Annotated in this window: 56 protein-coding genes (2 of these 56 only partly in view); 27 read left to right on the forward strand and 29 right to left on the reverse strand. The window is 64.3% G+C overall.

Annotation, left to right across the window (positions count from 1 at the left end):
• The 7 genes from lspA to gpmA form a co-directional block, all read right to left on the reverse strand.
• A protein-coding gene (gene lspA, locus AC58EF_RS20500; RefSeq protein WP_497278232.1) for a signal peptidase II crosses the window boundary here: on the reverse strand, window positions 1-224 show its 5' portion. It extends 298 nt beyond the left edge of the window; only the first 224 of its 522 coding nucleotides appear in the window; the start codon lies at window positions 222-224; its stop codon lies off the left edge, out of view.
• On the reverse strand, window positions 221-3124 hold the full coding sequence (gene ileS, locus AC58EF_RS20505; protein ID WP_497278233.1) for an isoleucine--tRNA ligase: 2904 nt from the start codon (window positions 3122-3124) through the stop codon (window positions 221-223). The genes lspA and ileS overlap by 4 nt, the downstream gene beginning before the upstream one ends.
• A gap of 119 nt (window positions 3125-3243) precedes the next feature.
• Entirely contained in the window at window positions 3244-4185 is a 942-nt protein-coding gene (locus tag AC58EF_RS20510) for a bifunctional riboflavin kinase/FAD synthetase (RefSeq protein ID WP_497278234.1), read from the reverse strand.
• 98 nt (window positions 4186-4283) lie between these two features.
• On the reverse strand, window positions 4284-4772 hold the full coding sequence (locus AC58EF_RS20515; protein ID WP_497278235.1) for a dihydrofolate reductase: 489 nt from the start codon (window positions 4770-4772) through the stop codon (window positions 4284-4286).
• Window positions 4773-4917: 145 nt separating this feature from the next.
• Entirely contained in the window at window positions 4918-5988 is a 1071-nt protein-coding gene (locus AC58EF_RS20520; RefSeq protein WP_497278237.1) for a 5-(carboxyamino)imidazole ribonucleotide synthase, read from the reverse strand.
• Between the two features lie 11 nt (window positions 5989-5999).
• The gene (gene purE, locus AC58EF_RS20525; protein ID WP_497278238.1) at window positions 6000-6488 is read right to left on the reverse strand and encodes a 5-(carboxyamino)imidazole ribonucleotide mutase; all 489 of its coding nucleotides are present in this window, start codon (window positions 6486-6488) and stop codon (window positions 6000-6002) included.
• 97 nt (window positions 6489-6585) lie between these two features.
• Window positions 6586-7272, reverse strand: coding sequence for a 2,3-diphosphoglycerate-dependent phosphoglycerate mutase (gpmA, locus tag AC58EF_RS20530; protein WP_497278239.1), 687 nt, complete (start codon window positions 7270-7272; stop codon window positions 6586-6588).
• 151 nt (window positions 7273-7423) lie between these two features.
• Between gpmA and sppA the strand changes: the two genes are divergently transcribed.
• On the forward strand, window positions 7424-9307 hold the full coding sequence (sppA, locus tag AC58EF_RS20535) for a signal peptide peptidase SppA (RefSeq protein ID WP_497278240.1): 1884 nt from the start codon (window positions 7424-7426) through the stop codon (window positions 9305-9307).
• Between the two features lie 424 nt (window positions 9308-9731).
• On the opposite strand, the gene AC58EF_RS20540 is transcribed toward sppA, so the two are convergent.
• From AC58EF_RS20540 to AC58EF_RS20560, 5 genes are all read right to left on the reverse strand, one after another.
• Entirely contained in the window at window positions 9732-10376 is a 645-nt protein-coding gene (locus AC58EF_RS20540) for a trimeric intracellular cation channel family protein (RefSeq protein ID WP_497278301.1), read from the reverse strand.
• Between the two features lie 233 nt (window positions 10377-10609).
• Window positions 10610-11920 carry a M20/M25/M40 family metallo-hydrolase gene (locus tag AC58EF_RS20545; protein WP_497278241.1) on the reverse strand — a complete coding sequence of 437 codons (1311 nt, stop codon included), beginning with the start codon at window positions 11918-11920 and terminating at the stop codon, window positions 10610-10612.
• A gap of 8 nt (window positions 11921-11928) precedes the next feature.
• Complete coding sequence (locus AC58EF_RS20550; protein ID WP_497278242.1) at window positions 11929-12474, reverse strand: glutathione peroxidase; 546 nt, start codon at window positions 12472-12474, stop codon at window positions 11929-11931.
• A gap of 39 nt (window positions 12475-12513) precedes the next feature.
• Entirely contained in the window at window positions 12514-13227 is a 714-nt protein-coding gene (locus tag AC58EF_RS20555; protein WP_497278243.1) for a VIT1/CCC1 transporter family protein, read from the reverse strand.
• A 130-nt stretch (window positions 13228-13357) separates the two neighbouring features.
• Complete coding sequence (locus AC58EF_RS20560) at window positions 13358-15139, reverse strand: ABC-F family ATP-binding cassette domain-containing protein (protein WP_497278244.1); 1782 nt, start codon at window positions 15137-15139, stop codon at window positions 13358-13360.
• A gap of 138 nt (window positions 15140-15277) precedes the next feature.
• Here AC58EF_RS20560 and AC58EF_RS20565 point away from each other — a divergent pair, with 138 nt between their 5' ends.
• Window positions 15278-16009 (forward strand): SIMPL domain-containing protein, encoded by a 732-nt coding sequence (locus AC58EF_RS20565; protein WP_497278245.1) that lies wholly within the window; start codon window positions 15278-15280, stop codon window positions 16007-16009.
• A 3-nt stretch (window positions 16010-16012) separates the two neighbouring features.
• On the opposite strand, the gene AC58EF_RS20570 is transcribed toward AC58EF_RS20565, so the two are convergent.
• Entirely contained in the window at window positions 16013-17506 is a 1494-nt protein-coding gene (locus AC58EF_RS20570; protein ID WP_497278246.1) for a DUF389 domain-containing protein, read from the reverse strand.
• 70 nt (window positions 17507-17576) lie between these two features.
• On the opposite strand from AC58EF_RS20570, the gene AC58EF_RS20575 reads away from it, so the two are divergent.
• From AC58EF_RS20575 to AC58EF_RS20595, 5 genes are all read left to right on the forward strand, one after another.
• Window positions 17577-17915 (forward strand): hypothetical protein, encoded by a 339-nt coding sequence (locus AC58EF_RS20575; protein ID WP_497278247.1) that lies wholly within the window; start codon window positions 17577-17579, stop codon window positions 17913-17915.
• Between the two features lie 46 nt (window positions 17916-17961).
• The gene (locus tag AC58EF_RS20580) at window positions 17962-18627 is read left to right on the forward strand and encodes a response regulator transcription factor (RefSeq protein WP_497278248.1); all 666 of its coding nucleotides are present in this window, start codon (window positions 17962-17964) and stop codon (window positions 18625-18627) included.
• Between the two features lie 193 nt (window positions 18628-18820).
• On the forward strand, window positions 18821-20125 hold the full coding sequence (locus AC58EF_RS20585) for a sensor histidine kinase (RefSeq protein ID WP_497278303.1): 1305 nt from the start codon (window positions 18821-18823) through the stop codon (window positions 20123-20125).
• Window positions 20126-20194: 69 nt separating this feature from the next.
• Entirely contained in the window at window positions 20195-22372 is a 2178-nt protein-coding gene (purL, locus tag AC58EF_RS20590) for a phosphoribosylformylglycinamidine synthase subunit PurL (RefSeq protein WP_497278249.1), read from the forward strand.
• 96 nt (window positions 22373-22468) lie between these two features.
• Window positions 22469-22954 (forward strand): hypothetical protein, encoded by a 486-nt coding sequence (locus AC58EF_RS20595; RefSeq protein ID WP_497278250.1) that lies wholly within the window; start codon window positions 22469-22471, stop codon window positions 22952-22954.
• Window positions 22955-22961: 7 nt separating this feature from the next.
• On the opposite strand, the gene AC58EF_RS20600 is transcribed toward AC58EF_RS20595, so the two are convergent.
• Window positions 22962-23729, reverse strand: coding sequence for a methyltransferase domain-containing protein (locus AC58EF_RS20600; protein ID WP_497278252.1), 768 nt, complete (start codon window positions 23727-23729; stop codon window positions 22962-22964).
• 151 nt (window positions 23730-23880) lie between these two features.
• On the opposite strand from AC58EF_RS20600, the gene AC58EF_RS20605 reads away from it, so the two are divergent.
• The 3 genes from AC58EF_RS20605 (at window position 23881) to bfr (ending at window position 25978) form a co-directional block, all read left to right on the forward strand.
• Entirely contained in the window at window positions 23881-25119 is a 1239-nt protein-coding gene (locus tag AC58EF_RS20605) for a DUF418 domain-containing protein (RefSeq protein WP_497278253.1), read from the forward strand.
• Window positions 25120-25178: 59 nt separating this feature from the next.
• Entirely contained in the window at window positions 25179-25349 is a 171-nt protein-coding gene (locus AC58EF_RS20610; protein WP_066861972.1) for a (2Fe-2S)-binding protein, read from the forward strand.
• A gap of 149 nt (window positions 25350-25498) precedes the next feature.
• Window positions 25499-25978: a bacterioferritin gene (gene bfr / locus AC58EF_RS20615; RefSeq protein WP_497278254.1), complete on the forward strand. Its 480-nt coding sequence runs from the start codon at window positions 25499-25501 to the stop codon at window positions 25976-25978.
• A gap of 61 nt (window positions 25979-26039) precedes the next feature.
• Here the strand turns inward: bfr and AC58EF_RS20620 are convergent, their stop codons facing one another.
• Window positions 26040-26447 carry a (deoxy)nucleoside triphosphate pyrophosphohydrolase gene (locus tag AC58EF_RS20620; protein WP_497278256.1) on the reverse strand — a complete coding sequence of 136 codons (408 nt, stop codon included), beginning with the start codon at window positions 26445-26447 and terminating at the stop codon, window positions 26040-26042.
• Between the two features lie 82 nt (window positions 26448-26529).
• Here AC58EF_RS20620 and AC58EF_RS20625 point away from each other — a divergent pair, with 82 nt between their 5' ends.
• A complete protein-coding gene (locus tag AC58EF_RS20625) occupies window positions 26530-26715 on the forward strand; it encodes a Flp family type IVb pilin (protein ID WP_497278257.1) in 186 nt (61 codons plus the stop codon).
• Between the two features lie 138 nt (window positions 26716-26853).
• A complete protein-coding gene (locus tag AC58EF_RS20630) occupies window positions 26854-27021 on the forward strand; it encodes a Flp family type IVb pilin (RefSeq protein WP_497278258.1) in 168 nt (55 codons plus the stop codon).
• 66 nt (window positions 27022-27087) lie between these two features.
• Here the strand turns inward: AC58EF_RS20630 and AC58EF_RS20635 are convergent, their stop codons facing one another.
• The 5 genes from AC58EF_RS20635 to AC58EF_RS20655 all read right to left on the reverse strand — a co-directional run bounded on the left by AC58EF_RS20635 (window position 27088) and on the right by AC58EF_RS20655 (window position 32596).
• On the reverse strand, window positions 27088-28566 hold the full coding sequence (locus AC58EF_RS20635; protein WP_497278259.1) for a M48 family metalloprotease: 1479 nt from the start codon (window positions 28564-28566) through the stop codon (window positions 27088-27090).
• Window positions 28567-28690: 124 nt separating this feature from the next.
• On the reverse strand, window positions 28691-29635 hold the full coding sequence (locus AC58EF_RS20640) for an acetyl-CoA carboxylase carboxyltransferase subunit alpha (protein ID WP_497278261.1): 945 nt from the start codon (window positions 29633-29635) through the stop codon (window positions 28691-28693).
• 11 nt (window positions 29636-29646) lie between these two features.
• On the reverse strand, window positions 29647-30579 hold the full coding sequence (locus AC58EF_RS20645; protein ID WP_497278262.1) for a tyrosine recombinase: 933 nt from the start codon (window positions 30577-30579) through the stop codon (window positions 29647-29649).
• Between the two features lie 2 nt (window positions 30580-30581).
• Entirely contained in the window at window positions 30582-32402 is a 1821-nt protein-coding gene (locus AC58EF_RS20650) for a hypothetical protein (protein WP_497278263.1), read from the reverse strand.
• A gap of 5 nt (window positions 32403-32407) precedes the next feature.
• Complete coding sequence (locus tag AC58EF_RS20655; RefSeq protein ID WP_497278264.1) at window positions 32408-32596, reverse strand: hypothetical protein; 189 nt, start codon at window positions 32594-32596, stop codon at window positions 32408-32410.
• A 96-nt stretch (window positions 32597-32692) separates the two neighbouring features.
• On the opposite strand from AC58EF_RS20655, the gene AC58EF_RS20660 reads away from it, so the two are divergent.
• Window positions 32693-33241 carry a shikimate kinase gene (locus AC58EF_RS20660; protein WP_497278265.1) on the forward strand — a complete coding sequence of 183 codons (549 nt, stop codon included), beginning with the start codon at window positions 32693-32695 and terminating at the stop codon, window positions 33239-33241.
• Entirely contained in the window at window positions 33232-34338 is a 1107-nt protein-coding gene (aroB, locus tag AC58EF_RS20665; protein WP_497278266.1) for a 3-dehydroquinate synthase, read from the forward strand. The genes AC58EF_RS20660 and aroB overlap by 10 nt, the downstream gene beginning before the upstream one ends.
• Window positions 34339-34453: 115 nt before the next feature.
• On the opposite strand, the gene AC58EF_RS20670 is transcribed toward aroB, so the two are convergent.
• From AC58EF_RS20670 to AC58EF_RS20680, 3 genes are read right to left on the reverse strand one after another with little or no spacing between them, the layout of a single operon-like run.
• Complete coding sequence (locus tag AC58EF_RS20670) at window positions 34454-34630, reverse strand: YegP family protein (RefSeq protein ID WP_179044221.1); 177 nt, start codon at window positions 34628-34630, stop codon at window positions 34454-34456.
• Between the two features lie 24 nt (window positions 34631-34654).
• Window positions 34655-35758, reverse strand: coding sequence for an NAD(P)/FAD-dependent oxidoreductase (locus AC58EF_RS20675; RefSeq protein WP_497278267.1), 1104 nt, complete (start codon window positions 35756-35758; stop codon window positions 34655-34657).
• Window positions 35755-36744: an alpha/beta fold hydrolase gene (locus tag AC58EF_RS20680; RefSeq protein WP_497278268.1), complete on the reverse strand. Its 990-nt coding sequence runs from the start codon at window positions 36742-36744 to the stop codon at window positions 35755-35757. Before AC58EF_RS20680 ends, AC58EF_RS20675 begins: the two co-directional genes overlap by 4 nt.
• 42 nt (window positions 36745-36786) lie before the next feature.
• On the opposite strand from AC58EF_RS20680, the gene AC58EF_RS20685 reads away from it, so the two are divergent.
• From AC58EF_RS20685 to AC58EF_RS20720, 8 genes are all read left to right on the forward strand, one after another.
• A complete protein-coding gene (locus tag AC58EF_RS20685) occupies window positions 36787-37260 on the forward strand; it encodes an A24 family peptidase (RefSeq protein WP_497278269.1) in 474 nt (157 codons plus the stop codon).
• A 51-nt stretch (window positions 37261-37311) separates the two neighbouring features.
• Window positions 37312-38325, forward strand: a complete 1014-nt coding sequence (gene cpaB / locus AC58EF_RS20690; protein WP_497278270.1) for a Flp pilus assembly protein CpaB — start codon at window positions 37312-37314, stop codon at window positions 38323-38325.
• 1 nt (window position 38326) lies between these two features.
• Window positions 38327-39787 (forward strand): type II and III secretion system protein family protein, encoded by a 1461-nt coding sequence (locus tag AC58EF_RS20695; protein WP_497278272.1) that lies wholly within the window; start codon window positions 38327-38329, stop codon window positions 39785-39787.
• A gap of 16 nt (window positions 39788-39803) precedes the next feature.
• On the forward strand, window positions 39804-40478 hold the full coding sequence (locus AC58EF_RS20700; protein WP_497278273.1) for a CpaD family pilus assembly protein: 675 nt from the start codon (window positions 39804-39806) through the stop codon (window positions 40476-40478).
• A gap of 1 nt (window position 40479) precedes the next feature.
• Window positions 40480-41757 (forward strand): pilus assembly protein CpaE, encoded by a 1278-nt coding sequence (locus AC58EF_RS20705; RefSeq protein WP_497278274.1) that lies wholly within the window; start codon window positions 40480-40482, stop codon window positions 41755-41757.
• Window positions 41758-41805: 48 nt separating this feature from the next.
• Window positions 41806-42804, forward strand: a complete 999-nt coding sequence (locus AC58EF_RS20710) for a type II secretion system F family protein (RefSeq protein WP_497278275.1) — start codon at window positions 41806-41808, stop codon at window positions 42802-42804.
• An 18-nt stretch (window positions 42805-42822) separates the two neighbouring features.
• Window positions 42823-43812, forward strand: a complete 990-nt coding sequence (locus AC58EF_RS20715; protein WP_497278276.1) for a type II secretion system F family protein — start codon at window positions 42823-42825, stop codon at window positions 43810-43812.
• A 185-nt stretch (window positions 43813-43997) separates the two neighbouring features.
• Window positions 43998-44417 carry a DUF2147 domain-containing protein gene (locus tag AC58EF_RS20720; RefSeq protein WP_497278277.1) on the forward strand — a complete coding sequence of 140 codons (420 nt, stop codon included), beginning with the start codon at window positions 43998-44000 and terminating at the stop codon, window positions 44415-44417.
• Window positions 44418-44463: 46 nt separating this feature from the next.
• Here AC58EF_RS20720 and AC58EF_RS20725 read toward each other — a convergent pair whose 3' ends face one another.
• Complete coding sequence (locus tag AC58EF_RS20725; RefSeq protein WP_497278278.1) at window positions 44464-45468, reverse strand: NAD(P)H-quinone oxidoreductase; 1005 nt, start codon at window positions 45466-45468, stop codon at window positions 44464-44466.
• A 107-nt stretch (window positions 45469-45575) separates the two neighbouring features.
• Here AC58EF_RS20725 and AC58EF_RS20730 point away from each other — a divergent pair, with 107 nt between their 5' ends.
• From AC58EF_RS20730 to AC58EF_RS20745, 4 genes are all read left to right on the forward strand, one after another.
• The gene (locus AC58EF_RS20730; RefSeq protein WP_497278279.1) at window positions 45576-45773 is read left to right on the forward strand and encodes a DUF1192 domain-containing protein; all 198 of its coding nucleotides are present in this window, start codon (window positions 45576-45578) and stop codon (window positions 45771-45773) included.
• Between the two features lie 153 nt (window positions 45774-45926).
• A complete protein-coding gene (clpA, locus tag AC58EF_RS20735) occupies window positions 45927-48257 on the forward strand; it encodes an ATP-dependent Clp protease ATP-binding subunit ClpA (protein WP_497278280.1) in 2331 nt (776 codons plus the stop codon).
• A gap of 182 nt (window positions 48258-48439) precedes the next feature.
• A complete protein-coding gene (locus AC58EF_RS20740) occupies window positions 48440-49144 on the forward strand; it encodes an immunity protein Imm33 domain-containing protein (protein WP_497278281.1) in 705 nt (234 codons plus the stop codon).
• Window positions 49131-49793 carry an alpha/beta fold hydrolase gene (locus AC58EF_RS20745; RefSeq protein WP_497278282.1) on the forward strand — a complete coding sequence of 221 codons (663 nt, stop codon included), beginning with the start codon at window positions 49131-49133 and terminating at the stop codon, window positions 49791-49793. Before AC58EF_RS20740 ends, AC58EF_RS20745 begins: the two co-directional genes overlap by 14 nt.
• Window positions 49794-50288: 495 nt before the next feature.
• Here AC58EF_RS20745 and AC58EF_RS20750 read toward each other — a convergent pair whose 3' ends face one another.
• From AC58EF_RS20750 to AC58EF_RS20765, 4 genes are all read right to left on the reverse strand, one after another.
• A complete protein-coding gene (locus AC58EF_RS20750; RefSeq protein WP_497278283.1) occupies window positions 50289-50909 on the reverse strand; it encodes a hypothetical protein in 621 nt (206 codons plus the stop codon).
• 603 nt (window positions 50910-51512) lie between these two features.
• The gene (locus tag AC58EF_RS20755; protein ID WP_497278284.1) at window positions 51513-51707 is read right to left on the reverse strand and encodes a hypothetical protein; all 195 of its coding nucleotides are present in this window, start codon (window positions 51705-51707) and stop codon (window positions 51513-51515) included.
• Window positions 51704-51901 (reverse strand): helix-turn-helix domain-containing protein, encoded by a 198-nt coding sequence (locus AC58EF_RS20760; RefSeq protein ID WP_497278304.1) that lies wholly within the window; start codon window positions 51899-51901, stop codon window positions 51704-51706. Before AC58EF_RS20760 ends, AC58EF_RS20755 begins: the two co-directional genes overlap by 4 nt.
• Window positions 51901-52266 (reverse strand): recombinase family protein, encoded by a 366-nt coding sequence (locus tag AC58EF_RS20765; protein ID WP_497278285.1) that lies wholly within the window; start codon window positions 52264-52266, stop codon window positions 51901-51903. The genes AC58EF_RS20760 and AC58EF_RS20765 overlap by 1 nt, the downstream gene beginning before the upstream one ends.
• 246 nt (window positions 52267-52512) lie before the next feature.
• On the opposite strand from AC58EF_RS20765, the gene AC58EF_RS20770 reads away from it, so the two are divergent.
• Complete coding sequence (locus AC58EF_RS20770) at window positions 52513-53082, forward strand: hypothetical protein (protein ID WP_497278287.1); 570 nt, start codon at window positions 52513-52515, stop codon at window positions 53080-53082.
• 331 nt (window positions 53083-53413) lie between these two features.
• Here AC58EF_RS20770 and drt3b read toward each other — a convergent pair whose 3' ends face one another.
• A protein-coding gene (gene drt3b / locus AC58EF_RS20775; protein ID WP_497278288.1) for an antiviral reverse transcriptase Drt3b crosses the window boundary here: on the reverse strand, window positions 53414-55216 show its 3' portion. 168 nt of this gene lie beyond the right edge of the window; the window shows 1803 of its 1971 coding nt (coding positions 169-1971); its start codon lies off the right edge, out of view — the gene reads right to left on this strand; the stop codon is at window positions 53414-53416.

Consider the following 55216-nt stretch of genomic DNA (forward strand, 5'->3'; position numbering starts at 1 on the left):
CAGCGCATGACATTGGTGTCGGCATGGAAGAAGCCCATGGAAACGCCGCGATTTTCCAACCAGCGCAGGCGGAAGATCGGCAATATGTCGATCCCCATATCCGCCCGGCTCTTGAGCGCGAGCGGATAGGTGACGGTATATTTGATGAGCTGGTCGAGCGCGAGCGTCGCGATCGCGACGGTCAACCCCAGCGGGCGGTGATTGATGGCGGGCTGGAGGCTCATGCGCTCAGCACCGCGTCGCAGCGGTTGCAGAGCGTGCCGTCCTCCTTGACCTCGGGCAGCAGGCGCCAGCAGCGGCCGCACTTGTTCCATTCGCTGGGCTTGACGATGATGCCGTCGCCAACGCCCATCTCAATCCGCGCGACGATAGCGATTTCGGCGAAGTTCACACCATCGCTGGGCAGCATTTCGCCCATGGTGACGTCGGCCTCCAGACTGGAGCGGATGATCTTCTCGCGGCGGAAGGGTTCGATCGCCTCGTTCACCTGCTCGCGCTGGTCGCGCAGTTCGGCCCATTTGTCGTTCAGATGGCCGTTGATCCAGTGATGGTCGATCTCCGGCCATTCTAGGAAATGGACGCTATCCTCGTCGCTTGGGAAACGACTTTGCCACACCTCCTCAGCGGTGAAGGGGATGATCGGCGCGACATAGCGGACCAGCGCATGGAACAGCGTGTCGAGCAGGGTGCGATAGGCGCGCCGCTTGGGGTCCGACTTCGCATCGCAATAGAGGCAATCCTTGCGGATGTCGAAGAAGAAGGCTGACAGGTCGCTGTTCGCGAAGTCGAAGATAGCCCGGGTGTAGCGGCTGAATTCTAGCCAGTTCTCGCTCTTCGCGGCCTTGTCCACCACGGCGCGCAGTTCGGCATCGAGCTGGGCGAGACGATGGAGCATATAGCGCTCCAGCTCCGGCATTTCCGCGTAGGAGACGGCTTCCGTCTCTTCATCATAGTCGGAAAGAGCGCCGAGCATATAACGGAAAGTATTGCGCAATTTGCGATAGGCATCGGACGAGCCGGCGAGCACTTCCTTGCCGATGCGGACGTCATCGAAATAGTCGGTGCTGGCGACCCAGACGCGCAGGATATCCGCGCCGCTCTCGCTCATGATCTTCAGCGGATCGACGACATTGCCGAGCGACTTGGACATTTTCTTGCCCGACCCGTCGAGCGCGAAGCCATGGGTCAGCACCGCCTTGTAGGGCGCCTGGCCGCGGGTGCCACAGCTTTCCAGCAGCGAGGACTGGAACCAGCCGCGATGCTGGTCCGATCCTTCGATATAGAGGTCGGCGCGCGTGCCTTCACCATAGCGGCCCTCCACCACGAAGCTGTGAGTCGAGCCGGAATCGAACCAGACGTCGAGAATGTCGTTCACCACCTCATAGTCGTTGAGGTCGTAATCGGGGCCGAGCAGCGCCTGATGATCCGCGCCGAACCAGGCGTCCGCACCCGCGCCCTTGAACGCTTCGATGATGCGGGCATTGACCGCCGGATCAACCAGATAGTCGCCGCTCTTGCGATGGACATAGAGGGCGATCGGCACGCCCCAGGCGCGCTGGCGGCTGATGACCCAGTCGGGGCGACCTTCGACCATGGAGCGGATGCGGTTGGTCGAGCGCTCGGGCACCCAGCGGGTGTGCTCGATGGCGTCGAGCGCGATTTCGCGCAGGGTCGGGCCGTTGCCGGTGACGATCGGGGTCGGCATCACGCCGCCCTCGACATCGACCACCACGCCTTGCTGCGGCTTGTCCATCGGGATGAACCATTGCGGCGTGCAGCGGAAAATGATCTTCGCCTTGGACCGCCAGCTGTGCGGATAGCTGTGGCGGAAATCGTCGGATGCGGCGAGCAGCCCGCCCGCTTGCGCCAGGTCGGTGCAGATCGGGCCGTCCTTGCTGACGAATTTGGGGTTGATGACCGAGCCTTGGCCGCCCAGCCAGAGCCAGTCGGCGCGATATTTGCCGTCGCCCTCTACGGCGAAGACGGGGTTCAGGCCATGCGCCTTGCACAGCGCGAAGTCGTCCTCGCCATGGTCGGGCGCCATGTGGACAAGGCCCGTGCCCGCGTCGGTGGTGACGAAATCGCCCGCGAGGAACGGACGGGGCTTCGCGAAGAAGCCGCCGAGCGCGTGCATCGGGTGACGCGCGACGGCTCCGGCTAGTTGCGAGCCTTTGCCCTTCCAAATGACATTGTCATCCCCGCGAAGGCGGGGATCCATCTCCGGCGCTGCGGCCGGTGCAAGGTCGGGAGATGGGTTCCCGCCTTCGCGGGAATGACGGTTGAGGACGGAAGCGATGAGCGCTTCAGCAAGCAACAGCTTACGGCCGCCACTTTCCACAAGGACATATTCAACATCCGGCCCATAAGCCAAGGCCTGGTTCACCGGGATCGTCCAGGGCGTGGTGGTCCAGATCACCGCATGGGCGCCGACCAGTTCCGGCGCATTCGGCGCTTCCACGATCTCGAACGCCACGTCGACCTGGGTCGAAACGATGTCCTCATATTCCACTTCCGCCTCGGCCAGCGCGGTCTTTTCGACCGGGGACCACATGACGGGCTTGGCGCCGCGATAGAGTTGGCCGCTTTCCGCGAATTTCAGCAGTTCGCCGACAATCGTCGCCTCGGCATCGAACTTCATGGTAAGATAGGGGTCTTCCCAATCACCCATGATGCCCAGGCGCTTGAACTGATCCTTCTGCACGCCCACCCACTTGTCGGCATAGGCGCGGCACTGGGCGCGGAACTCGGACGCGGGCACCTCGTCCTTGTTCAGCTTCTTCTTGCGATATTCCTCCTCGATCTTCCATTCGATCGGCAGGCCGTGGCAGTCCCAGCCGGGCACATAGGGCGCATCCTTGCCCAGCAGCGACTGGCTGCGAACGATGATGTCCTTCAGCACCTTGTTCATCGCATGGCCCATATGGATGTCGCCATTGGCGTAGGGCGGGCCGTCATGCAGGATGAAACGTTCGCGGCCGGCGCGCTTCTCGCGCAGCTTGCCATAGAGGTCCATCGCCTCCCACTTCGCCGCGATGGCCGGTTCCTTGGCGCTCAGGCCCGCCTTCATCGGAAAGTCGGTGACGGGAAGGAAGACGGTGGACTTGTAGTCAGGTGCGTCGGTCATGGGTGTCCGGTATCTGCAAACATCCGTTCGTTTCGAGCGCAGTCGAGAAACGCAGGCACGGCGCTGATCGCTTCTCGACTTCGCTCGAAGCGAACGGGGTTATGAATAATTGCGCGGCATTAAGCGAGGTGGGGCGTTCCCGCAAGGATTTGCCGAGCATCGTCGCAGTCCCGCGCGATCTGCGCCATCAACGGCTCGAGGCCGTCAAATTTCGCCTCCGGCCGCAGATAGTGGATCAGTTGCACCTCGATCTGCTGATCATAGAGGCTTTCGGCGAAATCGAAGAAATGCGGCTCCAGCAATTCTTTGGGCGGATCGAAGCTGGGACGGATGCCCAGATTCGCCGCCCCGTCGAGCACCCGCCCGTCGGGGAGCAGCCCGCGCACCGCATAGATGCCATAAGCGGGGCGCAGATAATGGCCCATGTCGACATTGGCGGTCGGAAAGCCGATGGTGCGGCCCAGCTTGTCGCCATGCTGCACCACGCCCTGAATGGCAAAGGGCCGCGTCAGCAGGCGTGTCGCCGTGGCGCAGTCCCCGGCCTTGAGCGCGTCGCGGATGCGGCTGGAGGACACCACCTCCCCCGTTTCGTCGGTGACGGCAGGCACGGCTTCGGCCACCATGCCCAGCGCACCGCCCAGTTCGGCCAGCGTAGCGGCAGTGCCGCTCTTGGCCTTGCCGAAGGTGAAATCCTGCCCGGTGACGACGCCGGCGGCGCCCATGCCCTGCACCAGAAAGCCGGCAAATTCCTCCGCGCGCATCGCGGCCATGGCGGCGTCGAATTCGAACACCAGCATGGCGTCGGCGCCCGCCGCCGCGAACAGCGCCTGCCGCTGGTCCAGCGTGGTCAGGCGGAACCAGGGCGTATCGGGCCGGAAGAGGCGCACGGGATGCGGGTCGAAGGTGGCGACGATCGCCGGCCGCCCCTCGGCGCGGGCGCGGGCGATGGCGCGGCCGACCACCGCCTGATGGCCCGCGTGAAACCCATCGAAATTGCCGAGCGCCATGATGCTGCCGCGCAGATGCGAGGGGATCGGGGCGCTGCTCAGGAGCCGTTCCATCGCGCGGGCTATAGGGGGGCGAAGAGAGCGTGGCAATGGATGCGATACCGACCGGCATACCCGTCATTGCTTGGCTACGCTCGCAATGACGAAATATTTTATCGCCGCACGAAGGTGACGAAGCTGTAGGCCGGGCGCCCATCCAGCGCCGGATGATCCTCGCGCGCTATTTCCTGCCAGTCCGCCGTGTCGGGATAGGCGATGGCGGCGTCGCCCGCCGCTTCCAGATGCACTTCGGTCAGTTCGATCCGATCGGCCAGCGGCAGGAACAGGCGGTAGATTTCCGCGCCGCCGATCACCATCACGGTGGGCGCATCGGCGAGGACGACGGCGCCGGCCACATCATGGGCAACCTCAGCGCCCTCCCCCGTCCAGCCCCTATCCCGCGTCAGCACGATATGGCGGCGGCCGGGCAGCAGACCGGGCAGGCTGTCGAAGGTCTTGCGGCCCATGATCATCGGATGACCGACGGTGATCGCCTTGAAATGCCGGAGGTCCGCCGGCAGCCGCCACGGCAGGTCGCCATCCCTGCCGATCACGCCATTGTCGGCGCGGGCGAGGACGAGGGTGATTTGGGTGTTGCTCATCTCCGGCACCCTTCGTCATTCTCGCGCAGGCGGGACGCGCTAGCGCGCCGCAAGCAATCCATCTCCCGCCATCGCCCTATCCGCAAGGTTCGGAGATGGATCCCCGCCTTCGCGGGGATGACGGACAAGCAGGCGCAGGTCTGCTTCACAGCGACAACCGCGTCACATGCCCCATCTTGCGGCCGGGGCGCGCCTCATGCTTGCCATAGAGGTGCAGGTGATTGGCCGGGTCGGACAGGATCGCCTGCCAGTCATTGGCGTCGTCACCGATCAGGTTGCGCATCTCGACGCGCGGCGCGGCGAGGCCGGTGTCGCCCAGCGGCAGACCGCAAATGGCGCGGACATGATTTTCGAACTGGCTCGTCACCGCGCCCTCGATCGTCCAGTGGCCGCTATTGTGGACGCGCGGGGCCATTTCGTTGAAGACCGGACCGTCGGCGCTGGCGAAAAATTCGCAGGTCAGCACGCCGACATAGTCGAGTGCGTCGGCGACCTGCTTCGCCATGGCGCGCGCCTGTTCCACCTGCCCCTCGATCAGCGGCCCGGCGGGCGCGGTCGAGGTCGACAATATGCCGTTCACATGGACGTTGGCAGGCGAATCCCAGAAGCGCACCGCCCCATCCGCGCCGCGCACCAGAATCACCGAAAATTCCTCGGCGAAGGTGACGAAACCTTCCAATATGGCACTCTGGCGGCCGATGGCGTTCCAGGCGCCGACGGCGTCGCCCGGCTCCGACAGGCGCGCCTGCCCCTTACCGTCATAGCCCATGCGGTTGGTCTTGAGGATCGCGCGGCTGCCGACCTGCTCGATCGCGCTTTCGAGGTCGTCGAGGCTCTCGACCGGAGCGAAGGGCGCGGTCAGGCCGCCCAGATTGCAGACGAAGCGCTTTTCGGCGAGCCGGTCCTGCGCCACGCGCAGCGCCTGCGCGCCGGGGCGGACCAGCCCATGGGTGCTAAGCACCTCGACCGCAGCGGGATCGATATTCTCGAACTCATAGGTGACGACATCGACGCCATCGGCAAAGGCCGCGAGCGCATCGGCATTCTCATAGGCGCCCCGCGTCCAGCAGGGCGAGACATCGGCGGCGGGGCCGCTTTCCTCGGGCGCGTAGATGCAGGTGCGATAGCCCAGCTGCGCCGCCGCCATGGCGATCATCCGGCCAAGCTGGCCGCCGCCGATAATGCCGATGGTGGAGCCGGGCGCGATGGTCGTCATATATGTTCCGCTCAGTCTTCGACGGTTTCGGCGACGGCGTCGGTCTGGCGCGCGCGCCAGGCGTCCAGCCGTTCGGCCAGGTCCGGATCATGGGTGGCGAGGATCGCGGCGGCCAGCAGTCCCGCATTGATCGCACCGGGTTTGCCGATCGCCAGCGTGCCGACAGGGATACCGCCGGGCATCTGGACGATGGAGAGGAGCGAATCCATGCCCTTCAGCGCCTTGGATTCGACCGGCACGCCCAGCACCGGCAGCCGCGTCATCGACGCCGCCATGCCGGGCAGATGCGCCGCGCCGCCCGCGCCGGCGATGATGACCTTCAGGCCCCGCGCCGCCGCGCCCGTGGCATAGTCATAGAGGCGCTGCGGGGTGCGGTGGGCGGACACCACCTTGCATTCATGGGCGACGCCCAGCGCTTCGAGCGTCTCGGCGGCATGGCGCATCGTGTCCCAATCGGACCGCGACCCCATGATGATGCCGACTTCCACTGCCCCGCTCATATTCCGCTTCCCCTGATAGCCCGGTCCGGAAAGCAAAGCCCCTTAGCGGCCGGGCCGCTAAGGGGCAATGATAAGTATAACCGTTCAGAAATCGCGATTAGCGCTCCGACAGATAATAGCGGTCGATCGCGCTCAGATCGTCGGCCAGCTCATAGACGATCGGCTGGCCGGTCGGGATTTCCAGCTCGGTGATCTCGTTGTCGGGGATGTTCGACAGATGCTTCACCAGCGCACGCAGCGAATTGCCATGGGCGGAAATCAGCACGCGCTTGCCGGCCCTGAGGTCAGGGGCGATGGCCGATTCCCAATAGGGCAGCACGCGGGCGATCGTGTCCTTCAGGCTCTCGGTCGAGGGGATGGCGATGCCGGCATAGCGGCGATCGGCCGACAGGTCGAATTCGCTGCCCGCTTCCAGCACCGGCGGCGGGATGTCGAAGCTGCGGCGCCAGATCTTGACCTGATCGTCGCCATGTTTGGCCGCCGTCTCCGCCTTGTTGAGGCCGGTGAGGCCGCCATAATGGCGTTCGTTGAGGCGCCAGTCCTTCTCGACCGGCAGCCAGAGCCGGCCCATTTCCTCCAGGGCGAGGTTTAGCGTCTTGATCGCGCGGGTCTGGAGCGAGGTGTAGCACTGATCGAAGTCCAGCCCCTTTTGCGCCATCAGCCGGCCCGCAGCGCGCGCTTCCTCGACGCCCTTCTCCGTCACATCGACGTCCCACCAGCCGGTGAAGCGGTTTTCCAGATTCCAGGCCGACTGGCCGTGGCGGATAAGGACGAGAGTGGGCATAGGGCACGTCTCCTGCTCGATGGCGGCAAATGATGCGCATCCCATAACGGGCAAAATCGCGGGCGCAAGCTTGTCGCCCCTGCGTTTCGCCCCACATTGCAGTCAGGCCGTCCTTGGGATAGCCAGTCAGGGTCCAACGGAGGAACAGGATTTGGCATTTGTGAAGGGCGCCTGGCGCATATTGGTCGCGATCAAGGACGGCCTCGTCCTGCTCTTCCTGCTGCTCTTCTTCGGCGCGCTCTATGCCGCCCTCTCCTTCTCGCCCAAGCCGGGCAAGACCGTGTCGTCGGGCGCGTTGCTGCTGGACCTCGACGGCAGCATCGTCGAGCAGCCGGCCGAGATCAGCCCGATGGCGCTGCTCAGCGGGTCCGGCCCAGAGGCGAAGGAATATCGCCTGTCCGACATCGTCGCCGCGCTCGACGCGGCGAAGAGCGACGGCAAGGTCAAGGCGGTGGTGCTGAACCTCGACGGCTTCATGGGCGGCGGCCAGGTCGCGATGGCGCGCGTGGGCAAGGCGCTGGACGGCGTGCGCGCCGCGAAGAAGCCGGTGCTGGCCTATGCCACCCTCTACAGCGACGACGGCTATCAGCTTGCCGCCCATGCCAGCGAAATATGGAGCGACCCGCTGGGCGGCGTCGCGATCCTGGGCCGGGGCGGCTCCAACCTCTATTATAAGGGGCTGATCGACAAGCTGGGCGTCAACACCCATGTCTATCGCGTCGGCACCTACAAGAGCTTCGTCGAACCCTTCACCCGCACCAACCAGTCGCCCGAAGCCAAACAGGCCAATCAGGCATTGGCCGGCGCCCTGTGGCAAAGCTGGCAGGACGATGTCGCAAAGGCGCGGCCCAGGGCGAAGATCGCCGCCTATGCCGCCGATCCCCTCGCCGCCGCGCGCGCTTCGGGCGGCGACATGGGCAAGGCGGCGCTCGCCGCCGGCCTGGTCGACAGGCTGGGCGACGAAGCCGCCTTCGGGGAACGCGTTGCGGATATTGCGGGCGACGCGCCCAAGGACAAGACGGGCAGCTTCGCCGCCATCGACCTTTCCGCCTATGTGAAGGCGCGCAAGCCCGCCAATGACGGGCAGATCGGCGTGCTGACGGTCGCGGGCGACATCGTCGACGGCGAAGCCGGTCCCGGCACGGCGGCGGGCGACACGATTTCGGACCTGCTGCTGACCGCCCTCAACGAAAAGAAATTGAAGGCCCTGGTCGTGCGCGTCGATTCGCCGGGCGGATCGGTCATGGCGTCGGAGAAGATCCGCAGCGCGATCCTGCAGGCGAAGGCGGCCGGGCTGCCGGTGGTCGTCTCCATGGCCAATGTCGCGGCGAGCGGCGGGTATTGGGTGTCGACGCCGGGCGACGTCATCTTCGCCGAGCCGGACACCATCACCGGATCGATCGGCGTGTTCGGCATCATCCCCAGCTTCGAAGGAACGCTGGCGAAGATGGGCATCACCACCGACGGGGTGCGCACCACGCCCCTGTCCGGCCAGCCCGACGTTGCCGGGGGCACCACGCCGGAATTCGACCAGATCATGCAGCTGGGGGTCGAGGACATTTATCGCCGCTTCGTGGGGCTGGTGGCGCAATCGCGCCGCAAGTCGCCGCAAGCGATCGACGCCGTCGCGCAGGGCCGCGTCTGGGACGGCGGCACCGCGCGCCAGATCGGTCTGGTCGACCGCTTCGGCGGGATGGAAGACGCCATCGCCGAAGCCGCGCGCCGGGCGAAGATCGACCCGGCCAAGGCGCGGGCTTATTATATCGAAAAGCAGCCCGACAAGTTCGCCGAGTTCATCCAGTCGATCGCCGAGCGCGAACAGGATGATAGCAGCGCGCCCCGCGACATGCTTGCGCGCCAGGCGTGGATGCAGCGCGGCTGGGCGATGCAGGCGGTGTCGGACGTCAAGGCGCTGGTCATGGGCGCGGGCGTGCGCGCGGACTGCCTGGAATGCCGAGGCTATGGCGCGCCGAAGCCGCGCAGCGCGGCGGAGGAGCGCGGGCTGCTGGCGATGCTGGCGGGATTGTGGCGGTAAGCGGCGGCTAGCGGCCAGTTTGAGACATCGAAGGCGGCGTGAATTAAATCGGATTGCCGCCATTTGTGGTCTATGCGAACCTCCCGGTATGAGGCTATTTGGTATCCTTCCTCTGCTTTGTGCGATCTCCTCCTGTTCCGAGCAGCCAAAACGGGAGGTTTGGGCTGTGGTCATCAGTATTGCCGAGCACGCGAACCCTAAATGGAACTCCGACGAACTGGTCGTTACAGCGCGAAGTCAAGATGGAGCTTTCGGTTCAAAATCCGTTCTGAGGGCACGTCTCCAATGTCGCGTAGGTGATACGGTGCACGGTTCTGCGCAGGGTATGGCGCTAACGCTGGATGATGACGCCTGCGTGAGTTGAAGGTCCGCTTTCTGGCATTCGCGCTTGAATAGAGATTTCGCTTCCCACCCCAAACCCGCCCTACCCCTCCTCCTCCCGATAGCCCGGCAGGCTCAGCCCGCGCCGGATCGCCAGGGCGCGCAGGCCAAAGCCCAGCAGCGCCGCGATGACGCCCGCGACCGGCACCTCCAGACCCAGCCAGCGCAGCGCCACGAACAGACCCGCGGCGAAGGCCGCCGCCGTCACATATAGTTCGGGCCGCAGCAGGATCGACGGCTCGCCCGCCAGCAGGTCGCGCATGATGCCGCCGACGCAGCCGGTGACGACCCCCATCATCCCCGCGACGAAGGGCGGCACGCCGAAGCTCATCGCCTTGGCCGCGCCGAACACGGCGAAGGCGGCGAGGCCGATCGCGTCCAGCCAGTCGAGCGCGCGGTCGCTCCACCAGCGGCGCGGCGTGAACCAGACGACCAGCGCCGCGACCATGCAGGCAATCGCCGGCATCGGGTCCACTACCCAGAAGACCGGCGCGCCGATCAGCAGGTCGCGCACCGTGCCGCCGCCCACCCCTGTCACCAGCGCGAAAAAGGCGAAGGTGACGAGCGTCTGCCGCAACCGCGCCGCCGCCAGCGCGCCCGATGCGGCGAAGACGAAGGTGCCGACGATGCTCAATGTTTCCAGCACCGGACCGATGGAGGTGGCGAGCGAAGGCGTGGGTGGGAGCATGTCGCGATCTAGCCACCCATCCCCATTCGTGTCGAGCGCAGTTGAGACACGGGTGGCGCGGTCATATCTGCCTGCCGTCATCGAGCGGGATGATTTTACAGCATTCGTCATTGCGAGCGCAGCGAGGCAATCCATTGTCACTCCGATGGATTGCCTCGCTGCGCTCGCAATGACGATAGAAAACAGCGGAAAAGCTGCCTTCCGACGGCATTTTATCGGAAAGAACTGCGCCCTTACTTCCGCCCCTTTTCCGCCGCCAGCCGGCTCATCAGGATGGCGGCGCGCTTGGCCTGGCGCTTCATCGTGGACAGGTCCGCCTTTTCCGCCGGGCTGTGATCGTCGCTCGACGCCAAGCCGAGGCCGACAAGCCCGTCCGTGTCCGCCGCGACGAAGGCGATGTCGCCCGCGCCGCGCTTCAGCGGGTCGAGCGCGGGCATTTCCGGCAGGCCAAGGTCGGTGTTGACGCCATTGAGCTTCGCCAGCAGCGCCTTATTCCCTTCGGTCGGCGCCATCGATGGATAGCCCAGGTCGAAGGCGATGCTGGCTGACGTGCCGGTCAGATGGTTCGCATCGACGATCGCCTGCATCTTCGCCCGCACGCGACGGGTCTGCTCTTCGCTCAGGGTGCGGAAATCGCCCTTGGCGACCGCGACCGGCGGGATGATGTTGGTCTTGCCGGTCACGGCGATGCGCACGCCGTCCTTGTCGACCGCCGCGCTCTGCCCGCCGCCGATCAGCCCGACATTGAAGGTGAGGTTGGGTTCCGGCAGCTCCTTGCGGAAGGCGGTGACAATCCGCGCCAGTTCGTAGATGGCGCCGTCGCCGGCCGCCGCGGAGAAGATGCCCGAGCTATGGCCCGATTTGCCGGTCGCGGTCAGGGTCCAACTGTTGGAGGAGCGGCGGGCGATCGACCCCATATCCTTGCCGCCCTCTTGCGCCAGCCCCTCGAAATCGAGCGCGACATCGGCCCGCTTGCCCGCCGCGATCAGGTCGGCGCGCGCGATGGCGATCGGATCGCCCGAATCCTCCTCGTCGCCGGTCAGCACCACTTCGATATTGGCGTTTCCGAGCGTTCCGGCCGCCTGCATCGCTTTCAGCGCCAGCAGCATCGTCACCACCCCGCCCTTGTCATCGCCGACGCCGGGACCGGCAGCCCAATCCCCGGAAGCGCCGCCCACGCGCTTGAAGGTCTGGAAGGGCGAATCCGGTTCGAACACCGTGTCGAGATGGCCGATCAGCAGCATCTTCGTGCCGCCCGCGCGCCCCTTGTGCACCGCGATCAGATGGCCGGCGCGCCCGGCGGCGTCCATCGGCTTCCATGTGACGGTGAAGCCAAGCGCCTCATATTCCGGGCGCAGCATGTCGGCCACCGCCTTCACCCCGGCGAAGTTCATCGAGCCGCTATTCTGGTTCACCAGCCGTTCGAGCAGGGCGATGGAGGGTTCATAGCCCGCCTCCACCGTGGCGCCGATCGTCCGTTCGGCGGGACTGAGCGCGGCATGGGCCATCGGCGCGCCGCCCAGCAGCAGCGCGCCCGCGAGCATGACTCGAATCACTTGGCCAGTTCCGCCTCGATCGCGGCGATCAGCGCTGGGTCGTCGGGCGCGGTGGTCGGCGCGAAGCGCGCAGCGACGCTGCCGTCCTTCGCGATCAGGAATTTCTCGAAATTCCAGAGGACTTCCGGCACCGGATTGGGGGTCATGCCATAGCCCTTGAGCTTTTCGCGAAAAGCGTCGCCCTCCCCCTGCGCTTCGGGCTGCGCGCTGGTGAGCGCGGCATAGAGCGGATGCTTGTCCGGGCCGGTGACGACGATCTTTTCGAACATCGGGAAATCGACGCCGAAATTGGTGGTGCAGAAGGTCGCGATCTCGTCATTGCTGCCCGGTTCCTGCGCGCCGAAATCATTGGCGGGGAAGCCTGCGACCACCAGCCCCTTGTCCTTATAGTCGGCATAGAGGGTTTCCAGCCCCTCATATTGCGGGGTCAGTCCGCATTTGGAGGCGACATTGACCGCCAGCACCACCTTGCCGGCATAGTCCGCAAGGCTCGCGTCCGCGCCCTTGATCGTCTTGAGCGGAATGTGCTGGATATCAGTCATCTTCATCTCCTTGGAATCGGGTTGCGGCGGACCTTGCCATCAAATCGCCGCGCCGAACAGGCGCCCCGCGCCTGCCGTCACCGCCATCGCCAGCGCGCCCCAGAACAGTGTGCGCAGGATCGACCGCAGCGGCTTCGCTCCGCCCAGCCGCGCGCCGACATGGCCCAGCAGGGCAAGGCAGAGCAGGCAGACTCCGACGATCGCTGGGATGGCGCCATTCGCCGGCACAAGCGCGGCGGCCAGCACCGGCGGCGCGGCGCCCGCGGCGAAGCTGGCGGCGGAAGCCAGCGCCGCCTGCACCGGGCGCGCGGTAGCGAGATCGGAAATGCCCAGCTCGTCGCGGGCATGGGCGCCCAGCGCATCGGCCGCCATCAACTGCTCCGCCACCTGACCCGCAAGGTCGGGCGTCAGGCCGCGTTCGACATAGATGTCGCGCAACTCCACCCATTCGGCATGGGGCTGGGTGGCGATCGCCTTCTTTTCCTTGGCGAGGTCAGCGCGTTCCGTATCGGACTGCGCGCTGACCGAGACATATTCCCCCGCCGCCATCGACATGGCCCCCGCCACCAGCGCGGCGATGCCGGTCAGCAATATGGCCTGCGCGCTGGCGCCCGACGCGGCGATGCCGGTCATCAGGCTGGCGGTCGACACGATCCCGTCATTCGCGCCCAGCACCGTCGCCCGCAGCCAGCCGACGCGGTTGACATAATGGACGGCGTGATGGGGGATTGGGGGTGTCGTTTGCGTGTCCATCACATACCCCTCGGTTCCATATCGCGCCCATCTTGCCGTTCGTTTCGAGCGAAGTCGAGAAACGAAGTCCAGCACCGACACCATCGCGCTCCACGGTTCTCGACTTCGCTCGAACCGAACGGGCGTGGGACTATCCCGCCAGCCCCTCGGCCTTTTCCGCCAGTTCCAGCCAGCGTTCTTCTGCCGCGTCCTTATCGCCCCGCGCCTTCTCGATCGCGCCGGTCAGCGCGGCGAATCTCTTCGGGTCGCGGGTGTAGAGCGCCGGGTCGGCCAGCGCTTCCTCGTCGCGCGCGATCGCCGCTTCCAGTTCCTCGATGCGCTTGGGCAGAAGGTCAAGGTCGCGCTGATCCTTGTAGCTGAGCTTGGCCGACACGGGCTTTGGCGGCGGGGGCGGCGCGGCCTCCTTCTTCTCAGCCTTGGGAGCACGGCGCGGATCGCGCTTGGCCACCCAATCGGCATAGCCGCCGACGATCACGTCGACCGTGCCCGATCCGTCGAGGCCCAGAGTCACCGTCACCGTGCGGTCGAGAAAGTCGCGGTCGTGGCTGACGATGAGCACCGTGCCGTCATAGTCCGCGATCACCTCCTGCAACAGGTCGAGCGTTTCGAGGTCAAGGTCGTTGGTCGGTTCGTCCAGCACCAGCAGGTTGGATTCGCGGGCAAATTCGCGCGCGAACAACAGGCGCGAGCGTTCGCCGCCCGACAGGGTGCCGACCTTGGCCTCTGCCAGCGACGGATCGAACAGGAAGTCCTTGAGATAGCCATGAATATGCTTGCGCACCCCGCGCACGTCAATCCAGTCGCCGCCCTCGGCCAGCACGTCGCGCACGCTCTTGTCGCCCTGCATCAGGCTGCGCTGCTGGTCGATGAAGATCATGTCCAGCGTCTTCGCCTGGCTCACTTCGCCGCTGTCGGGCGCCAGTTCGCCGGTCAGCAGCTTGAGCAGGGTCGACTTGCCCGCACCATTGCCACCGACGATGCCGATCCGGTCGCCGCGCTGCACCCGCAGGGAAAAGTCCTTGATGATGGTCCGGTCGCCGAACGTCTTGGTGACATGCTCGGCCTTGATGACGCTCTTGGTCTTGCTGCCGTCGCTCGCCACCGCAATCTTGGCGGTGCCCTGCGGCCCCTGCATCGCAGCGCGCTGGGCGCGCATTTCCCACAGCTTGGCAAGGCGGCCCTGATTGCGCTTGCGCCGCGCGGTGACGCCGCGCTCCAGCCAGTGCGCCTCGATTTTCAGCTTCGCGTCCAGCTTCTCCGCCGCCCGCGCCTCCTCGGCATAGACGGCTTCCATCCATTGCTCGAAGCCGCCGAAGCCGACTTCGTTACGGCGCATCTGCCCCCGGTCGAGCCACAAAGTCTGGCGGGTGAGGCGCGTCAGGAAGGCGCGGTCGTGGCTGATGACGATGAAGGTGCCGTTATAGCGCGCCATCCAGTTCTCGATCCAGTCGATCGCGGCGATGTCCAGATGGTTGGTCGGCTCGTCCAGCAGCAGCAGGTCCGGCTCGCTCGCCAGCGCGCGGGCGATGGCGGCGCGGCGGCGCTCGCCCCCGCTTGCCGTCTTCGCCTCGCGCGACAGGTCGATGCCCAACTGGTCGGCGATCGCTTCCACCTCATGCGCGGGGGGCGCAAATTCGCCCGCCAGCGCGAAATCATGCAGCGTCTTGAACGGCGTGACGTCCGGGTCCTGCTCCAGCGTGATGACCCGCGCGCCCGGCTGCACCGACCTGATGCCTTCATCCGGCTCGATCTGCCCGCCGATCAGCTTGAGCAGCGTCGTCTTGCCCGCACCGTTGCGGCCGATCAGCGCCAGCCGGTCGCGCTGGCCGACATGGATGTCGATGCCGCGAAAAAGCCAGTGGGTGCCCTGCGAGAGGCCGAGATTTTCGAAGGAGAGGATGGGTGCTGCCATGGCCGTGCAGCTAGGGCTTGTCCGGCCCCGTAGCAAGAGCGGAACCAGAAAGCTGTCTGACGGCTTTCAACGCATGTCAGCGTCCATTCATCGCACCCAGGCCAATGGGGGTGCATCGTTCATAGAGGAGAAAAGTCCATGAAATCCGTTCTCGCCCTGATGGCGCTCGGCGCCGCCGCGCTACCCGTAGCGGCCGTCGCCCAGACCAGCGTCACCATCGCCGAGACAGCGCCGGTGGTGACATTGAACGTCACCGAAAGCGTCGAGGCCGCGCCCGATGTCGCGACCGTCGGCACCGGCGTCCAGACCCGCGCCCAGACCGCGCAGGCCGCCATGCAGGACAATGCCGCCAAGACCGAAAGGCTGATCGCCGCGCTCACCAAGGCCGGCATCGCCAAGCAGGACATACAGACCAGCGGCATCAACCTTTCCGCCCAATATGACTATAGCAACCGCGACGGCCAGCCCCAGGGGCCGCGCTTCATCGGCTATGAAGCGTCGAATCAACTGACGGTGAAGCTGCGCGACATCAAGCGGGTCGGGCCGTCGCTCGACGCCATGGTCGCGGCGGGCGCCACCAACATCAGCGGCCCCAGCTTTTCGATCGAAGACCCCTCGCCGCTGATCGCCCAGGCGCGCGGGACCGCGCTCAAGACCGCCAAGACCCAGGCCGATTTCTACGCCCAGGCGGCGGGCTTCCGCTCGGCGCGGCTCGTGTCGATCAGCGAGAGCAACAGCGGCGGCCAGCCGCCCATGCCGATGATGCAAAGCGCCCGTTTCAAGGCGGACGCCGTCGCCAACACCCCGGTCGAACCCGGCCAGGTCAGCGCGTCGGTAACGCTGACCGTCCAGTATGCGCTGGAGAAATAACCTCTAATCCGACACTCGCCAGCGCAGGACCGCCCGGTCCGCGCTGGCATCCCGCACCGACCGGACATCGATCCCCCGGTCGGTGAAGGCTTTGAGCAACGGCCCATCGCCTTCGCCGCGCACCCACACATCCACCGCCATGCCGGTGCGCTGCGCCGCCCAGAGCGCCAGGTCCAGCGCATCCCGGTTGCTGGCAGCGCCTTCCTCATCCAGTTCCAGTTCGGGCAGCGGCAGCACCGGCGGCTCCACCTCGATGATCCAGCCCGGCGCCATCGCCGCCGCGCGCCTCTCCAGCGCCCGGTACGTCGCCAGCCCCGCATCGGGCAGCGGCTTTGCCCGCACCACGGCGCGCTTGTGCGCCGTATCCACCGTCACCGCATCGGGATTGACCCCGGCGATCAGCGCCAACCGATCGGTCATCCGGTCAACCAACCCCTGCACCTCCCTCCGGGCGCTCTGTACCGCAAGCAATTGCGCATTTTCGGTGTCGGTGCCTTCGCCCACGCGGATCTGTTCGATGTCCAGCGTCACCGGCTGGCCCAATAGGGCACTCAGCGCCCGGCTCGCCCGTGCATTCGCATCGCGTTCATAACGGCTGGTCAGAACGCTGGCAGTAACGGCCAGCGGACTTGCCTCGAAATCCAGGTCGATCTGGCTGATCCGGGCGTCATCGCCAAATTCGCGGCTGATGACGTCGCGCGCATCGCGCGCCGCCCGCGCTTCCCACGCGATCTGCCCCAGCGACAGGCCCAGCGGCACCGCCAGCGCCAGGAAAATCGCGCCGATGAAGGCTGTCTGCATCCAGTTCTGGCTGGGTGACAGCGCCCGGCCGAAGCCATAGAGGCGCGCCATGATCGCCGCCGCCATGGCGATGGTGACGAAATTGGTGAAAAACAGCAGAAAGGCCCCGCCCGCCACCGTCCCGTTCAAGGTCGCAAGGCCAAAGCCCACGGTGGCGAGCGGCGGCATCAATGCCGTGGCGATGGCAACGCCCACGATCGTGCCCGCCTTGCCCCGAATCATGGCATAGGCGCCAGCCAGTGCAGAAAACAGCGCCACCATCAGGTCGAACAGATTGGGCCGGGTGCGCGCGGCGATCTCGCTCGTCACGGTCTGGAGCGGCGAAAGCAGCACGATGAAGCCCGTAAACAGCACCGCCACAAGCGCACCGCCTGCCAGCGTGCTCAGCGTCCGGCGTATCTCCCGCGAATCCGCCGTCGCCAGCGCGAAGCCCAGTCCAACGATCGGTCCCATCAGCGGCGAAATCAGCATCGCACCGATCACCACGGCCGGCGACGACAGCAACAGTCCCAGCACGGCAATGCCCGCCGACATCAGGATCATGAAGGCGTAGCGCGGACTCCAGCCGTCATCCTCGCGCACTCGTTCGACCACCGCCTGATGGTCGATCCCGCGGATCACATGGCTACGCCACCAGCGCGGCACGGCCTTCCACAGCGGCGGGTCGGCGACGGGCCTGTCATCTTGCATTGGCATGGTTCCACGGCATAATCGAGCAAGGCATGGCTTTCCAGCCCGGATCGGCGCGCCATTCACCACCTGTTCAATGGTTCCAGCCTATGCCATGCCAATGATGATGAAGTGGAAAAGCCTGATTGCCGGGACCGCTGCGGTCATGACCGCGCTGATGCTGGCGCCCGCCGCCGACGCCGGCAACCGCCGCGACGAGCAGGACGCCGCGCGCCGGGCGATGCTGGACGGACAGGTCATGCCCTTTTCCATGATCAAGCGCCGCGTCGACGCGGCCGTGGGCGGCGCCACCTATGTCGGCAGCGAATTCAACCCCTCCTCCAACCGCTATCGCCTGAAATATGTGAAGGATGGCAAGGTGATGTGGGTTGATGCCGACGGCCGGACAGGCGATATTATCGGCATGGCGCGCTGACCGGCGCGCGCTGCAACCTTATTCAAAACAGAAACGGACTAGCCCCATGCGCCTGCTGATCGTCGAGGATGAACCGAGCCTGGGCCAGCAGCTCAGGAACACGCTGGAAGGGGCAGGCTATGCCGTGGACCTCGCCACCGATGGCGAGGACGGCCATTTCCTGGGGGCGACCGAAAGCTATGACGCGGTGGTGCTGGACCTTGGCCTGCCCACCATCGACGGGCTGACCGTGCTCGACCGCTGGCGCAAGGAAGGCCGCAGCTTTCCCGTGCTGGTGCTGACCGCGCGCGACAGCTGGTCGGACAAGGTCGCCGGCCTCGATGCGGGCGCCGACGATTATCTCGCCAAGCCCTTCCAGAGCGAGGAACTGATCGCCCGCCTGCGTGCGCTGATCCGCCGCGCATCGGGCAATGCGTCGAGCGAACTCACCGCCGGCGACGTCCGGCTCGACACGCGGTCGGGCAAGGTGACGCTGAAGGGCGATCCGGTGAAGCTGACCGCGCAGGAATATAAGCTGCTGTCCTACCTGCTCCACCACAAGGGCAAGGTGGTCAGCCGCACCGAATTGATCGAGCATATCTACGATCAGGATTTCGACCGCGATTCCAACACGATCGAGGTGTTCGTCACGCGCATCCGCAAGAAGCTGGGCGCCGACGTCATCACCACCATCCGCGGCCTTGGCTACAGCCTGGACGAGCCGGGGCGGTAATCGAAGCCGCCTCCACCTCCGTTCGCTTCGAGCGAAGTCGAGAAGCGGTTAGCTCTGAGCTTCTCATTTGGCTTCGCCGAACTCAGCTCTGCCTCGTTTCTCGACACGCTCGAAACGAACGGAAGTAACTTAGGTCCAGATGGACAACCAATCCCCTCCCCCCGTCCGCTCCACCGGCTCGATCAGCCGGCGGATGATGGTCATTGCCGCGCTGTGGATCAGCCTGTTGCTGATCGGCGGCGGCGTGGCGCTGGACCGGGTGCTGGCGGACGCCATCACGCGCAATTTCGACGACGGCATGAATTATGTGCTGACGGCCATGATTGCGGCGTCGGAAATCGGCCCGGACGGCGAGGTATTGTTCAACCGCGAACTGGCCGACCAGCGCTTCCTCGAACCCAATAGCGGCCTTTACTACCAGATCAGCGCCAAGGGGCATGAAGATTGGCGCTCCCGCTCGCTCTGGGACCGCGCGCTCAACGTGCCGGCGGAGCATCATGACCGCCACCTCCATGTCTATGACAGCAAGCAGTTTCCCGGCGAGGACCTGCGCATCATGGAACGCACCGTCATCCTGCCCGGCTCCAACGCCCGCTGGATGTTCATGGTGGCGCAGGCGCGCGAGGGGCTGGACGGGCAGATCAGGACGCTGCGCTCCACTTTGTTCAAGAGCTTCGCCCTGCTGGCGCTCGGCCTGTTCGTGCTGGCGACGCTCCAGACCATCTACGGCCTGCGCCCGCTGCGCAAGGTCCGGCTGGAAATCGTGCGGATGCGCGGCGGCGAAAAGAGCCGCGTGACTGAACCCATGCCCGCCGAAGTGCTGCCCATGGTCGAGGAACTGAACGCCCTGCTCGCCCACAATGAACGACAGGCGGAGGAAGCACGCACCCACGCGGGCAATCTCGCCCATGCGCTCAAGACGCCGCTGACCGTCATCATGAACGCCGCCACCGCGCAGGCGCCCGATCTGGGCGATGCGGTGATCCGCGAAGCGACGACGATGCGGCGACAGGTCGACCATCATCTCGCCCGCGCCCGCGCGGTCGGCCGACGCGGCGCCGCGCAAAGCCGCGCCGAAGTCTGGTCCAGCCTGACCGCCGTGGAGCGCGCAGTGCAGCGCCTTTATCCCGAAGCGCGCGTCGACATGGACGGCGACAAAACGGCGGCGGTCCGCGTCGAGCGGCAGGATCTGGACGAAATGCTGGGCAATCTGATCGAAAATGCCGCCAAATATGGCGGCGGCAGCGTTTTCGCCACGGTGGGCCGCGCCGCCGGCATGGTGGAAATCCTGATCGAGGATGACGGCACGGGCATACCCGAAGCCGACCGCATCCGCATCTTCGACCGCGGCGTGCGGCTGGATTCGGGCAAGCCCGGTACCGGCCTCGGCCTCGCCATCGTCCGCGACGTGGCGGAAATCTATGGCGGCACGGTCGCGCTGGAGGAAAGCGAGGATCTGGGCGGTTTGCTGGTGCGGCTGAGGTTGCCGTCGGCCTGAACGGCGATCCGCCACCGTTGCGCACGCCCACCATTGTGATTCGCCCACACCCCCGCTAAAGGCGCGCTCATGTCCAGCACCGCCACCCAGATCACCCCGGAAGTCGTCGCCGAACATGGCCTCAGCCCGGAAGAATATGACCGCGTTCTGAACGCCCTCGGCCGCGAGCCGAACCTGACGGAACTGGGCATTTTCTCGGTCATGTGGTCGGAGCATTGCAGCTACAAGTCGAGCCGCATCCACCTCAAGAAGCTGCCGACCACCGGCCCGCAGGTCATTTGCGGCCCCGGCGAGAATGCCGGCGTGGTCGACATCGGCGATGGGCAGGCCGCCATCTTCAAGATGGAGAGCCACAACCATCCGAGCTACATCGAACCCTATCAGGGCGCGGCGACCGGCGTGGGCGGCATATTGCGCGACGTCTTCACCATGGGCGCGCGCCCGGTGGCGAACATGAACGCGCTGCGCTTCGGCCGCCCCGATCATCCCAAGATGAAGCATCTGATCAGCGGCGTGGTCCATGGCATCGGCGGCTACGGCAATTGCGTGGGCGTGCCGACCGTGGGCGGCGAGGTGAATTTCCACCCCGCCTATGACGGCAATATCCTGGTCAATGCGATGACCGTGGGCGTCGCCGACACCGACAAGATATTCTATTCGGCGGCGAGCGGCATCGGCAATCCGATCGTCTATGTGGGGTCCAAGACCGGCCGCGACGGCATCCATGGCGCGACCATGGCGTCGGCCGATTTCGGCGACGACGCCGACGCCAAGCGCCCGACCGTGCAGGTCGGCGACCCCTTCACTGAAAAGCTGCTGATCGAAGCGTGCCTGGAACTGATGGCGTCCGACGCGATCGTCGCGATTCAGGATATGGGCGCGGCGGGCCTCACCTCCTCCTCGGTGGAAATGGCGTCCAAGGGCGGCGTTGGCATCCAGCTCAACATGGACGACGTGCCGCAGCGCGAAACCGGCATGACCGCCTATGAAATGATGCTGTCGGAGAGCCAGGAGCGTATGCTCATGGTGCTTCAGCCGGGCAAGGAAGGTTTTGCCGAAGCGATTTTCCGCAAGTGGGAACTGGACTTCGCCGTCATCGGCCATGTCACCGACACCGGCCGGATGGTCCTGATCCACAAGGGCGAGACGGTGTGCGACATCCCGCTTGCCCCGCTGGCCGACGATGCGCCGCTCTACGACCGTCCCTCCATGCCGAAGGACGAATATAGGATCTGGTCCAAGGTCGAGCCGCTGGGCGAGATCGCCGAAAGCGCGGATATCGGTGCGGATCTGGTGACGCTGATGGGTAGCCCCGACATCGCCAGCCGCCGCTGGATCTGGGAACAATATGATCATATGGTCGGCGCCGACACAGTGCAGCGCCCCGGCGGCGATGCGGCGGTCGTGCGCGTCCATGGCTCGCAGAAGGGCATCGCGATCAGCACCGACTGCACCCCGCGTTACTGCTATGCCGACCCCTATGAAGGCGGCAAGCAGGCGATCGCCGAATGCTATCGCAATATTTCCGCGGTCGGCGCGACGCCGCTGGCCGTCACCAACTGCCTCAACTTCGCCAACCCGCAGCGGCCCGAGATCATGGCCCAGTTCACCGGCTGTCTTGAGGGCATGGGCGATGCCTGCCGTGCGCTCGACTTCCCGATCGTGTCGGGCAATGTCTCGCTCTACAATGAGTCCAAGGCGACCGGCGGCGGCTCCGCTATCCTGCCGACCCCGGCGATCGGCGGCATCGGCCTGCTGGAGGATGTGGACGTCATGGCGACGGTCGCGTTCAAGAATGAGGGCGACGCGATCTGGGTCATCGGTGGAGAGGGTACGCATCTGGGCCAGTCGATCTGGCTGCGCGAGATTGCCGGCCGGGAAGCGGGCGACGCGCCCAGGGTCGATCTGGCCGCCGAGCGCGCCAATGCGGAAACCGTCCGCACGCTCATCGCAGCGGGCAAGGTCAATGCGGTGCATGACATTGCCGACGGCGGCCTGCTGGTCACGATCGCGGAAATGGCGCTGGCCGGGAATATCGGCGCGACGCTGGGGATCGAACTTTCCACGGCAAGCGCGTTCGGCGAGGATCAGGGCCGCTATGTGGTTGCAGCGCCCGCCGGCGTCGAGATCGCCGGTGCGGTGAAGATCGGCACGACCGGCGGCACCAGCATTGCGGGCGTCTCGCTCGACAGGTTGCGCACCGCCCATGAAGGCTTCTTCCCGGCGCTGATGGACAGCGAACTCTAAAACCCCTTATTACCCCGTCGGGAATCCACGCATCCCGGCGGGACAAGTTCCCCGCGATCTGCCATGATGCGCCCCGCAAAAAGGGGAGCGCCATATATGCGCGGAAGGATCATCCGGGCGACGCTGATCGCGGGCACGCTCGACATCATATCCGCCTTCGTCTTTGCCGGCATGGCGGGCATGAGGCCGCTGGCCGTGCTGACATTCGTCGCCAGCGGCCCGTTCGGGGAGAGCACCAGGGGCGATCCCATCTGGCTCTGGGCCGCGATCGGCCTGGCGGTCCATTTCGCCATCATGGCCTGCATGGCCAGCGTCTATATCGTCGCGGCACGGCACATCCCCGCGCTCAGGCGCCGTCCGGTCGCCGCAGGGCTGTTCTATGGCCTGCTGCTCTGGATCATCATGTATTGGCTGGTGCGGCCGTGGCGCTGGCCCGCGCTCTGGCTGCCCGACGCCTATGTCGGCCGGCCGATCGGCAAGATCGCCTGGGGCGTCGGCAATCAGCTTTTCTCGCACTGCATCCTCGTCGGCCTACCGATCGCGCTGATCGCCGCGCGACGCAGCAGGCGGCGAAGAAACTGAGCCGCGCCTAATCGGCGCGCGTCACCCGCCCCAGCAGCAATTGATAGACGTCCCGGCCGCCCGCCGCATCATAGGCCGCCATCACCCGGCGCAGCGCCACCGGGCCGAGCGGGCGATGACCCTCGCCCGGCACAACCGCGCCGATCCCCTTGAGATGGGTGAGCAGCGCCCGCGCGCCCATGCCCTCCAGCGCCACCGTCTCTTCAAAGGCGAAGGCGTCTTCCTGTCTCGCCAGCATTGCGCGCAACGCATCGAGCGAGGGATAGTCGGACACCCCGCTGGCAAGACCGCAGGCAGCATGGGCGGCACGCCAGGCGGCGAAGCTGCCCTGCCCCATGGTCGAGAAGATCAGGCTGCCCCCCGGACGCAGCAGCCCCGCCAGCCGCGCGATCGCCGCCGGCAGATCATCGAACCACTGAAAGGCCAGGCTGGACAGGATCAGGTCGAACCATGGCCCGTCGAAAGGCGGCGCTTCGCCGTCCATGGTCAGGAAGCGGCCTGCGACCCGGCCATGCGATGCCGCCTGCTCCAACATGCCGGGCGAGATGTCGGTCGCGATCAGTTCCGCGCCGGGCCAGCGCGTCTGAATCTCGCGGGTCAGCAGTCCCGTCCCGCATCCGATCTCCAATATGCGCGCCACGCCGCCGGGCTTCTGCCGCCGGGCAATGTCGGCCACCAGCGTCGCCGCCAGCCGCTGCGGCCCGGCATGGGCCTCGTAATGGCCTGCCGCCGCGCCGAAGGCATCGCTTATCCGTTGCTTGCGCGCATCATTCATGGCTGGAGCATTTTCAGTTGACCGATCACGGTCAACGCCTTGGGAAATGCGGCCGCAAAGAACAAGGGCCTTTCCACAGGATGCGGAAAGGCTCTAGGCGGATGGCGGAGCCTTGGCGCTCTGACCAGCCCTTTCAAGGAACCGCCGCCGCATGACATCCCCCCGCATCCCCGCCATGGACGTGCTGCGCGGCTGCGCGGTGATGGGCATAGTGTGGATGAACATCACCGCCTTCGCCCTGCCCCAGAACGCCTATTTCAATCCGGCGGTGTCGGGACCGCTTTCCGCTGGCGACATTGCTTTCTGGGCGGTCAGCCTGATCCTTGTCGACGGCAAGATGCGCGGCCTGTTCGCCCTGTTGTTCGGCGCGTCGATGCTGCTGCTGATCGACAAGGAGGAGATGGCCGGGCGCGACGGCCGCCGGACGCAGATAATCCGCGCGGGATGGCTGTTCGTCATCGGTTGCGCCCATTTCTTCCTGCTCTGGTGGGGCGATATATTGCGGGTCTATGCGATCGTCAGCCTGTTCGCCCTGCTGTTCGTCCGGCTGGAACCGCTAGATCTGGTCAAGCGCGCTTTTGTCTTTTTCCTGGTCCAGTTCCTGCTGGTCACAGCCTTCATCGGCAGCCTCTATCTGTGGGGCCATGCCGCCGCGGATGCGGACGCCAGCACCGTCACGCGGGACGGATTCCTCAGCTTCATGGCGGCCCTGTCCGATCCCGCCAGCCCGACCACGCAGATGGAGATCGCCACCTATCGCAGCGGCCTGGGCGCCATTATCGCCATGAAGCTGGCCGACTTTCCCGGCGACTGGCTCTGGGGGCTGCTGTTCAACGCGTTCGAGACGCTGGGCTTCATGCTGCTGGGCATGGCGATGCTGAAGGGCGGCTTCCTGACCGGTAATTGGGACGCGGAGCAATATCGCCGCACCGCGCGCCATTGCTTCCTGATCGGCGTGCCGCCCATGGCGGCGCTGGCGATCTGGGCATGGTGGAGCGGTTTCGCGCCCCTCCCCACCTATGGCACGGCGCTCGCCTGGTCGCTGCCCTTCCGCATCCCGCTGACGGTCGGCTGGGCGGCGCTCATTCTCTGGCTGTTCGCGCGGCACAAGGACAGCCCGATGACCGGGCGGATCGCTGCGGCGGGGCGGATGACGCTCAGCAATTATCTGGGCACCAGCCTCATCATGACCGCAATCTTCTATGGCTGGGGGCTTGGGCTGTTCGCCCATGTCGGCCATGCGCTGCTGCCCTTCTTCGTTTTTGCCGCCTGGGCGGTGATGCTGCTCTGGTCCCAGCCCTATGCAGCCCGATTCGCGATGGGTCCGGCTGAATGGCTGTGGCGAAGCCTCAGCCATGGTGCGGTGCAAAAGATTCGCAGGAGCAGCTGATTACTATTGCGACCCATTATCAGACACGCTATCTCTCCTTCATCAGGAGAAGAGCCTCGATGGTTGTCTGCGTTTGTAATGCCATTCGTGAAAAGGATTTGCGGGAAGCGGCGCGCGACGGCGCGGATACGCCGTGCAACGCCTATGCCCGCTTCGGCCGTCGGCCCAAATGCGGCCAGTGCGTGTCCTTCGCCCGCACCATCATAGCGGCGGAGCGCGCATCAGCCTGATAAAATTGCAAATCATGCGCACGAAACAATCGCGAAGCCGACGCAATAGCGCAGTAAAAAATCCCTGATTTTCAAGGGTTTTCGACTTAACAGACAGGAGCATTGCGCCTATACTCCCGGCGTTCCAAAAACAGCCGGAGTATAACGCCATGAAAGGCGACCCGAAGGTCATCGATTTCCTGAACGAGGTCCTCAAGAACGAGTTGACCGCGATCAACCAATATTTCCTCCATTATCGGATGCTCGATCATTGGGGCGTCAAGAAGCTCGCCAAGTTCGAATATGAAGAATCGATCGACGAGATGAAGCACGCCGACAAGGTGGCGGAGCGCATCCTGTTCCTCGACGGCCTGCCCAATTTCCAGCTGCTCGGCCGCCTGAAGATCGGCGAGACGGTGGAGGAGATCCTCAAGTCCGACCTGGAGCTGGAATACGAAGCTCTGCCGGTGCTCAAAGACGCCATCGCCTATTGCGAATCGATCCGCGACTATGTCAGCCGCGACCTGTTCCAATATATCCTCGAAAGCGAGGAAGAGCATGTCGACACGCTGGAAACCCAGTTCGAGATGATCGAGCGCATGGGCATCCAGAATTATATCCAGTTGCAGAGCAAGGCCGCCGAAGAATAAGGCGCCCGCCGCGACACATAGCGGGCGAGACCATCCCTCCGGCGATGGTCTCGCCTTTTCTTTACAGCAGCGCCTCCAGCAGCCCGATCAGCGGCAGGTCCGCCGGCGGCATTTCCAGCGCATACATTTGCGCGGGCCGCGTCCATGTGAGCGCCGTTGCATGGCGCGCCTCGGGCATTCCCTGCCATTTGCGGCAGACATAGAGCAGCAACAGCAAATGCCTGTCGCCCAGCGGCTCGCTGGCGAAGGTCGCAGGCGCCAAGCAGCTTTCATGGGTGCGGATGCCCAGTTCCTCCTCCAGCTCGCGCACCAGCGCCGCCTCGGGTGTTTCGCCCGGCTCGACCTTGCCGCCGGGAAATTCCCATAGCCCCGCCATCGAGCCGCCGGGCGGGCGCTGCTGCAACAGGACACGGCCGTCGGCATCGATCAACGCTACGGCAACGACGAACAGGGGAGTCACAGGTGGCATATCTTTCCGGTCGAGAGGGCTTTGTTAACCGTGGTGGCTTTACATGTCTGTCGGGGACTGTCTGCAGCGAAGTGGGGACATGATGCGCGGGCTTATCGAAATCATCGGCCGCTGGGGCGTGCTACGGTGCGAGCGGGGCGCGACGGCCGTCGAATATGCACTCATTCTCGCATTGATCGTACTGGCGATGATCGCGGCGCTGAACAACGTCGCAAACAGGACGATTCGCATGTGGAACAACGTCGCGACCGAAGTAACGAAATATTAATCATGAAAATCTGACACCTCGTTCGGCCATTAAACATTTTTCAACTGAGCCGGCCTAATCCCATCCTAGCTGACCACGAATTACCAAGCGGGGGCGGCCGGGTAGTTTAACGGATAATCCAATTCAAGGAGACGTCATATGCAGTTCATCCGCAAGATGCTGAAGAATGAAAAGGGTGCCACCGCGATCGAATACGGCCTGATCGCCGCGCTGATCGCTGTCGCCGCTATCGGCGCCATGACCAGCCTGGGCACCAAGCTGGGTTCGACCTTCAACAATGTCTCGGGCAAGCTCGTCGACGAATAAGTCGAGCTTCTCGCAAGAGACAGGAAGGGGCGGCGAACATCATGTCCGCCGCCCTTTTCTTTGCGCTTACCAACTGACGATTTTCACTCGCTGGCCCGCCCGCAGCACGGCATTGTCGCTCAGCGCATTGATCGTCAGGAAGCGTTCCAGCGGATAATCGCTGTAAGCCATGCGCCTGGCCAGCGACTGGACGGTGTCGCCGGATTTTACAGTCAGCACCTGGACGCGGCGCGGCTTGATCGCCGCGGCTTCCTGCGTGGACAGGCGTTGCACCGACTGCACCATCGACGTGAATGGGCCGATGCCCTGCCCGGCCGGGGTCAGCAACAGGAAATGATAGGCCCTCCCCCCGCCGAACTCATAAGCGAAGACGGTCGCATCGACTTGGCTTGACTGGGTCGAGGCGCGCACCGTGCGCCAGGCGGCGGGTATGCCGTTGACGGTGGTGCGGCTCACCTCGCCCGCCGGCACGCCGCCATTGCCGCCGCCCAGCCTGGCGAAGACGCTGTTGATATAGGCGGCCAGATTGCCCGAATAGGGTGCCGCGCCGAACTGCGCCTGCCCGCCCGAGCCGGTGATCGAGACGGCATCCGTGCCATTTTCCATACCGAAGCCGCTGGGTGCGGTGAAGCTCAGCCGCAGGTCGGGATGGCGGAAACGGCTGCCATCGATCACCCCTTGCCTGGGATCGTCGCCATAAAGGACGCCATTCAGCGCGTTGAGGAAGGCGTCGCGGTTGCGCACCGTGCTGGTGACGCGGGTCGCTTCGGCCGCCTGCGCCGCCCGGTCGACGCGGGAGGCGGGATCGGGGTGGGTGCTGGCCCATTCGGGCATGGATCGCGCATTACCCGCCACCTGCGAATCGAGATCGCTCTGTGCCGCCAGCGATGCGAGCATGTCCGACAGCGCGCGCGGGTCGTAGCCGCCCGAAGCAAGATAGCGGATGCCCAGATCGTCGGCCTCATATTCCTGGCTGCGCGAGAATTTGAGCGTCAGCAACTGGCTGCCCGTGCCGATCCCCTTCTGCACCAGCCCGGCAAAGCCCGAATCGCCGAGCAGCGCGCCTGCCAGCGCGCCCAGCAGCGCCCCGCCGATCGCGTTGCGCTGCGCCGCCTGCTGGCGCCGCTGGCCATGCTGGGCGGCGACATGGCCGACCTCATGCCCGAGCACGCCCGCCAGTTCAGCCTCGTCATTCATCAGCGCCATCAGCTGGCGCGTGACATAGATATAGCCGCCGGGAATGGCGAAGGCGTTGTTCACCGGGCTGTTGAGCAGGGTGACGGTGAAATCGCCCTGCGCGTTGGACAGGCCGGACTGGACCGCGATCCGCCGCCCTACGCCTTCGACATATTTCGCCTGCGGCCCTGCATAGGTGCCGCCAAATTCCTTGAGCAGTTCGGGATGCTGCTTGGCCCCGCTCGCCTTGTCCTGCTGGCTGATCGATGAGACCGTGCGAATAGCGCGCTGCTGCCCGATCACCGCGGGCGCCGTCACGATCACCGCCAGCGCCGCCCCCGTGCAGCCCAGCGACATCTTCCAGTTCATAAACCCTTATCCTCCGCCGTTACCGCCACGTAACGAGCGACCATGGCGGGGCGTTCCCGGAAAAGCGAGGGAAGAGCTGCCGACTTGACGCGTTTTCCGGTGGATAGTCCGCCCCCGGGAAAGATCAGGCCCCGATCGCCAGGAATTTGTCGGCGCGGTCGGTGCGCAGGGCGTCGGCGCCCATGCCGTCGAGCGAATCGAGTTCCGCCTCAATCGCCGCGCCCAGATTGGCGATCGCCTGCACCGGTTCGCGATGCGCGCCGCCCACCGGCTCATTGACGATGCGGTCGATCACGCCCAGCTTCTTGAGGTGCTGCGCGCTCACCTGCATCGCCATCGCGGCGTCGCTCGCCTTTTCGGCGGTGCGCCACAGGATCGAGGCGCAACCTTCGGGCGAAATCACCGAATAGACGGCATGTTCGAACATCAGCACGCGATTCGCCGCCGCCAGCGCGATCGCGCCGCCCGATCCGCCCTCGCCCACCACGGCCGCCACCATCGGTACGCCCAGCGCCAGACAGGCTTCGGTCGAGCGGGCGATGGCTTCGGCCTGCCCGCGTTCTTCCGCCTGCACGCCGGGGAAAGCGCCCGAAGTGTCGACGAGGGTCACGACCGGCAGGCTGAAACGGTCGGCCAGTTCCATCAGGCGGATCGCCTTGCGATAGCCCTCCGGCTTGGCCATGCCGAAATTGTGGCGCACGCGGCTGGCGGTGTCGTCGCCCTTTTCATGGCCGATCACCATGACCTTGCGGTCACCCAGGGTCGCGAAGCCGCCCAGGATCGCCTGATCGTCGGCAAAGGCGCGATCGCCGGCCAGCGGCATGAAATTGTCGAACATGCCCGCGACATAATCCTTGAAGTGCGGGCGGTCGGGATGCCGCGCGACCTGGGTCTTCTGCCAGGGCGTCAGCTTCGCATAAGTGTCGGTCAGCAGCTTGGCCGCGCGCTGTTCCAGCGTCGCGATTTCGCCGTCGATATTGATGTCGCCCACGCTGGCGGTGGCGCGCAGTTCGACGATGCGCGCTTCCAGCTCCGCGATCGGCTTTTCAAATTCCAGAAAGCTTACCATGGCGCAAGGCGTTAGGGCGATGGCGCGCTGTCGTCAACGCGGCGATGCGCGATCCTGGTCGGCATGGTGGCCAACGGATGCCGCTGATTGACCAGCTCGACCAGCCGGCGGCTGTCGACATGGGTGTAGATCTGCGTCGTGCCAATATCGGCATGGCCCAGCATCGCCTGCAAGGCGCGCAGATCCGCCCCGCCCTCCAGCAGGTGCGTGGCGAAGGCATGGCGCAGCACATGGGGACTGACCCGATCGGGCGCGATGCCGGCCGCCGCAGCCAATGCCTTCACCAACTGGTAGAGGCGGACGCGGCTCAAATGGCTCTTGCCCGACGGAAACAGCCAAGGGCTGTCCCCCGGGACCTGAGGCAACCAGGCGGCGACCGCGGCGCGCGCCCGGTCGGAAATCGGCACCAGCCGTTCGCGCGCGCCCTTGCCTTTCAGGATCAGGAAGGGCCGGTCGGCGGCCAGCGCCCGGCGCGGCAGCGACACCAGCTCGGTCGCGCGCAGGCCCGATCCATAGAGCAGCTCGATCAGCGCCGCGAGCCGCAGGTCGGCCGGGGCGGGACGCTCCACCGCCAGCCGCTCCGCAATCAGCGCGAAAAATCGGTCGACCTCGGCGGTGGAGAGTATTTTGGGGAGCGGCCGGCGCGTCGCCGGGCGCGGCAGCGCGACGGAAGGATTATCGGCGCGCAGCCCTTCCTCCTCCAGAAAGCCGTAGAAGGCGCGCAGGGCCGACGCCTTGCGCGCAACCGATGAGGCGGCCAGCTCCGCCCAGGCGGCCGCCAGCGTCCCCAGCCCCTCCTTGGTCGCCCGCGAAAGCCCGCCCAGCAACTCACCCGCTCCGGCAAGGTCCGCGCGATAGGCCAGCAGCGTGTTCCGCGATGCGCCGCGCTCCGCCGCCATCATTTCGAGGAAGCGGTCGACCAGGGCTGCGTCCTCCTGCCCCATGGTCAGCTGCGGCTGATCGCCTCGGCCGCGATCATCCGCGCCTCGGGATCCAGCCCGACCCGGTGCAGCGCGGCGACGACATGATAGAGATGCGCGGCCGGCAACCGGCTCCAGTCATTGCCCTGCATCCCGACCGCCGCCAGCAATGCCACGGTTGCTTTCTCACCGCGCTGCGCCGCTGCGCCGATGGCGCGCGCCCAGCGGCTGTTGGCAGCCAGCGCCATGCCATTATCCTGCGCCAACGATGTGGCGTCCTGCGGCGACAGGCGTGACAGGCCGGCAAGCGCGGCGATCAGCATCCGGCCCTTTTCCGCCCCGGCTTCCCCGACATAGGTCGACACGCGACCGGAACTGATGTCGACCACCGGGCTGGGTGCGCCGACCGCGAGCAAGGCCCAGAATTGCGACGCGCCCTCGCCGTCCATCTGGCCGATCGCCTGCGCCCATCGGGCAGCGTTGCGATCATAGCCGGCGGTCAGCATCGACGCGACGAGATTGGACGCATCCTGCGCCGACGCCTGCGCCACCGGCAGCGCGGCGGCGGCCCGCGCCGTCGCGATCAGGCCGACATAATCGGGCTTCGCGCCATCCTGCCACCAACTGCGCATCCCGCCCAGCCGGTCGCCCACGGTCGCGCCCGAATAGGCGGTCCGCAACGCATCGACCTTGTCGGCGACATCGTTCGGCGCATCGCCATCGGTGCTGATCTGGCCATAGAAGCCGACCAGAGCCGCGCTGGAAAAAACGCCCAACCGCGCCGCGATATCGACGCCCGGTCGCCGGCGCACCGCGCCCAGCGCCGGCGCGCGCGCTTCCCAGGCGCGGACATGCTGTCCGGCGGTGGCGTAGAGATCCTCGGGAATTTCGACATTCAGCGCCGTCGCCAGACCATAGCGCCAGGCGGTCAGGCGATCGACGCCGTCCCATTCGATCTTGACCGAGCGACGCGCATTGAAGCCGGTCCCGACGACCTTTTCCGCCAGTCGATAGTCGATGCCGCGCACCACGCCCTTGCGCTGCGCCTGGTTGAGCGCCCCGCTCGCCGTGCCCTGATCGCCCGACAGCGCGGGGCAGATCGCCCGCGTCATGTCCCAGCCCGGCTCCTTGCTGAAGCGCAACGCGCCTTCCGACAAGGGGCATAGGCCCGCCGGATCGGCGGTCGCCAGATAGGTCTGCATCGCGATCGCGTAGAGCCGCGGTGAATAGCGGTCCGGGTCGACGCTCTGCACCATCAGGCGCGCGCTGTCCGCTTCCCCCATGCGCAGCAGCAGCCAGGCGCGCTCGGCCGCCCAGTCCGCGCCGTCAATGTCGCGCGGCGTATCGGTGGCGGTCAACAACGCGCGGCGCAGCAGGATGGAGGCCCAGCGCGACACGATCGGCGCGTGGGTTTCCTTCATCAGCGTCGCGAGGAATTTGCCCGACTGATTGCCGAAGGCGTCCGGCTCGAACCCGCGCGTCTGCGGTGTCAGCGGACCGATACGGTCGAGCGACCGGCGCGCCGTGTCGGGCAGGTCATATTTGGCCTTCTGCGCCGCGATCTCCTCGGGCGTCAGTTCCTCTTCGGCGGCGTTCTGGGCGGCCGCGATGGCCGCCAGGTCGGGCGGAGTCGCAGGATCGAGCGGCTGCACCATCGGCGCGGACGGCGAAGCCGGGGTCGGCTGGGCGGGGCGCGACGGCTGGGGCGTAGGCGTCGGCGCTTCGGGCGCGTCGCCGAAACCGGGCGGCAGCAGCGATTCGGGCGCCTGCTGAGCCACCACGGGCAGGGTCAGGGCGAGCGCAAAGCTGCCCAACGCCCATTTGGCATTCGCCCGCGGCCAGCGCATCCGCCTTACTGACCCAGCTTCTCGGCGGGAATGATCTTTTCGACGCGCTGCTGCGGCTTTTCTCCGCCGCGCGACCAGAAAAAGGCAAGCAAGGCAGCGACCAGCACGACCAGGATGATCGGGAGAAGAGGCAGGCGGCTGCCGCGGCGACGCGAACTGCCTTCGAAACTGCTGAAGTTGCGATTATTCTTCATAGGTCCTTGGCTTGGCTTTCCGGGCCTGAAAGGCCGGGGGACAAAGAAAAGATGCGATTTGCCTCTGTGACGGCTGGCTGTATAGCCCCGCAAGCCATGCAACGAAACAGCAAAATCCCGGACGGCCAGGTCAGGCGAGGTCCCATCGTATTGGTGGGCATGATGGGCGTGGGCAAATCGACCGTCGGCCGCCGTCTTGCGGCCCGTCTCGGCCTCAGCTTCGTCGACGCCGACGAGGAGATAGAAAAGGCCGCGGGCATGACCGTGGCCGAGATTTTCGAGCGCTATGGCGAAGCCTATTTCCGCGACGGCGAACGGCGGGTCATCGCCCGGTTGATGGACGGCGCGCCCAAGGTGATCGCGACGGGCGGCGGCGCCTTCATGCAGGAAGAGACGCGCAAGCTGATCCTGGAACAAGCGACCACCATCTGGCTGGACGCCGATATAGACATATTGGTCGACCGGGTGGCGCGCCGCGAAAGCCGGCCGTTGCTCAAGAATCGCGATCCGCGCGTGGTGCTCACCGAACTGGCTGCGGTGCGCAACCCGATCTACGCGCTCGCCCCCATTCATGTGAAGAGCGTCGCCGCGCCGCACGAGGTCGCGGTCGAGCGCATCGTGGAGCAATTGACGGCATGGCATTAGTCCGCGTCGCGCTGGACGCGCGTAGTTACGATATCGTCATCGAACAGGGCGCGCTGGACCGCGCGGGCGACAGGCTGCGCGGTTATGCGCGGAAAGGACGGCTGGTGGTCGTCACCGACGCTCATGTCGCCGCAACCCAGCTTCCCCGCCTGGAGGCCAGCCTGCGCGCGGCCAATGTCGCGGTCGAACCCATCATCCTGCCGCCCGGCGAACAGACCAAGAGCTGGCGGCATCTGGAGCAGTTGCTCGATGCGCTGCTGGGCCACGAGATCGAGCGCGGCGACCATGTGATCGCGCTCGGCGGCGGCGTGATCGGCGATCTGGTCGGCTTCGCCGCCTCAATCCTCAAGCGCGGCTGCCATTTCGTCCAGGTGCCGACCACCCTGCTGGCGCAGGTCGATTCGTCGGTCGGCGGCAAGACCGCGATCAATGCGCGGGCCGGCAAGAATTTGATCGGCAGCTTCTACCAGCCCGCGCTGGTGCTGATCGACCCGTCGACGCTCGACAGCCTGCCGGCCCGCGAAACCCGCGCCGGCTACGCGGAAGTGGTGAAATATGGCCTGATCGACGATCCCGACTTCTTCGCCTGGTGCGAAGCCAATGCCGGCGCGCTGCTGGCGGGCGATCCCGACGCGCGCACCTATGCGATCGAGCGCAGCGTCAGCGCGAAGGCGGCGATCGTCGCCGATGACGAGCGCGAGACGTCGGGCCGTCGCGCGCTGCTGAACCTGGGCCATACTTTCGGCCATGCGCTGGAGGCCGACACCGGCTTTTCCGACATATTGCTCCATGGCGAGGGCGTCGCGGCGGGCATGGCGCTCGCCTTCCGCTATTCGGCGCGGCTGGGGCTGTGCCCGGCGGAGGATGCCGAGCGCGTCACCGCCCACCTCAAGACCGTGGGCCTGCCCCACGACCTCGCCACCGCCCATGTGACGGCGGACGGCCCGGCGCTGGTCGGCCATATGCTGCACGACAAGAAGATGGCGGCGGGCGCCCTGCCCTTCCTGCTGGCGCGCGGCATCGGCCGGACCTTCCTGTCGAAGGATGTCCTGCTCGACGATGTGGCGGCGTTTCTGGATGAAGAACGCGCGGCCTGAGGCGCAAGCCGTCAACCTCTGATCGAACGCTGACAGGGCAAAGCGACCGTCGCTTCCGCCAGGACCGAGGCGACGTGAGGAATTGGATAAGCGCCCTACTTATCCGAAGTCCGGCTTATTCCGCCTCTTCGACCGGCGCGCCGGGACCGTTTTTCAGGATCGAGTCGATCGCGTTCTTGGCGCTCGCCTTGGAGGTATAGCCTTCAGTCCAGAAGATGACCTCGGCATTATATTTGAACTTGGCGACGAACTCGCCGGCCTTGTTCTTCTCGATCACGAACTTGTGGGCCATGGTCTATCCTCCTGGCTTGTTGCGCTACCGAAACCGGCCCGGACCATAAGCGGCTGAATCGATGCTGGCAACCGCTTCCGGCAACGCCGCTCCGGTGAGCAAGGCCGCGCCCAGCAGAGCAGCGGCCGGCGCGGTCTGGATGCCGAAACCGCCCTGACCCGCAAACCAGAAAAAGCCCTGCGCGGAAGGATCAAAGCCGTAGACGGGCGCACGGTCGGGCGCGAAGCTGCGCAGCCCCGCCCATTTATGCTCGATCGCCTCGATCCGCCAGTCGACCGCCTCCTGAAAGCGTGCAACCGCCTGCGCCACCGCCAGTTCCTCGGGCGCGGCATCGCAGGGCGGCGACGGTGCCTCGTCATGCGGGGTCAGCCAGACGCGGCCCGGCCCCCCAGGCTTGAAATAGAAGCGCGAACGCAGGTCCATCACCAGCGGCAGGTCGGACGAAACCATGTCCGGCACCCGCAACTGCACCACCGTGCGCCGCAACGGCGTGATACCGACCGGCATGACGCTGCTGCGGCGCGCGACCTCATCCGCCCAGGCACCCGCGGCATTGACCAGCACGCGACATTCGACAGCCCCGTCGCGCGTCTCGATCCGCCAACCGCCCGCTATCGCCCGAGCGCCCAGCAGGGGCGAGGCCAGCCGCACATCGCCGCCCAGCGCGCGGAAGCGGCGCAGATAGGCCTGATGCAGCGCTGCGACGTCGATGTCGCGGCAGCTCGCCTCCATCACGCCCAGCGTCCAGTCCGGCCGCAGCCCCGACACCAGCGCGCCCGGATCGACCGGCTGGAGGTCGACCTTCCCGGCGAATTGCGCCAGCAGCGCGTCGCGCAGCGGCGCATCCTCCGCACGCCCGATATGCAGCGTCCGGCGCGGCGACAGGAAGCTGCACGCATGGAAATCCGGGTCCGGCGTGGTAAGCAACGGCCCCGAAGCGGTGGTCAACGGCTGCACCGCCGGCCCGCCATAAGTCTCCTCCCAAAAGGCAACCGAGCGGCCCGTGGCGTGATAGCCCGCCCGCTCCTCCATCTCCAGGATCAGCACGCGCGCATCGACGGCCAGTTGCGCGCCCAGGCTCGCGCCGGCCATGCCGCCGCCCACGATCACGATGTCGAAAACGGTCAAATCCCAGTCTCGTCCAGAACGATCTCGTCCAGAAAGATATCGATCCGACCCAGCGCATCGAGCCGCACCGGGTCGGATTCGCGCAATATCTCGTGCGCGGCCTCTTGCCCATAGACATGCAGGCGCGCATTGGGAAGCCGTGCCGCGACCTGCCGGATCGCGGCGGTCGACACCAGCCTGTCCGTTTCCGCCGCCAGGATCAATATCGGGCAGACGACCCGCGCCAGTTCCGGCGCCTCCGCCAGCAGCCGGGTCGAATCGAGCGCCTGCGCCACCCAGTTCCAGCTCGGCGGCCCCAGCGCGATCTCCCGGCTATGATCGCGCCACCACAGTTCGTCGGCGTAGCGATCGGGATCATGGGTCAGCCTTGTCTGCCGGATGATCCGCTGCCGTTCGCTATCCTCCTTCTGGGTCCAGGCGCGCCTGTCGCCCAACCCCCAGGCGATCATCATCCGTGTCACGGCGACGGCCAGCCAGCGCGGCAGCGGCGCGCTGTGCACACCCAGCATCGGTGCGATCAGCACCGCGGCATCGGGCTGCGGCATACCTTCGGCCAGCGCGCGCAGCAGCAGATGCCCGCCCATCGAATGGCCCAGCATCACCGCCGGTCCCCGCCCTTCCGCGCGCCACTCCGCCGCCAACGCTTTGAGGTCCGCGACATAGTCGGCGAAATCGCCGATATGGCCGCACAACGGATCGTCGGTCAGCCGCCCCGATCCGCCCTGCCCGCGCCAGTCGAAGCTGGTCACTTCCCAGCCGCGCCGCGCCATATGGTCGATCGCTTCCAGATATTTCTCGATCATGTCGCCGCGGCCGTTCAGCAGCAGCATCCGGCCGCGACTCCCGTCGCCCAGCCGGTAGCGGCGGAGCGCCCAGCCGTCGGGCGCATTCCAATGGTCCAGCCGCCCGCCCATAGGCCAGGCGCGCCGATCAAAGGCGGCAACGGAAATTGCGGAGGCGAAATCAGGCGAATCCATGCCCTTCATGGTTACGGTTTAGTAAGTCATGCGGTCTAGGGAATAGTGCCCATGTTTGGGGAATATTTCCGGCTGGCGCTGATGGTCGCCCTGGGCGCGCTGCTGATCGTGGCGGCGATCACCGATCTGCGCTCGCGCATCATCTCGAACCGGCTCAATCTGGCCGTGGCGCTGCTCGCACCGCTCTGGTGGCTGGCCTGCGGGCTGGAGCCCTGGCCGGGCATGGCGGTGCAGTTGCTGGCGGGGGTGCTGGTCTTCACCCTGTTCGCCATATTGTTCGCGATCGGCATGATGGGCGGCGGCGACGTCAAGCTGCTCGGCGCACTGGCGCTCTGGTTTCCATGGCAGGCGACGATCAGCCTGATCGTGCTGATGGCGCTGCTGGGCGGCGCGGTGACGCTGGCGACGGTCATCCATCATCGCTGGGCCAAAAGGCCCGGCCAGCCGGAGATTCCCTATGGCGTCGCCATATCGATCGCGGCTCTTTGGCTGCTTGGCGAACGATATCTTAACCAATTTGCGTGATGGTCGGGGCACTGGGGGCAGTGCACCCGTTCGAGGGAGGCGAATTTCGTCATGGATGCCAAGAAGATCGTGCTGCTGGTGGGCGCGCTGATCATAGCCGTTACGACCGCGCTGCTCGCGCGGAACATGCTGAGTTCGTCGAGCGCGCCACAGGTCAATGCCTCGGCCATGCCGACGGAAGCAGATTTGCCCCGCGTGCTGGTCGCCACCAAGGCGCTGCCCGTCGGCACCATCCTCGACCCGGAAAGCTTCCGTTTCCAGCCCTGGCCCAAGGATCTGGTCGAACAGGCCTATTATCTTCAGGGTCAGGCCGACCCGGCGAAGCTGGCCGGCAGCGTCGTGCGCACCGCCATTTCCGCGGGCCAGCCGATGACGCAGGGCGCGCTGGTGAAGCCGGGTGAACGGGGCTTCCTGGCCGCCGCGCTGGGCGCCGGTATGCGCGCCGTCACGGTTCCGGTGTCGGCGCAAAGCTCGGTCGCGGGCTTCGTCTTCCCCGGAGACCGCATCGACCTCGTCCTGACGCAGAGCGTCTCGGGCGGCGGCGACGGCGATCCGCTCAAAGTGTCCGAAACCATCCTGCGCAACCTGCGCGTGCTGGCCACCGACCAGCGGATGGACGCCATGGGGCCGGACGGCAAGCCCGTGGTTCAGACCTATTCCAACGTCACGATCGAAGTGACGCCCAAGATCGCCGAAAAGATCGCGGTCGCCCAGACGATCGGTTCGCTGTCCATGTCGCTGCGCTCGATCGCCGACAATGCGTCGGAACTCGACGCCGCCATCGCCGGCACCGATGTCGACCTGCCCGCAGGCGCCAGCCCGAGCGCGGAAAAGGCGATCCTGACCAAATTGGCCGCGCGCCCGGTCGATCGCGGTTCCACCTATTCCACCGGCGCCGACGTGTCGCGCTACCAGCGCAGCTCGGTTCCGGCGAAGGCGGACGCGCCCGTTTCGGCGATGGCTACGGCCAATGGCGCGCCGGTCGGCACCGTCGCCTTCAAGGGGCCGACGATCCGCGTGGCGCGCGGCACCAACGTGACCGAAATTCCGGTCGGGGGAAAGTAAGATGAAGAGCCTGCACCATCACGCTTCGCACGCTGTTCCCGCCATTGCGCTGGGTCTGGCCGTCGCGACGTTCGCAGCGCCGACCGCTACGCTCAACGCCGCGCTTTCCAGCGCGCAGGACAATGCGATCCTGATGTCGGTGGGCGGCAGCCGGGTGGTCAATCTGCCGTCAAAAATGTCCGACGTGGTGATCGCCAACCCCGATGTGGTCGACGTCCATGTCCGCTCGCAGAACCAGCTCTACCTGATCGCGAAGAAGGCCGGCGAAACCACCGTCTTCGTCACCGCGCCCAATGGCAAGGTGCTGTTTTCGGGCAATGTGCGTGTCGGCAACAACATCACCAGCATCGACGACATGCTGCGCCTGGCGATGCCCGAAGCCAATATCGCCGTGAACAACATGAACGGCATGGTGCTGCTGACCGGCACGATCAAGGCGCCCGAGGACGCGGCCGAGGTGGAGCGTCTGACCCAGGCCTTCGTCGGCAAGGACGTCACCGTGGTCAGCCGCCTGCGCATGGCGACCCCGCTGCAGGTAATGTTGCAGGTCAAGATCGCCGAAGTCAGCAAGGATATCGGGCACAGGATCGGCACGAATTTTGCCAGCGCGGATCGTGGCGGCGGAAAGATAGCCGGCAACATTGGCGGCGGCACGCGCGATTTCGCGCAATATGATGGCGAAAACAATAGCTGGACCTTCACCAATCCGATCGACGGCGGCTATAGCCTGGGCGGCGTGGCCCGCATCCTGGGCATGGACATTGCCGGCGCGCTCGACCTGGCCGAATCGAGCGGCCTTGCGACCACGCTGGCGCAGCCGAACCTGACCTCGCTGTCGGGCGAGACCGCCAGCTTCCTGGCGGGCGGCGAATATCCTTACACCGTCAATAACGGGCCGTCGTCGGGCAACAGCATCGAATTCAAGCAATATGGCGTGCAGCTGGCCTTCACGCCAACGGTGCTGGCCGACGGGCGCATTTCCCTGCGCGTCCGCCCGACCGTCTCCAGCCTCGACTTCTCGGTCGATGCCGATGTGCCGGCGCTGCGCAGCCGCACGGCGGAAACCACGGTGGAACTGGGTTCGGGCCAGGCCTTCATGATCGCCGGCCTGCTCAACGCAGATACGTCGAACAACATCAGTAAGGTGCCGGGCCTGGGCAACGTCCCGATCCTGGGCAGCCTGTTCAAGTCGCGCAACTTCCAGCGCCACGAAACCGAACTGGTCATCGTCGTCACCCCCTATCTGGTGAAGCCGATGAACGCATCCGACGTGCGCCTGCCCACCGACGGTTTCCGCAACGCCGATGTGACGCAAGGTCTGCTCGGGCAGCAAAGTCATGCCGGCGTGAGCGGCGCTCGCTCGCCCATGCCGAGCCGTGCACCCGGCGCGCCAGTCCCCGCCCCCGCTCCCGGCAACAGGGGTTCGGGCAAGGACACCGCCGCCCCCGGCTTCAGCTTCTGACGGAAGGACCGACGATATGACCTCCCAAATCCCTACCCGTCAAATCCCTACCCGTCCGTCCATCAGGACATTGGCCGCATTGGCCGCGCTCGCACTGCCGCTGGCGGGCTGCGCGACCGACAGCCCCAATCGCGGCGTTCAGTCGATCCACCAGCCGGTCGTGAGCTACGCATCCTACACGTTCGACGTGCAGGCTGGTGCAGGCGACACGCTGACGCCCAGCGAGGCAGGCCGGCTCAACGAATGGTTCACCTCGATCAATCTGGGCTATGGCGATCAGGTCTCCATCGTCTCGGACGGCTATTACGGCCCTGCGCTGCGCGAAGGCATCGCCAATGTCGTGGCGCGCCGGGGCCTGCTGGTCGGTGAAGACAGCTCCGCCGTCGCGGGCGTCGCGCCGCAGGGCGCCATTCGCCTCATCGTGCGCCGGGCCAGCGCCAGCGTGCCCGGCTGCCCCGACTGGAGCGCCAACCAGGAAACCGAAATATCGCTGGGCGGCTCGTCCAATTTCGGCTGCGGCGTGAATGGCAATCTGGCCGCCATGATCGCCAATCCGGAGGATCTGGTGCGCGGCCAGACCACGGACAGCGATTTGCGCACGGCCACCTCTAACCGCGCCATTTCCACCTATCGCGACAAGGCGCCGACCGGCGCCGGCGACCTCAGGCAGATCACGGCGGGAGCCCAGTAAGATGAACGCACCCTGGAAACCCGGCGCCGGCCTGCGCGATCCTTTCCACGCCTTCGTCTGTGACGATTACAGCTTCGACGTGCTGCGCGGCGTCGCCGCTGAAATGGGCTGGGCGCCGGAAAAGGTGAACAAGGGCGGGATGCGCAACGCGGTGCAGAGCCTGTCGATCACCGCATCCCCACAAATCCTGTTCGTCGACATGTCCGAAAGCGGCGATCCGCTGAACGATATCAACAGCCTCGCCGAAGTGTGCGAACCCGGCACGGTGGTGATCGCCGCCGGCCAGGTGAATGATGTCCGTCTCTATCGCGATCTCATCGCCAGCGGCATCCAGGATTATCTGCTGAAGCCCTTCGGCGCCGATCAGCTACGCGATGCGCTGGCTCAGGCGCAGGCGGTGTTCCTGGCGCCGCGCGACGCCGGGCCGGAACGCCCCCACTGCACCATGGCGGTGGTCGGCACGCGCGGCGGCGTCGGCGCCTCCAGCATCGCGACCTCGCTCGCCTGGATGCTGTCGGAAAAGAAGAAACGGCCGACCGCCCTGCTCGATCTCGACGTTCATTTCGGCACCAATGCGCTGGCGATGGATCTGGAGCCGGGCCGCGGCCTGACCGACGCGATCGAAAATCCCAGCCGTATCGACGGCCTCTTCATCGAGCGCGCGATGGTACGGGCCAGCGATACGCTGGCGATCCTGTCGGCCGAAGCGCCGATCAGCCAGCCGATGCTGACCGACGGTGGCGCCTTCTACCAGTTGCTGGAAGAATTTCGCGCGGCATTCGAATGCAGCGTCATCGACCTGCCGCGCACCATGCTGATCCAGCACCCGCATCTGATGAGCGACGTCAATGTGACCCTGGTCGTCACGGAACTGACGCTGGCGGCGGCGCGCGACACGATCCGCATCCTGTCCTGGCTCAAGACCAACGCGCCTCAGTCGCGCGTGGTGGTGGCCGCGAACCGCGTCCATCCCGGATCGCCCGAAATCAGCCGCAAGGATTTCGAGCAATCGATCGAACGCAAGGTGGACGTCCTCATCCCGTTCGATCTGCGCATCGCGTCGCAGGCGGCCAAGCTCGGCAAGACGCTCGCTGAAACCGCCAAGGGCAGCAAGGTCGGCGCGGCCTGCGGCACGCTGCTCACCGAAACGCTGGGCGCGGCGGACGCCAATGATGCCGCCGACGGCAAGCCCACCGCGAAAAAGGGCGAATCTCTGCTCGGCAAGATCGACTTCAAGAATATGATTCCGTCGCGTCGCAAGGCCGCGGTGGAAGACTGACGGGCGCGTCGCCCCGGCGGCGCTGCCCCATCAAGGACAGGCGAAAAGATGGACGGCAATATCCTGTTGATCGCGGTGCTGGTGGCGACGATGCTGGGCCTTGTCCTCGTCGCCTTCGCCGGCCCGTCGCCGGACAAGGCGCGCAAGCGCCGCGTCGCCCTGATCCGGGGTCGTCACAGCGATTCGGCCGAGGCGGTGATGGAAGCGCGTATGCGCAAGGCCATCTCCAATCGGCCGACCGGCACCGAAGCCAAGCTGCTGGTGTCGCTCATCCCCAACCCGGACAATCTGGCCAAGCGCATCCGCATGACGGGCAAGAAGTGGACGCTCAGCCAATATATGACGACCTGCGCCGTCATCTTCCTGGTCATCACGGCCCTCCTGTCGCTGCGCGGATTTCCCTTCCTGTTCGCGCTCATGGTTGGCCTTGCGGCGGGCCTTGCCTTGCCACACTGGTGGGTCGGGCAACTGATCAAGCGGCGGATCAACCAATTCACCGCCAAATTCCCCGATGCGCTGGAACTGCTGACGCGGGGCCTGCGCTCGGGCCTGCCGATCGCCGAGACGCTGGGCGTGGTGTCGAGCGAAGTTCCGGGGCCGGTGGGGGAGGAGTTCAAGCTCATCACCGAACGCATCAAGATTGGCCGGACGATGGAGCAGGCGTTGCAGGAAACCGCCGATCGCCTCGGCACGGCGGAATTCCAATTCTTCGTCATCACGCTCGCGATCCAGCGGGAAACCGGCGGCAACCTTGCCGAAACCCTGTCCAACCTTGCCACCGTGCTGCGCCAGCGCGCGCAGATGAAGCTGAAGATTCGCGCCATGTCGTCGGAATCGAAGGCGTCCGCCTATATCATCGGCGTGCTGCCCTTCCTGGTGTTCGGCATGATCTGCTACATCAACTATAATTATATGTCGCCCTTCTTCACCCCCGATCCGGCGGGCCTGTTCGGCCTGTCGACGATGCAGGTGATCGGCATCGGCGGCATGTGCTGGATGGCGATCGGCGCCTTCATCATGGCCCAGATGGTCAATTTCGAGATTTGATGGGGAGGCAGTAGAACCATGGACGCGCCCACCCCCGCCGGCACCCTGTTCGGCCTGACCGCCACCGATTTCGGCACCCTGCTCGCAGGCATCGCGACGCTGGTCATGCTGTTCGCCCTCTATGCCGTGATGACGGTGCGCGATCCGATGGCCAAACGGGTCAAGGCGCTCAGCGAACGGCGCGAGCAACTCAAGGCCGGTATCACCGCCTCGACCGCCAAGCGCCGCGCCAAGCTGGTGCAGAAGAACCAGACGACCGACCAGATGCGGTCCTTCCTGTCCAGTCTGAAGGTGTTGCAGGACGACCAGCTCAAGGATGCGCAGATCCGCCTGGCACAGGCCGGCATCCGGTCCAAGGATCTGGCCGTCGCCGTCATTTTCGGCCGCATGATCCTGCCGATCGTTTTCGGGGGCTTGGCGGCCATCCTGCTCTATGGTGTGGGCATCCAGCCTGAATGGGGGCCGGTGAAGCGCTTCTTCGCCTTCGCGGTCCCGCTCTTGCTCGCTTACAAGGCGCCCGACTTTTATATCGACAACAAGGTGCAGAAACGGTCCGCCGCGATCCGCAAGGGATTGCCTGATGCGCTTGACCTGCTGGTCATATGCGCGGAGGCGGGCCTGACCGTCGACGCCGCCTTCAGTCGCGTGGCGCGCGAACTGGGCAAGGCCTATCCCGAGTTGGGCGACGAGTTCCAGCTGACCGCGATCGAACTCAGTTTCCTGACCGACCGCCGCATGGCGTTCGAAAATCTCGCAACCCGCGTGAAGCTGGACGCGGTCAAGGGCGTGGTCACGACCATGATCCAGACGGAAAAATACGGGACGCCGCTCGCGTCGGCGCTGCGCGTCCTGTCGGCCGAGTTCCGCCACGAACGCATGATGCGCGCCGAGGAAAAGGCCGCGCGCCTGCCCGCGATCATGACGGTGCCGCTGATTCTCTTCATCCTGCCGACCCTGTTCGTCGTCATCCTGGGTCCGGCGGCCTGCTCGATCAGCACCGCCTTCTAAAAAATTGCGAAGAGCGGCGGGCGTTGCCGTAGCGTCGCCCGCCGTGTCGCCCGCTCCGCCTGAAAATGGCGGTAGCGGGCCGCCATTTTCCTGCTTATTTCGGAGATTATAGTCTTTCCGTGATTTCCGAGCCGGCAGATGATTCCATCCGCCTCGAAATCACCCTAACGACAGGAGTGGATCGCATGAAATTGGCAGCCATCGCCATTGCAACCCTGACCGCCGCCTTCGCCGCGCTGCCCGCGCAGGCGGCCCAGCCCGTGACCGGCCGCTGGGCCACGGTCGACGGCAAGGCGATCGTCAACATCGCGCCATGTGGCCGGCAAATCTGCGGCAAGATCGAAAAGATCGTCAAGCCCACCCCCGGCCGCCCGCAGACCGACGCCAAGAATCCCGACCCGGCCCTTCGCTCGAAACCGCTCGTCGGCCTGGCGCTGCTGTCCGACTTCTCGGACGCGGGCGACATCTGGAAGGGCACGATCTACGATCCCGAAAGCGGCAAGAGCTACACCAGCAAGGTCAGCCGCAACGACGATGGCACGCTGAAGGTGCAAGGCTGCATCGCTTTCTTCTGCAAGACCCAGACCTGGACACCGCTGCGCTGAGGATAGCGGCGGCCCGCCATGAATCGAGGCGCGCCTTTCCCTCTTTTCAAACCACCAGCACGATCTTCCCGAAATGCTCGCCCGCATCCATGCGCGCGTGCGCCTTCGCCGCGTCCGCCAGCGCAAACTTCTGGTCCATCGCCGGGCGCAGCCTGCCCTCCCCCACGAAGGACCAGACATTGCGCATCAGTTCGTCCGCGACCAGGCTCTTGAAGCCCGTCGAGCGTGCCCGCAGCGTCGATCCGGTGATGGTCAGCCGCCGCGTCATGATCGCGGGGATGAAGACGGTCGCTTTCGCCCCGCCCAGCACCGCGATCGACACATGCCGCCCGTCTTCGGCCAGACATTCCAGGTTGCGCGGCACATAGTCGCCGCCGACCATGTCCAGCACGGCCTGCACGCCTTGCCCGCCGGTGATCCGCTTCACCTCCTGGACATAATCCTGGGTCTTGTAGTTGATCGCATGGCTTGCGCCCCAGGCGCTGGCCTGTTCGCATTTCTCGTCGCTGCCGCAGGTGACGATGGTGGCGATGTCGAACAGCCGGCAAAGCGTGATCGCCATCGTGCCGATGCCACTAGTGCCGCCATGAACCAGCACCGTATCGCCGCCCACCACATAGGCGCGCTCGAACAAATTGGTCCACACCGTAAAGAGCGTCTCGGGCAGCGCCGCCGCCTCGGCCAGGTCGTAATCGTCGGGCACCGGCAGGCATTGGCCCGCGGGCGCCACCGCATATTCGGCATAGCCTCCACCCGCCAGCAACGCGCAAACCTTCTGCCCGACCAGCATGTCCGCGCCGCCCCCGGCCGCGACGATGGTGCCGGCCACTTCCAACCCCGGAATGTCGGATGCCCCCGCCGGCGGGGGATATTTCCCCTGCCGCTGGAGTATGTCGGGACGGTTGACGCCCGCGGCGGCGACCTTGATCAGAACTTCGCCAGCCCCCGGCGCCGGCACCGGCCGCCGTTCCGGCACCAGCGCCTCCGGCCCGCCGGGCGCGGCGATCCCGATCGCCGTCATCTCCGCTGGCACCTCAAACCCACTCGCCATCACCGCCGCCCCCCGAAAAGCTGCCGTTTTGTTGCACCTCCCAAAATAGTTGGGGGGAACGCGCGCCCTTATTGACAGAGTGGTGCGCAGGGTCAACATTGCGGTTCATGGACTTGGAAGACTATCTGCCGCGCAAGGGAGATGATCCGCTGGCCCGCCTGCTGACACAGGATCTGGGTCCGCTGTCCCTGGCCGAGCTGGAAGCGCGTATCACCGCTCTCGACGCCGAAATCGCGCGGACCAAAGCAAAGATTGAAAGCGCCGTTAACCACAAGGCAACAGCCGAGGCGCTATTCAAGCGGTGAACCGGCGCCCCGCCCCCAGCGCCCCGCAGGGCTTTTTCGGGCTTGGGCAGTCTGGCAATTCCGCTGATCGGGCGACGCGCCTTGATCATGCGTCGAGCAATGCCGACATAGGGTTCAAGGTCGCTCCCTACCGGGAGCTTGGAGTAAGATAATATGCCTTCATTCGCACCCGCCCTTGAAACCACCCTGCACAACGCACTGACCCATGCGTCGGAGCGCAAGCATGAATATGCGACGTTGGAGCATCTGCTCCTCGCGCTGATCGACGATGAACATGCGTCGAAGGTGATGCAGGCGTGCGGCGTGGAACTGGGTGAACTGGGCGACGCCGTCACCCATTATCTCGACACCGAACTGGACAGTCTGAAGGTCGAAGGGTCGAGCGACCCGTCCCCCACCAGCGGTTTCCAGCGCGTGGTCCAGCGCGCCATCCTGCACGTCCAGTCGTCCGGCAAGGATGAGGTGACGGGCGCCAACGTCCTGGTCGCGCTCTTTTCCGAACGCGAATCCTATGCCGTCTATTTCCTGCAACAGCAGGATATGAGCCGTCTGGATGCCGTCAGCTATATCAGCCACGGCGTCGGCAAGGGCACGCCCACGCCCGAGCGTCAGGAGACCAAGGGCGCCGCCGAGGAGGAAAAGAAGGTGCAGGACGGTAAGGCCAAGAAGGACAGCGCCCTCGACCAGTTCACCGTCAACCTCAATGAAAAGGCGGATCGCGGCAAGGTCGACCCGCTGATCGGCCGCACCGCGGAGGTGGAGCGCACGATCCAGATCCTGTGCCGCCGGTCGAAGAACAACCCGCTCTATGTCGGCGATCCCGGCGTCGGCAAGACCGCGATCGCGGAAGGCCTGGCGCGCAAGATCATCGAGGGCGACGTGCCCGACGTGCTCAAGGAAGCGGTCATCTACTCGCTCGACATGGGCGCGCTGCTGGCGGGCACCCGTTATCGCGGCGACTTTGAAGAGCGTCTGAAGGCGGTCGTCACCGAGCTGGAGAAGATGCCGCACGCGGTGCTCTTCATCGATGAGATCCACACGGTGATCGGCGCGGGCGCGACCAGCGGCGGCGCGATGGATGCGTCGAACCTCTTGAAGCCCGCTTTGTCGGGCGGCACGATCCGCTGCATCGGTTCGACCACCTACAAGGAATTCCGCAACCATTTCGAAAAGGACCGCGCCCTGCTGCGCCGGTTCCAGAAGATCGACGTCAACGAACCCACGATCGAGGATACGATCAAAATCCTCGCCGGGCTTCGCACCGCGTTCGAGGAACATCATCACGTCAAATATACGCCGGACGCGATCAAGGCGGCGGTGGAGCTTTCGGCGCGCTACATCAACGACCGCAAGCTGCCCGACAAGGCGATCGACGTGATCGACGAAGTCGGCGCGATGCAGATGCTGGTAGTGCCGTCCAAGCGCAAGAAGACGATCACGCCCAAGGAGATCGAGCAGGTCATTGCGACCATGGCCCGCATCCCGCCCAAGACCGTGTCGTCCGACGACAAGAGCGTGCTGGAATCGCTGACCACGGACCTGAAGCGCGTCGTCTTCGGCCAGGACAAGGCGATCGAGGTGCTGTCCAGCGCGATCAAGCTGTCGCGTGCGGGCCTGCGCGATCCCGACAAGCCGATCGGCAACTATCTCTTTTCCGGCCCCACCGGCGTCGGCAAGACGGAGGTGGCGCGCCAGCTCGCGACCCTGCTCGGCATCCCGCTCCAGCGCTTCGATATGTCGGAATATATGGAACGCCATTCGGTCAGTCGCCTGATCGGCGCCCCTCCGGGCTATGTCGGCTATGATCAGGGCGGCCTGCTGACCGACGCAGTCGACCAGAATCCGCACAGCGTGCTGTTGCTGGACGAGATTGAGAAGGCGCATCCGGACCTGTTCAACATCCTGCTCCAGGTGATGGACAATGGCCGTTTGACCGATCACCACGGCAAGACCGTCGATTTCCGCAACACCATCCTCATCATGACCACCAATGCCGGTGCGTCGGACATGGCGAAGGAAAGCATCGGTTTCGGCGAACTGACCCGCGAGGATGTGCAGGAAGATGCGGTGAAGAAGCTCTTCACCCCCGAATTCCGCAACCGCCTCGATGCCGTGGTGCCCTTCGGCTATCTGCCGCCGGAAATCGTCGCGCGCGTCATCGACAAGTTCGTGCTCCAGCTGGAGCTGCAACTGGCCGATCGCGACGTCCACATCACCCTGGACGAGGACGCCAAGGCGTGGCTCACCAAGAAGGGCTATGACAAGCTCTACGGCGCCCGCCCGATGGGCCGCCTGATGCAGGAGAAGATCAAGCAGCCGCTGGCCGAGGAACTGCTGTTCGGCAAGCTGGTCCATGGCGGCGAAGTTCATGTCCGCATGAAGGACAGCGACGAAGGTGGGGCGCTGGCCTTCGAAATCACCCCCGCCGCACCCAAGAAGGGCAAGAAGGGCGGCAAGGCGAAGACGACCGAAGGCACCAAATAAGCGCCGGTCAGGACAAACGGAAAGGGCGGCCCGCAACGGCCGCCTTTTTTTTTGCCGTCAGACGCCCCGTCCGTGCTTCCCGAACACCGTCGAGCCTGTCGAAGGCGTGTATCGAAGGACGATCGCCTTCGCCTCACCGAACGCCATTGTCTTCGCGCACGACCCCGTTAGTTTCGCTCGCCATGCGCCTCAAGGACCGCCTCCACAATCTCCGCCGCCGCGCCTTCGGCTCTTGGACGGTTGATGACCCCCGCCCGATCCAAGTCGAGGCGCCCTATACTTACTTCCTGCCCTCTGCGGAACGGATCGCTGCTCTGCGACCCGGCGATCTGGTCAAGCTGGTTATCCGCAGTCATCCGCCAAGCCTTGAATGGGATGCCGAGCGCATGTGGGTGGAATTGAAGACGTTCGGGCCGGACGGATGGAGCGGCGTACTGGCGAACACACCTTCCGACATGCCCCAATTGCGCGAAGGAAGCATGATTCAATTCCAGCCCTTTCACATCATTGATCTCATCTACGAGGGCGACAGGGACGTGCCGCCCCAATCGCCTCGACGCGAATATTGGGATCGCTGCATGGTCGACAGCTGCGTTCTCGATGACGGCGTCCCTGTCTATTATATCTATCGCGAAGAGCCGGATATGACCGACGAAGGCGATGCTCATCCCGACAGTGGTTGGCGGATCAGGGGAGACTATCGTGACCTGAGCGACGAGCAACTTGATGCCCGCAAAGCCGAATACATCGCTGTTGGCAAGGTATTGAACGTCGATGACAGCTGGCTGCACCTGATCGACAGTCCGGTCGGTTCGGCATGGCTGCGTAATTTCGATACCGGCGAATATCAGCCACTCGATGACGGTCAAAGTCATGTCGACAACTGACGCCATCATCCTTCTCCACGGCTTCGGCGGCCATCCGGTCCAGACCGCCCTGCTCGCCCGCCGCCTGCGGCAACATGGCTATGCCGTCGCCAATATCGGCTATCCCAGCTGGCGCTGGCCGATCGACCGAGTGCTTGACCATCTGCACCAAAGGATCATCGCCGCGCCGGTCCACGCGGCGCATCGCCTGCATTTCATCGGCCATTCGATGGGCGGCCTCCTGCTGCGCGCTTATCTGGCCCGTTACCGGCCGCTTCATCTCGGCAACATGGTCATGCTTGGTCCGCCCAATGGCGGCAGCGAACTGGCCGACCTCGTTTATCGGCTGCGCCTCCATCCACTAATCCTCAATCAGGCCGGCACGCTCCTGCGCACGAACCGCGACCTGAAGGTGGAAACGTTACTGGGTCAGGTCGACTATCCGCTCGGCGTCATAGCAGGCGACCGTCCGCTCAACGGCTTTCTCCCCAACCGCGTCTTTCGCGCGCCCAATGATGGCAAGGTTCGTGTGGCGGCGACGCATATTGCGGGCCAGACCGACCATATCGTCCTGCCTGTTGCGCACACCGCGATGATCTATGCCCGTCCCGTGCTCGATCAGATCATCCACTTTCTGCGCGCCGGCCATTTCGAACGCGCAAGATCCTGACCGTTCCGAAGCCGAAGTCGGCGAACGGGCATTTCAAGACCATGGCGGAAGCGGCAGATCAGAATTCTGATCCGCCTGTTGAAAACCGATATATGCTGAGGAAATGGTGGAGCCTAGGGGGGAAGGCATTAAGAAACCGAAACCCTCGCAAATCCGCCACTTTTTAGCTTTGCTACACCTCTCTGTGTATCAGCCTTGTGTTACAGATCAAGGGTGCAGATCAGGATTGGCATCAATCATAAAAAAAACGCCTCAAAAAAGACTGGAGCTTGGCACCCAGTTGCAAGGAACATCCTCACAAATGTGCCGTTGTTCCTTACGATCTTCACGGTCTTCCGCCGCTAATCCGACAGCACAGAGGCCAGAAATTTGGCTCAGACAAATGCAGCGGAGCCATTAGATGTGGGGCAACCTACGCCCCACACAATTTAATGAAAACAATAAGTTACGATAAAACCCCCTTCATTTATATCTAGCCATATCTACTATCTACACTCACTGAGTTTCGGACATCCCGAAATCCGTAAGGTTGGTGCCGTTGAAATCGCAGTGAACCTTGAATTTCAGCTCCAAGTTGAAAGCGTTCTTCGCGGTCGCCGACATCAACACCTGCGTCCGTCCCTCCCTTCCCGTGCGGAAGTCATATCCCAGTGGGAAATCGACCGTTGACGGATGGGTGGCATTGCTCAGGACCGCGTTCCTACAGGCTACAACAGCCTCGGTTTCTTCCATGGGGTCAACCTTGGCGAAGCTGCGCCCGTTCGTCGCATCAGCGGCCACGAAATCGAAAGACAGCATCTCCCCGGCGGTAAAGCAGGGAACGGAGAAAACCTTTCCCTTGGTGGTCTTATTGAGAACAAGGGATTGGTGATCCAGAGCCTCACATTCGCGGCGCTGTTCCATGATCCGTTTCATGACTTTCACAGCCGCCGTTCGCAGCCCCGCGCTGCCTTCCGGCCACTCGAAATCCGCGTCCGTGTAAACGCGCCGTCCATCGGCGGCCGTTTTGACCTTACGCAGGGATGACGAGGGAACCCACCCAGCAAGGCGCGGAACATCGTTGCTCGTGGGAGTATGAATTTTCGACCAGTTTCCCACGCGGCAATGTTCACGCACGGTATGGCCCTCCTCCATCGGGAAGGGGACAGTTTCGTCACCAATTTTCCACGGCACGGTCGCCGAGGTCGTGTTTGGAGCAGAACGTAAGTTGACATCACTTTTTGCGGCGAAGTGTAGGTTAAAGCACGTTTTGGCAGCCCATAGCGTTGCTCTGCCCCGTTGTCTTGATGCGCGTTGACAGGGCGATCAGCAATCCCAACGTATGATGAAACCGAAATCACACCATTGGCAGGCCGTCCGGATAAATGAGCGCGAACGGCTGCCATTGCGATTGGGCAGACAGGGTTAGACATGTTGCCCAGCCTTGATGCCCTAGATTATCCAACAGCCGCAACCAAGGCTCAGGCCGAACGAACCGGGCATGGACTGCACCGTGACATCGGCGGCAACATCCATAGCCTTCCAACGGGGAAGAGTATCTTTCGACATGTAAGGTGATCGCTCCCGGTGTCGCGGGCCGATCAAATCCGCATATCGAGCAAGATACTGGACGCGCTATCAGACCTTGCCGGAAGGCGGCGCGCTGAATTGGGATTGTCGCTTGTCGCTCCTCTGGGGACCAGCCGTTATACCATGTGCGGCACCAGCCGCGATGCAAGGTCATGCGGCCACCCTTCGCAATCGCCGGATGATGGCTACCTGCCGCTTCCCCCTCGCCAAGCCCACCACAAGGCTGCCGCACAGCACATTGGCAATGTCTTCCGTCAGATCGGGATGCCGACCTTCCACGGCCAACCCGTGCAGGTCTTCCAATAGCGCGGTTAGGTCTGCGAAGCGTTCCTGAGCCGACTTCATGCCGCCGCCTCGGCAAGCACCCGATAAACCGAGGCACGACCGATGCCGAGGACGGCAGCAATTTCCGAAGCCCCCGCTCCGGCATCTTTCATGGCACACACCTGCTGTGTTTTGGCGCGGGCGGTCGGTGCTCGCCCCCGGTATTTCCCAGCCGCCTTCGCCTTAGCAATTCCGTCCTTTTGGCGCGAAAGCATCACGGCTCTTTCAAATTCTGCGACGGCCGCAAACAAGTGAGCAGCATCCGCCCGCTGGGCGATTTCGTGTCCATCTCGGAGCCGCCGAAATCCAAAATTCTCAGGCCAACCCTCTTGGCTTCCAGTTTTCCCACGATACTCAACAAATCGGTGGTGGACCGAGCCAGTCGGTCAAGACGCGTCACGACGAAAACATCACCCTCGCGGACGAAATCCAGTGCTGCATCCAGTTGCACCCGCGCCGCGACCGAAGAGGCCATTTCAGTAAAAACTCGTGTGCACCCGGTTGCAAGCAATTGGCGCTCTTGGGCGTCAAGACCGGCGATTTGCTCGGACGTGCTGCTCCGTCGGTAGCCTACAATCACAACATTCCTCCTAAGAATTAGGGGAAGCCTACCCGCTTGCGCGGTGGACGCCAGCCCGAAGTGTATTGCAAGACCAGCACAGCGGAACCGACCCGTTCATTAACTGCGATGGCCCAATCGCCGCTGAAAATCGTTATTGGTCGCTTCGTATACGGGGCGTTGCCTACCCAATTTGCGCAGTCGCCTCAAACTATCAGGTTTACTATCTCCTGGATCAATCGTGCCGATGCCATCAGGAGCTGTGCCATGGCCACCTCACCCGTTTCCGCCACTTCCGCCACGATGTTTGCCGCCGACGCCTATGTGCCATTTGAGGCGGTTTTTGATGACATTGATGGATTGTCAGCGCGCGAGGTAGTTGAGCTTTGGCAAGCCTTGAGGGACTTTCTCTGGGACGCGATCATAAGCGACGTGCCTGAAGATATCGCAGCCGAATATCGGGCGCTGGGGCTAGATACCACGGCCATCCTTCTGAACGACATTCAGATCGGTTCCCTGAAATTCAAAGGCTTTCTCCTTTGGGCGCTTGCAGCCGTTTCAACTCCCGTGGTCGGGGAAGCCGTAAAACAGTCTGAAACAGGGCAGGCTGCCAGCAAGGCGTTGAGCCACTATATCGACACCTATGCGGCGGCCACCGTGGCAGTTGGTAAGGATGTCTATCGGGAGATTTACCCAGTCCTTGAGCGGCACGCCCGTAAAGGCAATGACTATCAAGGGTTTCAAGTCGTAAAATGCGAACTCACAGACGCGGGCATGTCGCTGACCGTCCGCAGATATGTGCCATCCCGTCCGGGACGCGGCGGCTTCACGTTTTGATGGCGATGCTCACGAACACCCGGAACCTCGCTCGAATTTCCGGTGACTAGGAGCCTGCGTCTCACGAGGGTCTAAACGCTGTGAGAATGGCTGAATTTCGGTATGAGACCACCCTTACGAGACATTTGGGCGGGTCCGCCGCCGGTCTCACTGGGGCAAGCCCTAATGCGATAGTGGACCTACCCCGTCGCATTAGGTGTGTGCACGAGGCCCTGCACCTACAATGCCGCTCGGCCAAATTTGAGCGTCACGACAAAGTCGGGCAGTGTAAGCTCACAGCCGAGGCCATGAGCCTTGAGCTTCGAGGTAGGTCCGCGATCTCGCTACCATCCTAGTAGACCGCGCTCAATTCCTTCTTTCGGATCATGCGAAGCAGGTTAACATTGCCCCATTGCACGAACCATGGCGATGCCTCGAAGCTTTCGACCGCAGCAAGGGCATCCACCAGCGAGATGACTGGCAGCTTCATTCGCGCCCGCAGCCCCTGAAACAAAGCAGCGCGCTCCGCTTTGCCGACATATGGGCAGGAAAGAATGTCGAGTGCGAGATGCGCAGACTGGGCGTCGAGCCTCAAGTCCGGCCCAGTGAGAAGGAGTGTAGAAGCGCGAGCAAAAAGTTCGCTGCGCAACAAAGCGAAGGCCGTGTCACCTTTGAGACAGAACAGGTAAGACACGATCTCAAAATACTGATGGTGGTCACATGGACTACAGAAATCGTGAAGCGCTTTCAGGGTAAGTCCCTCCTCGCGGCCAACGTCTCCCAGAACAAGCAGAACGTTAATGGCTTCAAGAGGAACGCACTCCGTTGCCTTAAAAGTCGCTGACGCTTGAAAGCTTTTCGCAAATTGAAACGTCCATCTCACAATCTGCTCCGACAAAAATGTCTTCCGTTCAGGAATTTTTTCTGAGAAGAAGTTGAACGATTGTATCGCAGCCTGAGCCACCCGAAGCGAAGATGGAACAGTCGGGTCTACGTTATAGAGGAAGTAAATCGCTTCTAGAAGGGCCATGATCGCGGCGACGTAATCATCGTCGCCGACTGCCTCGCGTAAAATTCCTTTGTCGTAATCAGATATGAGAGCAGAAATGCGGCCAGCCAGAGCGCCAATGACATAATTCGAGATGGCGTCATACCCTGCGCCATTGTCGAAGCAGTTTGCTTTTATCCCGTCGAGGAACGACCTTAGAAGAGCTTGGGACCTGTATATGGCTCGTGGGTAGCAATAGGTGCCATCAAGCAGCTTGTCGGTTCTTATGAAACCGCGAAAGAAGCTCTGCAATATGTTATCAGCGCCATGCACCACCCGCGACTTCTTGGTGATGAAAGGGCGCGGGACAATAGTTGTTTTCTCCTCATTGAGGTGAAGATTAAAGTCGGAAAGCGCAAGACGGAGCGCAGATAAAACTTCATCTACAATTTTACGCTCACGGGCAAAAATATAAAAATCATCGACATACCGGCGGAACTCAAAATCCGTTTTCCAACGATGACCAAGGCCTTCCACCTTCTTGATTGCTCGACGATCAACTTCACTAAGAATAAGCTCCGCGAACACCCGACTAACTTCGGGACCAATACAAATTCCGTTTGTTTCATTAAAGTTGACCGATTGCATAAGACGATCAAAGCGATTGCTGAACGTGTCCTGTGCAACGCTGTCTTTTGCTGTCTGAACGTCGGCGGTCGCCCAGAAGAGAGTGTGCGTATATATGCTATTGAAGCACTTTGAGACGTCCGCAAGGCACATCACACCATACTTTTTTTCCAAGCCCGTATAGTCAGCAGAATTAAAGAACTTAAAGGCTCTATCCACACCTTTATAAGAAAAGTACGATGCCGGATTTGACACGGAGTTCTCAATATCCACTGTGTCGACGCCCGGTTTCTTGAGCATATTCTTCTCGCTCGCCGGTCCACGAACGAAAAATAAGCTTCCAATCTTTCGCGGTGAGCGAATTGACGCTTCGGACTTCCTACAGTGATAACAGATCAATTGACCATCCCGAGCATAGAACTCAGCGATATCTCGCTGGCCAGCAGGATGAATGAGACTGAGCTTGCGTGATGATCCATTGGCCCGGCTGATGTGATAGCGGTAGGGCATCGTGTAGGGCTTTGAACCCGACAGCAGCGT

This window comes from Sphingobium sp. WR1, from assembly GCF_059693745.1.

Bases quoted from the DNA above. Each gene is read 5' to 3' on its own strand.
- AC58EF_RS20640 (WP_497278261.1), bottom strand. From the start codon at position 29,635: ATGGTAAGCTTTCTGGAATTTGAAAAGCCGATCGCGGAGCTGGAAGCG.
- AC58EF_RS20550 (WP_497278242.1), bottom strand. From the start codon at position 12,474: ATGACTGATATCCAGCACATTCCGCTCAAGACGATCAAGGGCGCGGAC.
- AC58EF_RS20580 (WP_497278248.1), top strand. From the start codon at position 17,962: ATGCGCCTGCTGATCGTCGAGGATGAACCGAGCCTGGGCCAGCAGCTC.
- AC58EF_RS20520 (WP_497278237.1), bottom strand. From the start codon at position 5,988: ATGACGACCATCGCGCCCGGCTCCACCATCGGCATTATCGGCGGCGGC.
- AC58EF_RS20625 (WP_497278257.1), top strand. From the start codon at position 26,530: ATGCGCGGGCTTATCGAAATCATCGGCCGCTGGGGCGTGCTACGGTGC.
- AC58EF_RS20740 (WP_497278281.1), top strand. From the start codon at position 48,440: ATGCGCCTCAAGGACCGCCTCCACAATCTCCGCCGCCGCGCCTTCGGC.
- AC58EF_RS20730 (WP_497278279.1), top strand. From the start codon at position 45,576: ATGGACTTGGAAGACTATCTGCCGCGCAAGGGAGATGATCCGCTGGCC.
- AC58EF_RS20610 (WP_066861972.1), top strand. From the start codon at position 25,179: ATGGTTGTCTGCGTTTGTAATGCCATTCGTGAAAAGGATTTGCGGGAA.
- cpaB (WP_497278270.1), top strand. From the start codon at position 37,312: ATGGATGCCAAGAAGATCGTGCTGCTGGTGGGCGCGCTGATCATAGCC.
- AC58EF_RS20770 (WP_497278287.1), top strand. From the start codon at position 52,513: ATGGCCACCTCACCCGTTTCCGCCACTTCCGCCACGATGTTTGCCGCC.
- bfr (WP_497278254.1), top strand. From the start codon at position 25,499: ATGAAAGGCGACCCGAAGGTCATCGATTTCCTGAACGAGGTCCTCAAG.
- AC58EF_RS20660 (WP_497278265.1), top strand. From the start codon at position 32,693: ATGCAACGAAACAGCAAAATCCCGGACGGCCAGGTCAGGCGAGGTCCC.
- AC58EF_RS20715 (WP_497278276.1), top strand. From the start codon at position 42,823: ATGGACGCGCCCACCCCCGCCGGCACCCTGTTCGGCCTGACCGCCACC.
- AC58EF_RS20560 (WP_497278244.1), bottom strand. From the start codon at position 15,139: ATGGCAGCACCCATCCTCTCCTTCGAAAATCTCGGCCTCTCGCAGGGC.
- AC58EF_RS20760 (WP_497278304.1), bottom strand. From the start codon at position 51,901: ATGCTTTCGCGCCAAAAGGACGGAATTGCTAAGGCGAAGGCGGCTGGG.
- AC58EF_RS20725 (WP_497278278.1), bottom strand. From the start codon at position 45,468: ATGGCGAGTGGGTTTGAGGTGCCAGCGGAGATGACGGCGATCGGGATC.
- purE (WP_497278238.1), bottom strand. From the start codon at position 6,488: ATGAGCGGGGCAGTGGAAGTCGGCATCATCATGGGGTCGCGGTCCGAT.
- AC58EF_RS20755 (WP_497278284.1), bottom strand. From the start codon at position 51,707: ATGAAGTCGGCTCAGGAACGCTTCGCAGACCTAACCGCGCTATTGGAA.
- AC58EF_RS20650 (WP_497278263.1), bottom strand. From the start codon at position 32,402: ATGCGCTGGCCGCGGGCGAATGCCAAATGGGCGTTGGGCAGCTTTGCG.
- AC58EF_RS20620 (WP_497278256.1), bottom strand. From the start codon at position 26,447: ATGCCACCTGTGACTCCCCTGTTCGTCGTTGCCGTAGCGTTGATCGAT.
- AC58EF_RS20565 (WP_497278245.1), top strand. From the start codon at position 15,278: ATGAAATCCGTTCTCGCCCTGATGGCGCTCGGCGCCGCCGCGCTACCC.
- AC58EF_RS20645 (WP_497278262.1), bottom strand. From the start codon at position 30,579: ATGGGGCAGGAGGACGCAGCCCTGGTCGACCGCTTCCTCGAAATGATG.
- AC58EF_RS20600 (WP_497278252.1), bottom strand. From the start codon at position 23,729: ATGAATGATGCGCGCAAGCAACGGATAAGCGATGCCTTCGGCGCGGCG.
- AC58EF_RS20605 (WP_497278253.1), top strand. From the start codon at position 23,881: ATGACATCCCCCCGCATCCCCGCCATGGACGTGCTGCGCGGCTGCGCG.
- AC58EF_RS20670 (WP_179044221.1), bottom strand. From the start codon at position 34,630: ATGGCCCACAAGTTCGTGATCGAGAAGAACAAGGCCGGCGAGTTCGTC.
- clpA (WP_497278280.1), top strand. From the start codon at position 45,927: ATGCCTTCATTCGCACCCGCCCTTGAAACCACCCTGCACAACGCACTG.
- AC58EF_RS20745 (WP_497278282.1), top strand. From the start codon at position 49,131: ATGTCGACAACTGACGCCATCATCCTTCTCCACGGCTTCGGCGGCCAT.
- AC58EF_RS20720 (WP_497278277.1), top strand. From the start codon at position 43,998: ATGAAATTGGCAGCCATCGCCATTGCAACCCTGACCGCCGCCTTCGCC.
- AC58EF_RS20595 (WP_497278250.1), top strand. From the start codon at position 22,469: ATGCGCGGAAGGATCATCCGGGCGACGCTGATCGCGGGCACGCTCGAC.
- gpmA (WP_497278239.1), bottom strand. From the start codon at position 7,272: ATGCCCACTCTCGTCCTTATCCGCCACGGCCAGTCGGCCTGGAATCTG.
- ileS (WP_497278233.1), bottom strand. From the start codon at position 3,124: ATGACCGACGCACCTGACTACAAGTCCACCGTCTTCCTTCCCGTCACC.
- AC58EF_RS20585 (WP_497278303.1), top strand. From the start codon at position 18,821: ATGATGGTCATTGCCGCGCTGTGGATCAGCCTGTTGCTGATCGGCGGC.
- AC58EF_RS20635 (WP_497278259.1), bottom strand. From the start codon at position 28,566: ATGAACTGGAAGATGTCGCTGGGCTGCACGGGGGCGGCGCTGGCGGTG.
- AC58EF_RS20510 (WP_497278234.1), bottom strand. From the start codon at position 4,185: ATGGAACGGCTCCTGAGCAGCGCCCCGATCCCCTCGCATCTGCGCGGC.
- AC58EF_RS20515 (WP_497278235.1), bottom strand. From the start codon at position 4,772: ATGAGCAACACCCAAATCACCCTCGTCCTCGCCCGCGCCGACAATGGC.
- purL (WP_497278249.1), top strand. From the start codon at position 20,195: ATGTCCAGCACCGCCACCCAGATCACCCCGGAAGTCGTCGCCGAACAT.
- AC58EF_RS20655 (WP_497278264.1), bottom strand. From the start codon at position 32,596: ATGAAGAATAATCGCAACTTCAGCAGTTTCGAAGGCAGTTCGCGTCGC.
- AC58EF_RS20555 (WP_497278243.1), bottom strand. From the start codon at position 13,227: ATGGACACGCAAACGACACCCCCAATCCCCCATCACGCCGTCCATTAT.
- AC58EF_RS20545 (WP_497278241.1), bottom strand. From the start codon at position 11,920: ATGCTCGCGGGCGCGCTGCTGCTGGGCGGCGCGCCGATGGCCCATGCC.
- AC58EF_RS20705 (WP_497278274.1), top strand. From the start codon at position 40,480: ATGAACGCACCCTGGAAACCCGGCGCCGGCCTGCGCGATCCTTTCCAC.
- AC58EF_RS20630 (WP_497278258.1), top strand. From the start codon at position 26,854: ATGCAGTTCATCCGCAAGATGCTGAAGAATGAAAAGGGTGCCACCGCG.
- AC58EF_RS20710 (WP_497278275.1), top strand. From the start codon at position 41,806: ATGGACGGCAATATCCTGTTGATCGCGGTGCTGGTGGCGACGATGCTG.
- AC58EF_RS20570 (WP_497278246.1), bottom strand. From the start codon at position 17,506: ATGCCAATGCAAGATGACAGGCCCGTCGCCGACCCGCCGCTGTGGAAG.
- AC58EF_RS20540 (WP_497278301.1), bottom strand. From the start codon at position 10,376: ATGCTCCCACCCACGCCTTCGCTCGCCACCTCCATCGGTCCGGTGCTG.
- AC58EF_RS20695 (WP_497278272.1), top strand. From the start codon at position 38,327: ATGAAGAGCCTGCACCATCACGCTTCGCACGCTGTTCCCGCCATTGCG.
- AC58EF_RS20700 (WP_497278273.1), top strand. From the start codon at position 39,804: ATGACCTCCCAAATCCCTACCCGTCAAATCCCTACCCGTCCGTCCATC.
- aroB (WP_497278266.1), top strand. From the start codon at position 33,232: ATGGCATTAGTCCGCGTCGCGCTGGACGCGCGTAGTTACGATATCGTC.
- AC58EF_RS20680 (WP_497278268.1), bottom strand. From the start codon at position 36,744: ATGAAGGGCATGGATTCGCCTGATTTCGCCTCCGCAATTTCCGTTGCC.
- AC58EF_RS20685 (WP_497278269.1), top strand. From the start codon at position 36,787: ATGTTTGGGGAATATTTCCGGCTGGCGCTGATGGTCGCCCTGGGCGCG.
- AC58EF_RS20575 (WP_497278247.1), top strand. From the start codon at position 17,577: ATGGTTCCAGCCTATGCCATGCCAATGATGATGAAGTGGAAAAGCCTG.